Genomic DNA, 57003 nt, shown 5'->3' with positions numbered 1-57003 from the left:
ACATCGAGGCCCGGATGGTCGACGTGCTCGACGAGCCCGACCTGACCGCGCTGGTGACGAGCATCGACGGGCTGTCCCCGGTCGGGGCCGCCGCGATCCTGGCCCAGACCGGCGACCTGACCCGGTTCACCTCCGCCCGGGCCGTGGTCAAGCACGCCGGCCTCGCGCCGCGGGAGCGTAAGTCCGGTACCTTCACGGGCCGGGCTCGGGTCATCGGCGCCGGACGACCACAGCTGCGGGTCGCGGCCTGGTGGGCGGTGTGGGGGTGCCTGCAGACCAACCGGGTGTACGCCGCCCGCTACCGCCACCTGACCAGCCGCGAGAACAACCGGCTGACCCCGACCCAGGCGCAGACCGCGGTGGCCGCTGCGATCTTGCGTCAGCTGTACGCCGTCGTGGTCCAGCAGCGGGCGTGGGACCCGGTCATTGCGGGCCACGGCACCACTAGGTGGAAGGAGACCCCGAGCACCACTGCTGCATAACGAGATCCAGCACCAAGAGCATCACGACCAAAGCCGCCAGCACGAGGCGTTGACCACCATGAGCTGGGGCGGGGTGAGCCTTCCGCGGCATTGAGAACCCCTGGGGTATCTCGTCGCTCATCACAGGCCGCCCCGTCCCGTCGTCGACACAACCCGATCACACGCTGCCGAGCACGACCTCGATTAGCTATGCAGGGACCCACGACGAGACGCCGGCACCCGTCCAGCCCTTGACGCTAAACACCTCACGCTGATGATCGGACGTCGTCCGAGGACTGGCAGCGTTGTGTGTCTGGACGGACCGGTCGGCTGCCTACAGAATGCGTTGGCACGGATTCAAAGGCGGGACCCAACGAGCTCCCCTGGAGCGGGGCGGAGCAGATGAGACACCAGATCAGCGTGGAACGGAACGGTCGTCGCTATCAAGTCCGCTCCATCAAGCGTGGATCATCGCTGCGTGGTAGCTCCTCCGGCGGCGGGATCGAGACACTTCTGCTGATGCCCTTGGCCTTCGCCCTCTTCGCGTGGCAAGACCGGCAGGACAGATACAAGGTGGGTGTCCTGCTCATGCCCAAGGGCACTCTCAACCTGGGACGTCAGGTCATCTACAAGGAACTCCTTCCGGCGGGGGTCGATCCGAAGTACCGAGTGGAGCAGCTCCTGGCGGACGTCCGGACCGGACGATTCGACGACGCCAGCCGCTGGAGCCTCCGGCCGGCCAAGTAGTAACTGGGTCGCGATGTGCGGCGACTTTCCCGTGCCGACAGCGGCAGATCCGGGCGTCGCCTGTAGCCACCTTCGCCGTTGGCAGAGGGGTCGGCGTGCTTGCTCCGTAGGCTCTTTAGGCATTCGCTCGAGAAGCCACTCGAGCACAACAAGGGGGACGCGTGTGACTAGTCGCAAGGACACCTCGCTACTCACCCTGGGTGCCGGCGGCCCGAGTTTGCGCCAGGCCGAGCTTGTGCCGGCGGGGCTGAATCGCCCCGGGATGTCGGGAGGCTTCAAACCTTGGGAAGGTTGGAGTCATGCCGGGGAACACGTCCAGGAGGTACCCGCCTGAGCTGAAGGCTCGGGCGGTGCGGATGTTTGAGGAGATCCGTGCCGATCACGCCACGGACTGGGAAGCGATGGGTCAGGTCGCGCAGCTGCTGGGGGTCAGCACGGCAGAGACGGTCCGCAAGTGGGTGCGCCAGGCCCAGGTCGATCAGGGCGCCCGTGTGGGCGTCACGAGCGAGGAGTCGGCCGAGGTGAAGCGGCTCAAGCGTGAGGTGGCTGAGCTGCGCCGGGCGAACGCGATCCTGCGTTCGGCCTCGGCTTTCTTCGCGGCCGAGCTCGACCGGCCCTCCCGGTGATCGTGGAGTTCATCCGCGAGCACGCCGGCCACCGCGAGGACGGTGGGCTGCGCTGGGGTGTCGAGCCGATCTGCACGGTGCTGAGCGAGCACGGGCTGCCGATCGCCCCGTCGACGTACTACGCCCACGTCAACCGTAAGGCGACCGCCCGGGAGCACCGGGATGCACTGCTGCTGAACGAGATCCGCCGCGTCCACGCCAGCAACTACGGCGCGTATGGGGCGCGGAAGGTGTGGCTGACGCTGAACCGCGAAGGCATCCCGGTGGCCCGCTGCACGGTCGAGCGGCTGATGCGCCAGGACGGCCTGGCCGGCGCGGTCCGCGGGAAGGTCAAGCGCACCACGATCGCCGACCCGACCGCCGAACGGGCCAGGGACTTGGTCGGGCGCGACTTCAACCCGGCCGCCCCGGACCGGCTCTGGGTCGCCGACATCACCTACGTGTCGAGCTGGAGCGGGTGGGTGTACGTCGCGTTCGTCATCGACGCGTTCGCACGTCGGATCCTGGGCTGGCGCACCGGCACATCGATGAGCACGCAGCTGGTCCTGGACGCTCTCGAGCAGGCTGTGTGGACCAGACAGCGGGCTGGATCGAGGATGGAAGCCGTTGTGGCGCACACGGACCGGGGATCGCAGTACACCTCGACCCGGTACACCGAACGCCTCGCCGAAGCAGGTATCGCGGCCTCTGTGGGCACCACCGGTGACTCCTACGACAACGCCTTGGCCGAGACTGTCAACGGCTTGTACAAGACCGAGCTGATCAAGCGTCGGGGTCCGTGGCGCACCGTCGACCACGTCGAGTACGCGACCGCCGAATGGGTGGACTGGTTCAACCACCGCCGCCTCTACGCCTACTGCGGCGACGTCCCGCCAGCCGAGCTCGAAGCCGCCTACTACGCTCAAAACGAGGGCCAGCAGGAGCTGGAGCTCTCACACCCGTAAGTCTCCGGACTTCCCGGGGCGATTCAGTTTGGTGTTGACGCGTCCGGCTGGTCGAGTCAGGCGAGGATGAGTGACGGTGCGCGGGTGCTTGTGCGTGCGTGGTGGGCGTGGTCGCGCCAGTCCCTTGCGGGGAGGTGGGTCGCGGTGAACCGTCGGGGCGCCCCCCAGAGTCTCAACGCTGAGTGACTAAGTGAGTGACAACGGCCCCGCCTGCGGCCCGACACCGGTGGACACTCATGGATGTCCTGAGCATGGTTCCACGCGCCGCGCCCTTGCGTTTTCGGCTTGACACGGAAGAGGTCACTGGTTCAAACCCAGTATCGCCCACCAGCACAGATCAGCCCCTGACCAGCGGAGACGCCGGTCAGGGGCTGTTCGCATCTCGAGGGCCCGCAGGGCTCGCTGAGATCGGCCCCGGACACGGCGCGCGAGAAGCAGAGACCCTCCGTAGATGCTGGAGACGGGAGCCGTCGCCGGTGGAGAGCGGCAACTACTCTCGCGGTGTGCCCGAGTTCAGCTGGAGACCGGCCAACGATGCGACGAGCCAGGACCTCGAGGCGGTGTTCGACACCGGCGGCGCCGGCAGGTGCCGCTGCCAAGCGCTCAAGGTCCCGGGCTGGATCTGGCGCGACACGACCCAGGAGCAGCGCGACGTCGCGCTCCTGGAGCAGGCCGGCTGCGGCACGCCGGGGCCCACCTCCGGCCTCGTCGGGTACGTCGACGGCGAGCCGGCAGGCTGGGTCGCCGTCGAGCCGAGGGAGAACTACCCGCGGATCTGGGCCCGCCAGAAGTCGTGGATGCGGATGAACCCCGACCTCGAAGGGGTGTGGTCGGTGACCTGTTTCGTCGTGCGCAAGGGCTTCCGTCGACAGGGCCTGATGTACGAGCTCGCCGCAGCGACCGTCGAGTACGGCAGACAGGTCGGCGCGCGCGTCCTCGAGGGTTATCCGACCGAGCCGCCGCCAGGGAAGACGGTGATCTGGGACGAGGCGTCGGTCGGGCTGCTCCAGGTCTTCCTCGACGCCGGCTACGAGGTCGAAGGCTCGCCCACCCTGCGCCGGAGGGTGGTGCGACACCGACTCGGTGCGTCGGCCTGACGGTCGCCTTCGCCGATGCGAAGGCGAGGGTGCCATCAGAGCCTGTCGCCCTACGCGGCGGTCTGCCGGACCTCGTCCGCGTCTTCGGACCTCGCCGGACGATCGTCACGGGCGGCCGACAGGGTCGGGGCACGGCTGAGCGTCAGTCCGGCCGAACTGTCCTGCCGCTCAGACCAGTTCCACCCGGTCCGCCTGTGGTCCTCTGTCGCTCTGTCGCACCTGGTACCGAACCAGATCGCCCTGGCGCAGCTCGTCGGCGCCTCTCAGGACCGACACGTGCACGAACAGGTCCGCACCTCCCGCATCCGGAGCGATGAAGCCGAACCCTCGCTCCGCGTCGTAGCGCGCGACCACTCCCTCGCCCCCGCGAGCAGGGACGGCCGGTGCCTCCCGGTGTCCCGACCGGGCACGGGTTCCCGGTCGCGCGGGCGCGCGCCAGGGTGCCGGGCTGCGCGCGAGGCGCACGTCGCGAGCCTGCGGACCCTTCTCGCTCACGACGACGTCGTACATCACCCGGTCGCCCTCGACCAGGTCGGGGAGCCCGTCGGCGAGCTCCCGGACGTGGACGAAGACATCGGGGCCGCCCGACTCGGGAGTGATGAACCCGAAGCCCTTGTCCGGGTCGTACCAGGACACGGTGCCGTCCGCCCCGTCGGATGCCACGAACTGTTCGGCGGCCTGAGCCCCCAGGGGGATCAGGTGGTCAGCCTGCGGTCCCTTCTCCCCGTCGACGACGAGGAACGCGACCCGCTGCCCCTCCGAGACGACGCCGCCACCCACGATGGCCGAGCTGTGCACGAAGACCTCGGCACCACCGCCGTCGGGCGTGACGAAGCCGTACCCCTTGGCAGGCTCGTACCAGGAGACGGTGCCGAGCACGCCCAGGGGTGTATCCGCGGCCCGGTCGGCCGTGACCCGGACGCGGCGTGCCTGCGGACCACGGTCCCCCTCACCGATCTCGAACTCGACCACCTGCCCCTCCCGGAGCAGCTTCATCGCGTCGTTGCTGAGGATCTCGGACGCATGAACGTAGAGGTCCTCTTCCTCCGGCCCGAGGGCGATGAAGCCAAAACCCCGGTCGGTGTCGAACCAGCGGACGGTTCCCTCGGTCACGGCAGGCTCCTTGTCGAAGCTACGGTCTGCATCCCACCAGTGTCCCCGACGAGACTGGGAAGCGCGGCCCCGCCTTCCAACGGTGCGCGCGCCCGTCGTGGCACGTGCCCGGGCGCGACATCGGTGGCACCGGGCGCTACGCCGTCGACGGCATGAGGGTGCGCGGCTAGTCGAGAACGTTGCCCCACGAGATGTCACCGTGCGCGAACACGACCGAGCCACGCTCGCCGGCCCAGGCATCGAGCCACGTCGGAGCACTGTGGCGGTCGGTGAGCTGAGGAGGCGGACCGGAACGTAGCTCGTGAAGCTGTTTGTCCGTGGCCCACACCGGTGTGCAGTCGCCGTAGCTGCCGCCGCAGCCGCAGGACTCGGAGACGAGCGCGGCGCCAGCCTCGAGCAGACGCTGCGCCTCCTCTGCGGGGACGTTCCCCACCACCAGCTCCAACTGGCTGCCGCTCAGGTCGAAGAACTCACCCGCCCCGTTGAAGCGTCCGGGCCTGGGCGCGTGCTGGCCCGAGCGGGACGCGTCGCTCTGTGACCACGTCGGCTCTTTGACCAGGTCAGCGAACGTTGCCCCGGGCTGTTTGCGCTTGCGCATGCCTGATCGTGCCATGCACGATCGCCGTGGTGCGGTAGACGCGGTGGCGCTGGCAGCGCGGCACGAGCGGACGTTTCAGCCGGCGACTGGAGGGCGCGGGACCGCGGGTTCGCCTGTCGCTCGGGCGACCACGACGGGGGAGCGCCAGGTTCGGGTCGGGTCGAGAGCCCCATCAGGTGTCGTACTCGTAGCCGTCCCACGGCTCGTAGTAGCAGATGAAGTCGCCGGGCTCGATGTTGATCGTGTACATGCCGTCGCAGTGGTTGACCTTCCAACCGAACTCGGCCCCGTCGACGGTCTCCGTGAATGGTTGCACCGTGATCGGCTCCAGCGTGTAGGCGCCGAGCAGGGCCAGATGAGCCTGCAGCGTGCCGTCTCCGTTGCCGGGGGTGGCCTGTCCTGGCGGGACCCCGACGCCTCTGGCGATGCGGCTGACCCGGACCTCGTCGAAGACCCCGTCCGGCTTCCACAGGAAGAGGCCGACCCAAGCGCGGCCGTCATAGGCGAACAGCTCATCGCTGAGGAAGAACTTGCGCCCGTCCTGAGCCGTACCGGCGTACGGGACGTGGTAGTCGTCCGGCCGGATCGTGAAGCGGGTGGGTGTGCCGCCTGTAGGTGCTTCATCTGCCATGCGTGTCTCTCTCCGGCTGCTCGACAATCAGCCCTTCGCGGCCGACCGGGCGTAGGCCTCGGCGACCTCGTACACCTTACGGACGTACGCGTCAGAAGCGTTGTATCGCAGTACGGCTCGCGTCCAGCCGAGGCCGTCTCGAAGGTCGAGTCCGCCTGAGCACAGGTGTCGTGCCGTCCCCCATGCGGCGTCGTCGATGTCAGAGGGGTTGGCGTCCCCGTCCCCGTCTGCGTCGGCGCCGAAGGTGCGCCATGAGCCGGGAAGGAACTGCATCGGGCCGACGGCATGTTCCCAAGTGTTGTCGCCGTGCAGGCGCGCTCCGTCCGGGTCGGGCCGGATCGCGGCCATCCCGCCTTCGCCGTCGAGCGCAGGGCCGACGATCGGCCGGGAGGTGCGCCCGTCCGCCAGCAGACGAGCTCCACCGATCCTCCCGTGGGCGGACTCCACCTCACCGATGGCTGCCAGCGTCGCCCAGCCCACGTGGCACCCGGGGCGAGCCGTGGCCTCGAGGATCGACGCCCTGCCGTAGGCACGTAGCGCCACGGGCGGTATGCCGGTGCGCTTGGCGGTGCGCGTCAACCACGCCGGGTCGGCTGCCACCATCAGGCCCTGGGTCTGTGCGTCGCGGCCCGCGCGCGTTGCCGCAGCCTCGTTTCGAGTCGGGGCGGGAGTGGTGAGCGCAGTGGTGTCGACGATGTTGACGAGAGACCTCGACGGCGGTGCATCGACGACACTGCCGGGCCGGTAGCCGGCGAACCACGCCGTGCCGAGAAGGGCGAGGGGAAGGACGAGTACGGCGGCCGACGCCCAGCGGCTGCGGGCTCGGGGTTGCGGACGTCGTGGCACCGTCAGTCGAACCAACGGGTGCGGTCATCGGGGGTGCGCTGGCCCTGTGCCGCACAGTGAGCCTTCTTGGCCGCCCCGGGCCAGGATTCCACCGACATTCTTCGCATCCCGCCATCATGGTGGACCGCGCCCACAGCCGCGTCAGCGGTCGCACCGCCGTGCGCAGGGTCGCTCGAGAGCACCTCCAGGCTCACGAGGGGAGAGCGTTCCTGCGTTGCAGGTGCGTCGTGCGGGCACGATGGGCGCAGCGACGATGAAACGGGGAGGGCAAGTGCTGACGCTCTTCGACGGAGAGATCGAGGTGCACTACGGGTTCGCGAACATCGGCTCGTGCGACCCGGCTTCTGGTGGCGCACCGCGAGGTGGTCCTCCCGACTGGCACACGTCCGTGCATGGTCAGTCGAACGGGATCCTCGGCGGCGCCGTGCCGGGGTGGCTGCTCCTGCTGATGGGGTTGCACACCGGGACCGCCCCGCTGCGGGTGCAGTGGTCAGACACCGAGCCGCCGCCACCGGGCGATGAGTTCCAGGACGTGGTCGAGGCCAGCTTCACCCCGGCGTCGGCCGATTTGCGTGTGTGGACCTTCCAGGACGTCTACCCGGTGTTGCTGCCACTCGTGGCGGACCTGAGGGTGCGCTACAGCATCTCCGGAATGGACAGGGGGCGTGAGGCGAACGTCCGGGAACCCGAGGAGCCGGTCGTCGAGCAGGGGCTGCTGCACCTGTGGCCGGCGCCGTCCGCACCGGACGCAGTGCTGCGGTCCGGCAGCGTCACCGGCAGGGGCTGGCATGAGCAGGTGCCGCGGGTCCCGGCTGAATGAGGATTGCGGGTCCGGTTGAGAGGATCGGTAGGCAGCTCAGCCCATTCATCCAGTGGTTCACGTCGGGTGGACCTGGACGGCTGCGTGCGTATCGACATGCCCGGACCTGGCGGGGTTTTCAGCAAACGACTATTGCCCCGGGGCGCGGCCGAACTGGGATAGTCCGGATATGACCGCTCCGCAGCGCATGCCAGCACTGGCTCGCACGACGGTTCAGGTTCCGGTCAGGGGCGGCGCTGCGCACTGGTCGTACGGCACCGCCATCGTTGGACGACCGGGGACAACCGAGGTCCTGTTCACCCTGCCCAGCGCTGCGTCTCGAACCCCATGGGCTCGCCTGGACCTCGCCAGTGGTGAGCTCGGCTCCGGCACGGGGATGCCAGGACCGCTGCGCTGCGTCCACTTTCCCGAGGCCGGCGAGGACCCCCGGTGGTGGGTCCTGGGCCTGCACGGCGTCGGCCGCGTCGACCCCGAGGACCCTTCGGCCGTCCACGACGTCGTGCGCACCGGAGTCGGTCGCTATCCCAACCGCCTCTTCAGCCTTGGGGCTACCCATCTCGCCGTCGGGACGGACTTGTCCAGCAACGTGGTGCTGCTCTCGAAGGCGTCAGCAGCACCGGTGGGTCGGCTCCGGCTGCCCAAGGGCAGCACCTCGCTCACACAGGCGGAGGAGCTGATGCGCGTCTTCGCCCCACGCGAGGGGAAGGTGTACGACGTCGACCCGGTCCGGTTGAAGGTCGCGCGGCGTCACACGATCCCCTGTGGCAAGGGCGAGCGCTTGGTCGGGGAGACGCTCTTCTACCTCGCGGGTGAGATCACACCGATCCGTGTCCTCGCGCCGGGAGAGGCTCCTCAACCGGGGGTGCCGGTCGTTCTGGGTCATGGAGCCGGCACCACGGTGGGATCCACCGTCGTGCCGCGCGAGCTCGTGAGCGTGAACGTTCACACCCTCCAGCTGACCGGTATCGGGCCGCACGGCAGCCTACCCGTGCCCGCGAACGCCGTGGAGGTACTCGGCGTCGATCGTGAGGAGCGCGTGGTCGTCAGCACCCGGGACGGGTTCATCCTGGTCGACCCAAGGTCAGGAGCCGTGCTCGCGCAACACGTGGAACCCGGTGGACTCGTTGGTGCCGGCATGGCCCACGGCAGCAACACCGTTGTCCTGGCCACAGCGACCAGCAAGCCGCTGGGGGCCCTTGCGTTGGTGTCGTGGTGAGGCAGAGCCCCCATGAACGCGCCGGCGACCACGTCCGCGGCTTGAAAAGGCTGCGCGACGCCGCGGACTGACGTAAGTGCGGGACGGGAGCCATAGGCAGAGTCAACGGTGCAACGATGCGCTCGTGCGAGAGCGTCGGTCCTTCACGATTCGCGGGGATGCAACCCCGCGGGAAATTGCCTCAGCCAGCAAGTGCGTTCTGCTGGAACTGTGGGACGAACTGGAGTTCTTCGACATTGACCTGGCTGGGTTGGAAGCGCAGGTCGACTACGAAGCGCACCCGGCGGCGCTTGAGCACCGCCGCAGACGGCATTTCCTGAGCAAGAGGTTGGACACGTCGGCTCATCTTCTGCCAGGTCGGGACGATGATCTACTCCCGCTCGTGCTGCCACTTCTGCCGCTGACGGTCGGCTCAACCGGCTTCAGCCGCATCGACAGATGCGTCGTCTTCGGCGTCGACGACGAGGGGTCTGTGTGCGTGTTCGACCTGACGCCGGAGCAGCTCAGGTCAGTGCGCGACCGACTACTGGCTGACGGCGCCACGCGTGACCTCTTGGTTCCCATGCGCCAGCACTGACTGCTCGCCATCTCCGAGCGGCGGTCGGACGTGCTGCTGTCCGACGCGCGGCAGGAGCGGACGTTCGACTGAGCTACCTCCCCGACGGGATGCGCACCATCACGGGCCGGCTCATGGGTGTGGACGCCCGTCAAGGACGCGCGTTCAACGCTGGATGTCCGGCAGCGCCGATGGCTGTGGCTCTTTCCCAGCGGTCCTTCAGCAGCGGGTATGTCTCGACCGGTGTCGGCAGGGCGACCTCGCGCGAGTTGCCTCTCACGACCTCGACCCAGCCGCGGCCCATCGTGAGACCACGCACTCGGACCTCGGACACGTCCGTCCACGGGATGCGGGTGCGGCGGAGGGGTCCGACGATGACGAGGCCGTCGTCGTTGAGCAGCACCCGTACGCGGAGCTCGCCTACTGCGACCACCAGGTATGCCGCGGCGGCGACGGCCAGGACCAGTCGCAGGAGGGGATGCTCGAGGGTGAGCTTGGTCGGCCACGAGGCCATCGACGTCGCCCAGAGGGTCCAGAGAAGATGCCTGCCCGCCTTCCACGCCCGTCGGGACCACTGCACTGCCAGCACGGACGGCGTCACGATGGGCGGCGCGGCAGCACTCGCCCCGGTGGCGCCAGGACCGGACTGGGGGTTCATGCGGTTCATGATGCCCGACAGTGCGGCCGACAGAGCCGAACCGATGACTCGGGCGCACGGCTCGACGAGCCTTCGCGGCAAACGAGGATGCTGGGTGTCCCGCCGTTGGCTTCCGTTCGCTCCCGGCGCTGTTGAGGTACTCACCGCTACATTGGCGGCCCCGAACGTCTAGGCGCAGTTGGTTGCAGATGACGGCGGCTTGGCGAGCTTCGTGAACGACTCCTCGTGGCCGGCGTCATCGGTGAAGGTGGCCACGTCATCAGCGACGGTCACCCGGCCGGGCTGACTCGGGTTGCCCCAGCCGGTCGGCGGGTTGCCATCCTTGACCAACGGTCCGCCCACTCGCTCGAACCAGTCGACCCCGACCTGCAGGTAACGAATACCGCAGTGGGTGTAGAGGTCCACCGGCGTGCCTCCACCTGCCGGCGGCGTTGGCGACGGCTGCTCGGACGAACAACCCGCGAGGGTCAGAGCGAGGCCGCACACGGTGATCCCGACCAGCGCTCTTGTCGGTCGCATCGTCGGACCCCTGTCTCATCACGTCGTGTGCAGCGAGCATCCTGCGGGAAGGACGCCTCGTGGCGGCGGTCACCGCAATCGTGACGCGACCGCAACCCACGGGTAGCCGTCCTCAGCGCGGCGGATCCGGTCGACTCTCCCGGGGTCGGCGGTCAGGCTCGCCAGAACGCTCCGCGGCGACTGCCGACGTTCGTCCTCAGGCAAAGCCTCATCCGATGTCGTATCGGGCCTACCCGTCGCAGTCATGGATGGCTGTCGTGGGTGGGTGCAACTCTGCGGGAGTGAAGATCTACGTGTCTGGTCCGGTGAGTGACGCGACGACCGTCCAGGAGGTCCAGAATGCCGTCGTGGCCGCGGGCCACGAGCTCACCCTCGACTGGAGCGCAGATGTGGCCTTCGCCCAGGACTATGCCAGCCAGGCGGAGCGCTCAGCCCGGATGGCTCAAGAGGAGCTGGCTGCGGTGCTCGAGGCTGATGCCGTTCTCGTCGTGGCCTCGGAACACGACGGCAGAGGCATGTTCGTCGAGCTCGGCGCTGCTCTCACCCGCGCCAGCCGTGGCGAACTCGACCATGTCGTGCTGCTTGGCGAGATCCATCACGAGAGCGTCTTCTACTTCCATCCGCTGGTGCAGCGGGTACCCGCTGTCGAGGACTGGCTGGCCCAGTTCCCGTGATCCGTCCGCGGCCGTCGAGTGGGTTCCTCACGACGCAAGCGGCCATGTGGGCGAGGCAGCTGCCTATGTCATTCACTGGTTCTCGCGCTGGCACTCGGGTCTGAACAAGGCTGAGGCGACCTCGAAGTGCTTGGCGCAGTGAGTGCCTCGCGTGGCGACGGAAGGCGCCTCCTGGTGCTGGCAGGATGTGTCCGTGAGGCGAACTGGGAGGGTGCGCTCCGTCGGCTACGCGGCCCTCTGGTCGGGGATCTGGAGCCTCTTTCTGCTCATTGCGATGATGGGTTTCACGGACCCCGCGCCGAACGTTCCCCGTGACTCCGACTGGATGTTCTGGGTGATGGTGGCGGCCCTCCTCGGGCTCCTGTGCCGAGCCCCTTTCGTGGGTCTCGTCATCAGGAGCGATCGTGTTACGCGGCGCAGTTGGCTGCGTAGCACCTCTTGGCCCAGGAGCGACGTCAGTCTGGTCAGGACGGCGGGCTACTCGGGCATGCCGAACTGGTACGGCGAGTCCGGTCTCTTCTCCATGGTTGTCCTCACCGTCCGGGGTTCGGATGTGGCAGTTCCGGAACTAGCAGGTGGTTCTCGGAAGACGGACGATCGGCTGCGGGTCGTCGCGGCCCTGCTGGGTCTTCCGAAGCCGTCGGCTCCTGGCCGCCATCGTGGTGAGCCCCCTCCGCCGTAGGCCGCCGCAGCTCGACCAGCGGGGACGCGAAACGAGGGGTGGTCTCCTGTCCGATGTCACGTCCGGGCCCGCTCCGTCCTGGCAGCCCCCAGCCTGCCGGTGCGTTCCTCACCACGGAGGGTGGGCGCCCGAGCGTCTCAGGAGGGCTGGACGGGGTACATGGTCGACGTGTTCACCGAAGACCACCGTCCCGTGACGGACCTGAGCATCCGGGAGCTGCTCGCCGAGCTCACTCGGGTCGAGGACCGGTTGCGTGAGCAGGCGCACCACGCAGGTCCTCATCCACTGCCGGGTCAGGTGAGCCGCGAGGCCTCCCTTCGTCGGCGTGAGCGCGCTTTGCTCGCCGAGCTGCGCCTCCGTCGCACTGACCTGGCCGCAGGGGAGCCGCACGCGGGCTCTGAGAACGTGGAGCCGCCCGCGGCGACTCCCGAGTCGTACGGGGGAGCGGACGGAACGAATCGCACGGCCGGGACGGCCGGCTGACCCGTCGGACGAGGGCCGCAATGCCGTATGCCGTGTGGCCGTGTGGCCGTATGCCGCGTGGCGCGCACGCGGCATACGGCACGGGTCGCTCACGGGGTGCCGGACACTGCCACCCCGTCGGTCCGGACGTCCGGCGCACCCAGCCGGGCAGCGTCGGCGGTGCGGTCGTCGAGCTCCTCCTGCGACTGCAGCTCCGCGTCGAGACGGGCGTGGTAGTGCTCGACCTCGCCGGCGCTCGCCGTCTCGTCCCAGCCGAGGATCGGGGCGACGAGGTCGGCGACGTGGCGGGCGCACGCCCGGCCGCGGTCCGGTGCCTCGATGGAGATCCTGGTGCGGCGCGTGAGGATGTCGTCCAGGTGCAGGGCGCCCTCGGCCAGCGCGGCGTAGACGATCTCGGCCCGCAGGTAGGCCGGGGCGCCCTCGAGCGGCTCCCCGAGCTCCGGCCGGTCGGCGACGAGCGCGAGCACCTCCTCCGTGAGGGATCCGTAGCGGTGCAGCAGGTGCTCGAGCCAGGCGACGTGCAGCCCCGCTCGACGCGCCCGGACGTGACGCTGGTTCCAGGCGGCGGTGTAGCCCTCGGCCCCGACGAGCGGCACCCGGTCGGTGCACGACGGCGGGACCTTCGAGGGCAGGGACTCCACCGCCGCGTCGACGGCGTCCTCGGCCATCACGCGGTAGGTCGTGTACTTGCCACCGGCCACCATGACGAGCCCGGCGACGGGGCTCGCCACCGCGTGCTCGCGCGAGAGCTTGCTCGTGGCCTCCGACTCGCCCTGGAGCAGGGGCCGCAGTCCCGCATAGACGCCGACGATGTCGTCGTGCGTCAACGGCGTCTGGAGCAGCCGGTTGGCGTGGCCGAGGAGGTAGTCGATGTCGGTGCGACTGGCCGCCGGGTGCGCGAGATCGAGGTCCCAGTCGGTGTCGGTCGTCCCGATGATCCAGTGCGTGTCCCAGGGGATGATGAACAGCACGCTCTTCTCGGTGCGGCTGATGATGCCCGTCGTGGCCTGGATCCGGTCGCGCGGCACGAGGATGTGGACCCCCTTCGAGGCGCGGACGTTGAACTGCCCTCGCCCGCCCACCATCTCCTGGATCTCGTCGGTCCACACTCCCGCGGCGTTGATCGTCCGCTTGGCGCGCACCTCGTGCACGGCGCCGGTCTCGAGGTCGCGCACCGTCGCTCCGACGACTCGGTCTCCCTCACGCAGGAAGCCGGTGACCCGGACGCTCGTCGCGCAGAGCGCGCCGTAGTGCGCGGCCGTCCGCGCCACCATCATGGTGTGACGGGCGTCGTCGACCTGACCGTCGTAGTACTGCACCGCCCCCACGAGAGCGTCCTTGCGCAGCGACGGGAACGCCTGCAGCGCTTGGCGTTTCGTGAGATGCCGGTGACCCGGCACCCCGTGGCGGCCGCCCATCGTGTCGTAGAGCAGCACGCCGCTCCCGACGTAGGGGCGCTCCCAGAACCGGTGCTGCAGCGGGTAGAGGAACGGCACGGCCCGCGCCAGGTGCGGCGCCAGGACGTTGAGGATGAGCGAGCGCTCCCTCAGTGCCTCGCGGACGAGCGAGAAGTTCAGCTGCTCGAGGTAGCGCAGGCCGCCGTGGATGAGCTTCGAGCTGCGCGAGGACGTGCCGGCGGCGTAGTCCCGGGCCTCGACGAGCCCGACACGCAGTCCCCGGGTCACGGCATCGAGAGCAGCCCCGGCGCCGGTGACACCGCCACCGATGACGAGCACGTCGAGCTCCTCGGCCGCCATCTGGCGCAGCGCCTCGTCACGACCGACGCGGCTCAGCGGGGTCGCCCCGGCCTGCACGTTCACACCTGCACCCAGTCGAGGGTGCGCTCGACGGCCCTGCGCCAGCCGGCATAGCCGTCCTCGCGCTGCTCCTCGGTCCACGAGGGCTCCCACCGCTTGCTCTCGTTCCAGTTCTGGCGCAGCTCCTCGGGGGTCTCCCAGAACCCCACGGCCAGCCCCGCGGCATACGCGGCTCCCAGCGCCGTCGTCTCGGCGACGACCGGGCGGCTCACGCTGACGCCGAGGACGTCGGCCTGGATCTGCATGCAGAGGTCGTTGGCCGTGACGCCGCCGTCGACCTTGAGCACCTCGAGCGTGACGCCGGAGTCCTTCTCCATCGCGTCGGCGACGTCGCGGCTCTGGTAGCAGATCGCCTCGAGGGTCGCCCGGGCGATGTGCGCGTTGGTGTTGTAGCGGGAGAGACCGACGATCGCGCCGCGCGCGTCCGAGCGCCAGTACGGTGCGAACAGGCCGGAGAAGGCGGGCACGAAGTAGCAGCCCCCGTTGTCGGGCACCTGGCGGGCCAGGGACTCGCTGTGGCTGGCGCCCTGGATGATGCCGAGCTGGTCGCGCAGCCACTGGACCGCGGAGCCCGTGACGGCGATCGACCCCTCGAGGGCGTAGACGGGCTTGGCGTCGCCGAACTGGTAGCAGACCGTGGTCAGCAGCCCGTTCTTCGACCGCACCAGCTCCTCGCCGGTGTTGAGGAGCAGGAAGTTGCCGGTGCCGTAGGTGTTCTTCGCCTCGCCGGCGGCAAGGCACACCTGGCCCACCATGGCGGCCTGCTGGTCACCGAGCGCGGCCGACAGCGGGACCTCGCCACCGAGCGGACCGTGGGCCAGCGTCCTGCCGTAGAAGCCCGGGTCCGAGGACGGCCGGATCTCCGGCAGCATCTGGCGGGGGACCCCGAAGATCTCGAGGAGCTCGTCGTCCCACGCGAGGGTCTCGAGGTCCATCAGCATGGTGCGGCTGGCGTTGGTGACGTCGGTGACGTGGACCCCGCCGTCGACGCCCCCCGTGAGGTTCCACAGCAGCCAGCTGTCGGTGGTGCCGAAGAGGGCGTCGCCGCGCTCGGCCGCCTCGCGGACGCCGGGCACGTTCTCGAGGATCCACTGGATCTTGCCGCCGGAGAAGTAGGTGGCCGGGGGCAGTCCGGCCTTGGAGCGGATGAGCTCGCCGCGCTCGTCCTTGTCGAGGGCCGCGGCGATCTTGTCGGTTCGCGTGTCCTGCCAGACGATCGCGTTGTAGAAGGGGCGCCCGGTGCGCTTGTTCCAGACGACGGTCGTCTCGCGCTGGTTGGTGATGCCGAGCGCGGCCAGGTCGGGGGCGCACAGTCCCTTGCCGTTCATGACGGTCTGAAGGACCGCGCTCGTGCGCTCCCAGATCTCGACGGGGTTGTGCTCGACCCAGCCGGGTCGGGGCATGATCTGCTGGTGCTCGAGCTGGTGCCGGGCGATCTCGTTGCCCCCGTGGTCGAAGATCATGCACCTGGTGCTCGTCGTTCCCTGGTCCACCGCGGCGACGTAGTCAGCCATGGTCACTCCTCCTTGAGTCGGTCGTGCGTGTATGCCGTGTATGCCGTGTGCCGGCGTGTGCGTCTGTGCGTCGGGACGGGTCTCCCGCTGCACGTGCGGGTCTCGTCAGGAGACGCTGGCCCGCTCCGGGTGCGCGTGGGGCTCCCCGGCGGCCACCTCGCCGACCTCGTTCGGCTCGTCGTCGTCGGGCAGGTAGCGCTCGACGAGGCCGACGTAGGCGCCCGCACCGAGCAGCCCGCCGATGAGCGGGGCGACGATCGGCACCCAGAAGTAGAGGGAGCCGTGCTGGTCCTCGAAGGCGGTGCCGTACCCGGTGAGGAACGAGGCGAGCCTCGGGCCGAAGTCGCGCGCGGGGTTGATGGCGTAGCCGGCGTTGGCGCCCCAGGCCATCCCGATCGCCACGACGATGAGCCCGATGATGAAGGGCGCCATCCACTGCACCGGTGCGCTGTTGCGCACATCGGTCACGGCGAGGATCAGGAAGAGCAGGATCGCCGTGCCGATGACCTGGTCCAGGAAGGCGCTGCCGATGCTGATCGGCAGCGACCCGTTGCCCGGCAGTGTCGAGAAGATGCCCTGTGTCGCGATCGTGTGGCCCGGGTCGACGTTCGCGATGGCGTCGGCGTAGGCGAACCTCACGATGAGCGCTGCGACGAAGGCGCCGAGCGTCTGGACCAGGGCGTAGGGCAGCACCTTGCGCCACTCGAAGCCCTTGAAGACGGCGAGGGCCACGGTCACCGCCGGATTGAGGTGGGCGCCGCTGATCCGGGCGGCGACGTAGACGCCGAACGTCACGCCGAGGCCCCACGCCCACGCGATCGAGTCATGGCCGCCGAGGCCGTCCTTGCCGGTCACGACCTGCGCGACCACGCCCACCCCGAAGAGGATCAGGACCATGGTGCCGAGGAACTCTGCCACGAGCTCACCTGTGAGAGTGCGTCTGTGAAGACCGTCCATGTCGACTCCTTTGTCGTCGGATCTGCTTGCAGCTAGGGCGGATTGCCCGTCCTGCAGTCAATGACCGGAAACGTACGAAGCGTCGGGCGGTCCGACAACGCCGTGCGTTCGCCATCGCCGAACGCCGCGGCGTTCGCCATGGTCGAACGGGCGCCCCTTTCGGGCGATCCGTCCCCGACCTACGCTCGTGGCATGTCCGGACCCGTGCAGTCGGTGGAGCGCGCGGCCGCCATCGTCCAGCTGCTGGCCTCCGAGGAGGAGCCACTGGGGCTGGCGCAGATCGCGGCCGCGCTCTCCCTGGCCAAGACCACGGCGCACGGACTCCTCGGGACGCTGTGTGACGTCCAGTTCGTCGAGAAGGACGAGGACGGCTGCTACCGCGTCGGCCGGGACCTGCTCCAGATCGGGTCCACCCGGCTCGACCCGAACGAGCTGCGGGCCTACGCGCTCAACTGGACCGATGCACTGGCCGCTCGCACCGGCTGCGCCGCCCGCGTCGCGATGTTCCGTGAGGGCGCCGCGCTCATCGCCCACCACGTCTTCGCCATCGGCTCGCAGGAGCAGACGCTGGAGATCGGCCGGCGCATCCCGCTGCATGCCACGGCCCTGGGCAAGGTGCTGCTCGCCTTCGACCCCGGTGCCGCCAGGAGCGTCCTCACGCGACCGGTCCAGAGCTTCACCTACCGGACCATCACCGAGCGACCCACGCTCCTGCGCGAGCTCGCCGACATCCGTGAGAACGGGTTGGCCGTCGCGGTGGGGGAGTGCGAGCCGGAGGTCGCGGGCATCGCCGCCCCGGTGCGCGACCGCGGCGGCTACGTCGTCGCGTCCGTCGGCATCACCGGCAGCGTCGACGAGCTGTGCGACGCGCGACACCGGCCGCGCCAGACGCTCGAGGACGAGGTGCTGCGCGTCGCCCGTGCCGTGTCACGGGAGTTCGGGCACGGGCGCGCTGCATGAGCGAGCGATACGTGGCCGCCATCGACCAGGGCACGACCTCGACGCGCTGCCTCGTCTTCGACCACCAGGGTCGGCTCGTCGCGCTCACGCAGGAGCAGCACTCCCAGCACTACCCCCGGCCCGGGTGGGTCGAGCACGACGCGGCCGAGATCTGGAGGCTGGTCTGCCGGCTGCTGCCCGAGGCCCTTCGAACGGCCGGCATCGAGCCCTCCCAGATCGTGTCGCTCGGCCTGACCAACCAGCGCGAGACCGTGGTCGTGTGGGACCGCCTCACCGGCGAGCCGGTGACCCCGGCCATCGTCTGGCAGGACACCAGAACCGGTTCGCTGCTCCCCGTCATCGCCGAGGAGCTCGACCCGACGGTCATCCACGAGCGGACCGGCCTGCCGCTGGCCACCTACTTCACGGGTCCGAAGCTGCGCTGGATCCTCGAGAACGACGAGTCCCTGCGTGACCGCGCCGAGACGGGCGAGCTGCTCTTCGGCACGATGGACACCTGGCTGCTGTGGAACCTCACGGGTGGTCCCCGTGGCGGCGTCCACGCCACCGACGTCACCAACGCGAGCCGCACCATGCTGATGGACCTGCGCACCCTGCAGTGGGACGAGGAGCTCCTCACCGTGATGCGGGTGCCCAGGCGGGCGCTGCCCGAGATCCGGCCGACCATGGGGGCCCACGGCGTCACGACCGACCCGGTGGCCGGCATACCCGTCGGTGCGGTGATCGGCGACCAGCAGGCCTCCCTCTTCGGGCAGACCGCCTTCGAGTCCGGCGAGGCCAAGTGCACCTTCGGCACCGGCACGTTCATGCTGCTCAACACCGGTCGCCAGCCGGTCCCCTCGAGGCACGGGCTCGTCACCACGGTGGCCCACCAGATGGAGGGCGAAGCGACCGTCTACGCGCTGGAGGGGTCCGTGGCCGTCGCCGGCGCCCTCGTCGAGTGGTGCCGCGAGAGCCTGGGGCTCATCCGCTCGCCGGCGGAGATCGAGACCCTCGCGGCCTCCGTGGACGACAACGGCGGCTGCTTCGTCGTCCCGGCGTTCGCCGGTCTCTACGCGCCGCACTGGGAGAGCCGGGCCCAGGGCATCGTCGCCGGACTGACCGCCTACATCACCAAGGGGCACATCGCCCGTGCCGTGCTCGAGGCAGTCGCCCTGCAGACCCAGGAGGTCCTCGCCGCCATGAACAACGACGCGGACCTGCCGTTGCTCAGCGTGGCCGTGGACGGCGGCATGACGAGCAACAACCTGCTCATGCAGACGGTGGCCGACGTGCTCGACGTGCCCGTCGTCCGGCCGATGATGGCCGAGACGGTCGCCCTCGGGGCGGCCTACGCGGCAGGGCTGGCGGTGGGCTACTGGTCCGACCAGCAGGTCCTGCGTCGGCAGTGGCACCGGGCCGCCGAGTGGCACCCGATGATCGAGCGTGGGCGACGAGCCCAGCTGCTGCAGCAGTGGTCCCGTGCCATCGAGCTGTCCGTCGCCTGGGGCCGCCCGCACCCTGCCGTGTGACGACAGCTGAACGGCCCCTCCCCGGTCGATCGTCGAGCCGAGGTCACCACGCTCGCTCGAGGAGCCCCGTGACCGAGTCGACGTCGACCGGTGCCGGGTTTGGATAGGGAGCGGCTGCGACGCGTTCCGCCACCGCCCGAAGGGCGTCGCGGGGCACGTCGAGGTCGCGCAGCCGGCGGGCTCCGTCGTGCTGCGCGGCCAGGTCGGCCAGCACCTGCACCGGGTCGTCGCCGACCGCACGCGTGAGGCGCTCTCGGGCGGCCGGCGCCGCCGGGAGGTTGTATGCCGTGACGTGGGGGAGGAGCAGCGCGTGCAGCTCCGCGTGGGGGAGGTCGAAGGAACCGCCGAGCGCGTGGGCGAGCTGGTGGTGCAGTCCCATCCGCGTCTGGGCGAGGCAGCAGCCGGCGAGCCAGGCCCCGGAGTGCAGCCGGCCGCGGGCAGCCAGGTCGGTCGGGCTGTCGAGCACGAGGGGTAGGGCCTGCGTGATCGACGAGACCGCTTCTGTGGCAAGGGCGTCGGTGTAGGCGGAGGAGTCCACCGCCCAGGTCGCCTCCACGGCGTGCGCCAGTGCGTTGAGGGCACTGGTCAGGGTCAGGCCACGTGGCATCGAGAGCGTCAGCTCGGGGTCGTAGACGACCGTGTCGGGCAGGAGCGCCGGGTCACGGCGTGTGGTCTTGGCGCCGTCGCGGGTCTCCCCGAGGACCGGCGTCACCTCGGAGCCGGCATACGTCGTGGGCACGACGACCTGCGGCAGGCCCGTCCGGGCGCTGATCGCCTTGGACAGTCCCGTCGCGGAGCCGCCGCCGAACGCAACGATGACGTCTGCCCGCGAGGCGAGGACGAGGGCCAGCGCCTCCTCGGTGACGTGCACCGGAGTGTGGACGACGGCGCCGTCGAACCGTCCGACGGCCCGACTGCCCAGGTCGGCCAGGCACTCGTCCACGTGATGGGCGGCGGACCGCGTCGAGACCACGAAGGCGCGCTCTGCACGGAGGCGGTCGACCTCGGAGGGCACGCACCTGCGCGCCCCGGGCCCGAGCAGGACACGCCCCGCCGTCGTCTCGTGGACCTGCACGCCTGCGGCTGTCATCTCGAGCTCCACATCAGGTCGTCAGCGTGACCAGCGGGACGTCCAGGCGCCGGCGGAGCTCCTCGACGGAGATGCCGAACGTCGCGCGCACGGTGACGGCGTCGGAGCCGGGGCTCACCTCGAAGATGCCGTGGTCGGTGTACACGGTGCTGACGCACCCCAGTCCGGTCAGCGGGTAGGTGCACTCGCGGACGAGCTTGGGGGAGCCGTCCTTGCTGAAGAGCGTCATCATGACGAAGACGTTCCTGGCGCCGGTCGCGAGGTCCATCGCGCCGCCGACGGCGGGGATGTCCTCGGCCCGGCCGGTGTGCCAGTTCGCGAGGTCGCCGTTACCCGCGACCTGGAAGGCGCCGAGCACGCAGACGTCGAGGTGCCCCCCGCGCATCATCGCGAACGAGTCCGCGTGGTGGAAGTAGGAGGCTCCCGGCAGCTCGGTGACAGGCACCTTGCCGGCGTTCGTCAGGTCGGGGTCCACGTCGTCGCCGTGCGCGGCCGGCCCCATGCCGAGCATGCCGTTCTCGGTGTGCAGGACGACACCCTGCTCCGCCGTCAGGTGGTCGGCGACCTTGGTGGGCTGGCCGATGCCGAGGTTGACGAAGGACCCGTCCGGGATGTCGGCGGCGACGATCGCCGCGAGCTCGTCCGTGGACAGGGCGCCCCGCTGGAGGTGCTCCGTCGTGGTGTGCAGCAGCTCCTGCGTCGAGCTCGGCATCAGTGTGCTCCCTGGACGGTGTAGTGGCGGGCCTGCACCTGCACGACCCGGTCGACGAAGATCGACGGTGTGACGACGGCCTCGGGGTCGAGCGCGCCGGTGTCGACGACCTCGGTCACCTGCGCGATCGTCGTCGTGGCGGCGGTCGCCATGACGGGGCCGAAGTTGCGAGCGGTCTTGCGGTAGACGAGGTTGCCCATCCGATCGGCACGGTGCGCCGAGACGAGCGCGTAGTCGCCCCGGATCGGCAGCTCCAGGACGTACTCGCGTCCGCCGAGGACCCGGGCCTCTTTGCCCTCGGCGAGGATCGTGCCCACCCCGGTCGGCGAGTAGAAGCCCCCGATCCCTGCCCCGGCCGCGCGCATCCGCTCCGCGAGGTTGCCCTGCGGCACGACCTCGAGCTCGACGCGCCCGGAGCGGTAGAGCTCGTCGAAGACGTAGGAGTCGACCTGGCGCGGGAAGGAGCACACCACCTTGCGCACGCGCCCGGCCTTGAGCAGCGCGGCCAGGCCGACGTCGCCGTTGCCGGCGTTGTTGGCCACGATGGTCAGGTCGCCCGCGCCCTGGCGGATCAGGGCGTCGATGAGGTCGAAGGGCATGCCGGCGAGACCGAAGCCACCGACGAGGATCGTCGAGCCGTCCGCGATGCCGGCGACCGCCTCGTCCGTGGTCGCGAGGACCTCGGTGCGGCCCATCAGGAGGCCTCGACGTTCTCGAGGACGACGGCGAGCCCCTGCCCGACGCCGATGCAGATCGCGGCCACGCCCCAGCGCTCGCCCCGCTCGCGCAGCACCTTGGCGAGCGTCCCCACGATGCGGCCTCCGGAGGCGCCGAGCGGGTGGCCGATGGCGATGGCGCCCCCGCGGGTGTTGACGATGTCGGGGTCGACCTTCCACGCGTCGAGGCAGGCGAGGGACTGGACGGCGAACGCCTCGTTGAGCTCGACGGCACCCACCTGCTCCCAGCCGATCCCCGCCCGCCGCAGCGCGAGGTTCGCGGCCTCGACGGGCGCGTAGCCGAAGTCCTGCGGGGCGAGGGCGTATGCCGCCCGGCCGGCGATGCGCGCCAGCGGGGTCGCGCCGATGGTGCCGGCCGCGGCCTCGGACCCGAGGAGCACGGCGGAGGCGCCGTCACTCAAGGGCGAGGCGTTGCCGGCGGTGATGGTGCCGTCGCCGCGGAACACCGGCTGGAGGGTGGCGAGCTTCTCCACCGAGCTGCCGGGCCGGATGCCCTCGTCGCTCGTCAGCGGGTCGGCTCCCCGCGGAGCGGCGACGGGAGTGACGAGGTCGTCGTAGAAGCCGTCCTCCCAGGCCTGGTGGGCGAGCCGGTGCGACCTCGCGGCGAACTCGTCCTGGCGCTCGCGCGAGATCCCGAACTTCTGCTGGAGCTGCTCGTTGGCCTCGCCGAGCGACACGGTCCACTCCGGGTGCATCCGCGGGTTGACCAGGCGCCACCCCAGGGTGGTGGAGACGGCGGTGACGTCGCCCGACGGGAACGGCCTCGGCTGCTTGGGGAGCACCCAGGGTGCGCGCGTCATCGACTCGACGCCACCGGTGAGCACAATGTCGGCGTCGCCGCTCTCGATCGCGCGTGAGCCGATGTGGACGGCATCGAGGCTGGATCCGCAGAGGCGGTTCACGGTCGTGCCCGGCACGCTCACGGGCAGTCCCGCGAGCAGCCCCGCCATGCGTCCGACGTTGCGGTTCTCCTCGCCGGCGCCGTTGGCGTTGCCCCAGACGACGTCGTCGACCCGCTCAGGGTCGAGGTCCGGCGTGCGAGCGAGCAGCGCCGAGATCGCATGTGCAGCAAGGTCGTCGGGGCGCACGCCCGACAGGCTGCCGTTGAACTTGCCGAAGGGGGTGCGGGTCGCTGCATAGACGAAGGAGCTCACGTCCACGACCGTATGCCTTTCCGGCCATATTCTGAAGGATCAATATCTGACCTGACTGAGTAGAGTCAGGATATGGATCTGATGCGGCACCTGCGCTACTTCGTCGTCGTCGCGGAGGAGCGGCACTTCGGCAGGGCGGCCGAGCGGCTGCACATGGCCCAGCCCCCTCTGTCCCAGCAGATCCGGCGCCTGGAGGCCGAGGTCGGTGCAGAGCTGTTCGTGCGCACGACCCGCCGGGTGGACCTCACGGCCGCGGGGACGGCATACCTCGAGCGCGCGCGAGCGATACTCGCCTCGGTCGACGACGCAGCCGCCGAGGCGCGCCGCGTCGCGGCCGGCAGCGAGGGACGGCTCGTCATCGGGTGCGTCGGCTCGGTGACCTACAGCCTGCTGCCCCAGCTGTCGGCACGGCTCTCCGAGGCGCTGCCCGGCGTGGACTTCTCCTTCCGGGGCGAGATGCTCGCCTCGGAGCAGGTCGACGCCCTGCGAGCCGGCACCATCGACCTCGCCTTCCTGCGACCGCCGGTCAGTGACCCGACGCTCGCCGTCACGCCGCTCCGGCACGATCGGCTGGTGCTCGCGGTGCCGGCGAGCCACCGGTTCGCAGGACGGGACCGCGTCCCCGTCGCGGACCTGCGCCACGAGGGCCTCATCGTGCACTCGGCGCAGCGGCGCGCGGCGATGTACGAGGTCGTCCAGCGCCTCTGTCGGGACGCAGGCTTCGAGCCGACGATCCGGCACGAGGTCGGCGAGACCTCGACGCTGGTCACCCTGGTCGCCGGAGGGCTGGGAGTGGCCGTCGTGCCGCAGCCGGTGCAGGCCATGTCGTTGGACGGGATCGTCTACGTCCCGCTGGTGCGGCCGGCCACGAGCGTCGAGCTCGTCGTCGCCCACCGTGGCGACCGCCTCGAGCCCCACCTCGCTCGCACCCTGGCCGTCGTGCGCGAGCTCGTCACTCCGTCGTCGGCGCGGAGCGCAGGGCCGCCAGCTCGGAGCGAGAGCGCACCCCGAGCTTCGCGTAGGTCCGCGTCAGGTGGTACTGCACGGTCTTGACCGACAGGAACAGCTCGGCCGCGACCTCCCTGTTGGTCCGGCCGCGTGCCACGAGGGTGGCTACGGCCTCCTCCTGCGGGGTGAGCTCGTCGAACTCACGATGCACCCTCAGGACGTTGACGCCACCAGCAGCCAGCTCACGGTCACATCGCTCCACGTAGGTGCGAGCCCCCAGCGCGGCATACGACTCCCGCGCGACCGAGATGACGGCGTCGGCCTGCGCCCGGCGCCCGGCCCGACGGAGCGTCTGACCGTAGGCGAAGCAGACGCGCGCCCGGTCGTACGTGAGGGGGAGCGGCTCGAGGAGCGCCAGAGCGCGGTCGAACGACTCGCGGGCCGCGTCGAGGTCACCCCGGGCCCCGTGCCAGCGGCCACGGGCACCGCAGAGCCGGGCCGAGGCCGAGACGTGCCCCGAGGCGGCGGCCCGCTGCTCGTGCCGGACCAGGAAGGCGTCCGCGTCGTCCACGCGACCGGTCAGGACCAGGGCGTTGGCGTGGACGTCGGCCCAGGGCCAGAAGCCCGGCGCGTCGACCCACCCCCGCGCCCAGGGCTGCGTGAGGGGCGCCAGTGCGCGCAGGACGCCGGGGTAGTCGGCGCGCGCCTCGCACAGGGCGGCGCGGCCGAGTGCCGCAGGCGCTCGCATGACCTCGTAGTCGCGGGCGCCGGCATCGCCGGCCCTGGCGCAGCGCTCCGCGCTGTCCCAGTCCCCGCGCAGCGCGTACACCTGGGTTCGCGTCCACTCCATGAGCGGCACGAGCAGGCTGATGCCGGAGCGGTGCGCGAGGTCCAGCCCTGCGGCGGCGGTGCCCATGGCGTCGGACCAGTCGCCCGTGAGGAACTGCACCCGGGCCAACCACGCGCGGGCCCACAGCGCGATGCGCACCGAGCCGCCGCCGTGGTCGGTGGACGACGCGAGCTCCAGCTCCTCGCGGGCGCGGTCGGGGTCGTCCGACGCCAGGTGCAGCCAGCCCGAGGCCATCACCACCCGCTGCGTCACCGGCCCGTGCGGGAGGCGGTCGAGCATGAGGCGGTAGTCCTCGAGGGCCTCGTCGACGCTGCCCTCGGCCCCCAGTGCGAGACCCCGGATGGCAGCGGCTTCGACGGCCGCGGGGGTCCCGGGCGCCAGCTCGACAGCACGGTCACCCCACTCGACGACCTCCCGTGGACGGCAGCGTGCGAGGCCGTGCAGGACGCGTCGCTGGGCGATGAGGGCGGCGGTGTCGGGCTCCCGGCGGAGGTTCACGAGGTCCCAGGCGCGGCCCAGCTTGTGCTCGGCCTCGGCCGGCCGCCCGCGCACGACGGCGAGGTAGCCGAGCACGGCGTTGCGAAGCGCGGTCTCGCGCAGGGTCTCCACGTCGGGGACGAACTGCATCGCCTGGGGCACGTCCCCGGCTCCGATGAGCGCGTCCACCGCGCCGACCAGCCGACGAGCCCCGGCCTCCGGGTCGGTGCTCGCGCGCGACCCGAGGAGCAGCAGGTCGGCCGCCACGGCCCACGCCCCCGTCCGGGCGTGGCGCGACGCCTCGGCCTCGAGCTCGGCTGCGAGGGCCTCGTCCGGGTCGGGAGCGGCGAACCACCGGTGGCGCAGCACGGAGGCGGCGTCCTCCACCACCCCCCCGGCCCGCGCGTGCAGCCGCGCCCGGTCGGCGAACGCGATCTCGTCGAGGACCGCTTGGCGCACGAGCGCGTCCTGGGTGCGGACCCGACGGCCGAGCTCATCGACCCGGCGGAGCAGTCCGGCACGGAGAGCCTCCTCGAGAGCGGCGGCCGTCACGTCCACGCCGCCGATGCGCCCGGCGTCGCCGAGGGGCACACCGTGCGCCCGCGGGTCGCCCCGCTCGAGCACCGCCACTGCGCCGACCAGGCGTCGGGCGTCCTCGTCGACGGAGCGGAGCACCGCCCGGGTGGCACGCGCCGCGGTCGGCGGGGCCGGCAGGACGAGCTGCGGCTCGTGCCAGTCCTCGGGTGCGACCACGCCCAGCAGCTCGACGACGTTGCGCACCCGGCCGCCGCAGTGGTGCAGCAGTCGCTCCAGCTGCAGGGGCGGCAGGGTCAGTCCGCGCTGCTCGGCGAGGACCGCGACGTCGGCCGCCTCGAGCGGCGGCAGCCGCACGACGTGGTCGGCAGCGGCGACCAGCGTGTCGTGCAGGTCCTCGTCGGTGCCGGTGCCGGTGCCGGTGCCGGTGCCGGTGGCGTCGGCCGCGGCCGGGCTCGCGTGTGCGTGGTCCTCGCCGTTCTCGCGCCAGCCGACCACGACGAGCACGCGCGCCGCACCGGACTGGCGGGTCAGGCTGACGAGCGTCCTCAGGGTGAAGGGGTCGGCGTGCTGCCCGTCCTTGAGCAGCACCACCACGTCCCAGCCGTCTCCTGTGGGTTCGATGCCGGCCAGCCAGCTCCTCGCGGTGGCGAGGGGACTGCCGCCAGAGCCCACCGCCGGGGCGGGAGACAGGGCGCCGAGCGTGGCGCCCGGCTCGGTGCCCTCCCACGGCAGCCCCACCAGGTGCTGGACCCGGGCGGCCTCGAGGTGCCGGCCGGGGTCGTGCTCCTGCCGGTCCTCGCACCGGTCGCCCAGCGTGCGCAGGAAGGTGGTGAGCCCACCGCCGGAGGGAGCGGTGACGACGACGAGGCTCGAGCCCTCGGACCGCTGGATCGGTCCGTGCGTGCCACGGGTTCCGTTGCCGGACGGGACGCCCGACAGGACCTCGACGAGGCGGTCGAGCTCTCGTCGCAGGCTCGGCAGCAGCGCACGCGTCACACGGTCACGGTAGGCCCCGGTGGCACCGCCCGCACCGCGTGCACGGTGCGAGCGGTCCGACGCCGGGTCAGCCGAGGTCGCCACCTGCGACGGGCAGCACGGTCCCCGTGATGTACGAAGCCTCGTCGGAGGCGAGGAAGGCGATGGCCGCCGCCTGCTCCTCGAGCGTCCCGTAGCGGCCCATCAGCGACGAGGCGAGCGTCTGCTCGATGTGGGCGTCGAACCACTCACGCTCCTGCTCGGTGCGGGGAGCCGGTGTGCCGCGGGAGATGCGGCGCGGGGGAGCCTCCGTGCCGCCCGGAGCCGTGGCCACGACCCGGATGCCGTGCTCGGCGTACTCCATGGCGAGCGAGGCGGTGACGGCGTTCACCCCGCCCTTCGCCGCGGAGTAAGGGATCCGGTGGATGCCGCGGGTCGCCGCTGAGGAGACGTTGACGATGACGCCCCTCCTGGCTGCGACCATCGAGGGCAGGACCGCGCGACAGCCGAAGAGCGTGGTCAGCAGCGACCGGTCGAGCTCTGCCCGGATCTCCGCGCCGCTGAACTCGGTGAACGGCTTGAAGTTGATGGCCCCGCCCACGTTGTTGACCAGCACGTCGATGCGGCCGAAGCGCTCGATCGCCTGGCGGGCCAGCTCCTCTGCGCCCTCCGGCTGCTCGAGGTCACAGCTCACCGCCAGGGACTGGGCGCCCCAGCCGGTGAGCTCGTCGGCGACTTCCGAGACGAGCTCTGACCGGTCGGCGAGCACCACGGCGCCACCCTCGGCGCCGATCCGGCGTGCCACGTGGGCTCCGATGCCCTGGGCCGCCCCGGTGACGACGACGACCTTGCCCTCGAACCGGCCCGGTGTCAGGAACCGGGGCCGGGTCGCGGTCGACGCCTCGGCCATCGCCCGGCGCATCGTCTGCTTTGAGCGCTCGGCGTGGGCTGCGATGAGGTCACGAGCCCGTTCCCGGTCGGCGGCCTCGAAGGCGTCGACGATCGCGACGTGGTCGGTGGCGCACTGGGGATGGCACCACGTCGCGGTGCGCAGCGCCTCCTCCATCCGGCCCTTCACCCCCAGGGCGCGATAGGCCTGCAACAGGTGCTCGTTGCGGGTCTGGGCGAAGAGGTAGTCGTGGAACGCGGCGTTCGTCTCCGTGTAGGCGTGGGCGTCGACGAAGCGGTCCCCGTCGACGTAGGGCAGCGTCGACTCGGCGAGCAGACGGTAGCCGGCGAGCTGCTGCGAGGTGAGGCGGCCGACCGTCAGCTCCAGGGCTCCGAGCTCCAGCGCCTGGCGGGCCTCGAAGATGGCGTCGGAGGAGCGGACGTCCGGGTGCTCCTCGCCGATCTGGTAGCCGTCGGCCGTCGTCGGGGCGGCGGCGGTCGCGGTTGGGACGCTCGGGATGTCGGCTGCGGGGAAGACGACCTGGCCGGCGAGGCCCCGTGCACCCGAGGGGTGCAGCGACGCATCGACGTCGAGCGGCGAGCTCGAGGCACCCGGCCGGTCGTCGATGGGCGCGACGACCTGGCCCGCGATCCTCCGGGCGGAGTCGCCGTCGTCGGTGTGACGACGCTCGCCCGTCCACGCCGGGAGGTGGACGGACGCCAGGACCTGCTGACCGGCGACGGCGCGCGCGTCCACGGCATACACGAGCTCGTCGATGACGGGGGAGGGCGCGGCAGCACCCGTCGGCGCGGGCTGCGCCACGGGGGCGGTGGTGTCATCGGCGACATCGGCTGGCGCCGGCGTCTCCTCGGTGTCCGATGCCTGCGGAGCGGCGGCCGACGGCACCGCGAGCGCGAACTTCTCGTAGTAGAAGCCCGTCAGCTCCAAGCCAGCCTCGGACACGTGGCTGCGGACGGCTTCGACCATCGGCGGCGGCCCACACAGGTAGATCGCGACGTCGCCATCGTGCAGGTGCTCCGGCTCGATGAGGCTCATGACGTAGCCCTTGTTGCGGGCCGAGCTGGCCGGGTCCGAGACGCAGTGGTCCCACGTGAGGTTCACGAGCCCTGCAGCGGCGCGCTCGATCTGGTCGACCGCCACGAGGTCCTCGTCGGTGCTGACGCCGTAGACGAGGTGCGCCGTGCGGTCGCTGCCCTCGTGCTGCAGCTTGCGGAGCATCGAGAGGATCGGCGCCAGGCCGGTCCCGCCGGCGAGCAGGAGCACCGGCCGATCCGTCTCGCGGAGGAAGAAGGAGCCGTGCGGCCCGGTGAAGGTGATCTCGTCGCCGACGGCCGCCCGCTCTTCGAGGTAGCTCGACATGGCCCCACCGGGCGTGAGCTTGACGAGGAAGGTCAGCCGCTCCTCGTGCGGGGCGTTGCTGAAGGAGTACGAGCGGGTGACCTCGGTGGCGGGTACAGCGATGTTGACGTACTGCCCCGGCAAAAACGCGAGCTCCTCGCGGTCGGGGATCTCGACCGCGATCTCGACCGTCGTGCGGCTCAGCCGTTCCAGGCCGACGAGTGTGCCGGCATACGTGGCCGCCCTGGTCTTGGCGACCTCGGAGGTGCTCGCGACCTGGAGCACGAGGTCCGACCTCGGCCGCATGCTGCAGGGCAGCACGAAGCCGCGCTCGGCCTCGTCCGGGCTCAGGGCGTCGTCGATGTACGAGCCCCCGTCGTAGTCCCCGGACTCGCAGAACGCCTTGCACGTCCCGCAGGCGCCGTCCCGGCAGTCGAGCGGGATGTTGATCCGCTGGCGGTACGACGCGTCGGCGACGGTCTGGTCCTCGCGGCAGGTGATGAACCGCGTTACGCCGTCCTCGAACGCGAGGGCGACCTGGTGCCCCGCGACGTCGATCTCGTTGACAGTCATGGCTCCCCGCTCAGAAGTGGTAGATGTCGACCACGTGGTGGATGTAGTCGTTCTTCAGCACCACGGTCTTGCGGCGGATGAGCGGCGCGTCTCCCGAGAAGTCGATCGTGTAGAACGACGTGCCGTAGTACGGGTCGACCGTCTTGTAGCGGAAGTACATCGTGTGCCAGTTGAAGCGCACGTCGACGACGTCACCCCGACGCTCGATGACCTCGACGTTGCTGATGTTGTGGCTCGTCCGCGGCTCCGGGATCGAGGTCGCCGAGCTGCGCTCGGTGCGGATCCGGAAGATGCGGTCCTCGAGGCCACCCTTGTTGGGGTAGTAGATGAGCGACACGTCGCGCTGCGGGTCCTCGACGAGCAGGTCGTCGTCGGTCCACGCCGGCATCCAGTAGACGCAGTCGTCGGCGTAGCAGTCGAGCCACTTCTCGAACTCCCGGTCGTCGAGGTGGCGGGCCTCGCGGTAGAGGAACTGCTCGATGAGGTTCTGGGTGATCAGCTTCCCGCCCGTGTGCGTGCCGGGCTGCTCCGTGACCGTCATCAGTGCTCCGCCTTCGTCTTCGAGGCGGCGGTCGCGTCCCGCTCGGCCCGTGCCTGCTCCTCGGCCATGGCGGCCTGCATGGTGTCGCGCCAGAACCGGTGCTGGACGGGGTAGAGGCCCTCGTCCTCGTTCTTGAGACCGGAGGAGACGATGTCGGTCATCCCGAGGGATCGGGCGACCTCGTCGGGGCCGTCCAGCCAGTGCTCGGCCCCCCGGCTCATGTCGTTCCACGGTGCCGCGCTCGCCCGGAAGGTGAGCTGGCACGAGCGGAACTCCTCGAGGTCGTCGGGCGTGGCCATGCCCGAGGCGTTGAAGAAGTCCTCGTACTGGCGGATGCGCCAGGCGCGGGACTCGGCGCTCTCACCCCTGGGGGCGATGCAGTAGATCGTGACCTCGGTCTTGTCCGGCGCGATCGGGCGGAAGTGGCGGATCTGCGTGGAGAACTGGTCCATCAGGTAGACGTTCGGGTAGAGGCAGAGGTTGCGTGAGCCCTTGACCATGAACTCGCCCTTGGCCTCGCCGAACTGCTCCTTGAGCTCGTCGAGGCGGTCCCAGAGGGGACGGTCCTGCGGGTTGCCGGCCCACGTCCACAGGCAGAGGTGCCCGTTGGGGTAGGACCAGTAGCCGCCGCCGGACTTGCCCCAGCTGCCGGCGTCGAGCGTCTTGGTGGCGTTGGCCGACTCTCCGGTGCCGCGTCGGGACGTCGTGGCTGCGTAGTTCCAGTGCGTCGCCGTGACGTGGTAGCCGTCGGCGCCGTTCTCGGCCTGCACCTTCCAGTTGCCGTCGTAGGTGTAGGTCGACGAGCCGCGCAGCACCTCGAGCCCATCGGGCGACTGGTCGACGAGCATGTCGATGACCGTCGTCGTGTCGCCGAGGTGCTCGGTCAGCGGCACGACGTCGGGGTTGAGGCTGCCGAAGAGGAAGCCGCGGTAGCTGTCGAACCGAGCCACCTTGGTCATGTCGTGAGAGCCGTTCGTGCCGAACGAGTCGGGGTAGCCGGCGCCCTCGGGGTCCTTGACCTTCAGGAGGGTGCCGTCGTTGCGGAACGTCCAGCCGTGGAAGGGGCAGGTGAGCGTCGTGCGGTTGTCGGTCTTGCGCCGGCACACCATCGCACCGCGGTGCGCGCAGGCGTTGATGAGGCAGTGCAGCTGCCCGTCCTTGTCGCGGGTGATGACCACCGGCTGGCGACCCATGTAGGTCGTGAAGTAGTCCCCGGGGGAGGCGACCTGGCTCTCGTGGGCCAGGTAGATCCAGTTGCCCTCGAAGATGTGCGAGATCTCCAGCTCGAAGAGCTCCTCGTCGGTGAAGATCCGGCGGTTGGCGCGGTACGTGCCGGTCTCCGGGTCCTCGACCACGGCGTCGGCCAGCTTCGCGCCGACCCTGTGCATCGTCTCGGTCATGACTGTCCTCCATGCGTCGTTGCCTTGGGGTTCCGGGAACTCCACCACGGCACGAGAGGTCGTCACACGAGGTATCTGCCTAGTCCCGGGTGCGGGCATGATCCATTCATGACGCGTATCAATGGGCAGCGAATGGGTCTTTGTGCATCTGGATCCGACGTTCTAGCGTGGAAAACGCCCTTCCCCGCGGCATCCGGATCCCTCACCGGGACCCACACCCCGGGGTTGACCCGACAGGCAGCCCAGCCCGATGGACGGAGGTGACGTCATGGACCTGAAGCAGCTGCGCTACTTCGACGCGGTGGCCGAGACCTGCCACTTCGGCCGCGCTGCCGAGCGCCTCCACCTCGCCCAGCCGGCGCTGTCCCAGGCCGTCCGCCGTCTCGAGTCCGAGCTCGGTGTCACCCTGCTCGCCCGGACCACGCGCTCGGTCGACCTGACGCCCGCGGGCCGCTACTTCCACCAGGAGGTGCGCCGCGTCCTGCGAGAGCTCGACGACACCGTGGTCGCGGTGAAGGGCATCGCCGACGGCAGCCGTGGGGTGCTGCGCGTCGGGTTCACCGGGTCGAGCGCCTTCACCCACCTGGCCCGACTGTCCCGGCTCCTGCGCACGGCGCTCCCGGACGTCGCCCTCGACGTGCAGGCCGACCTGCTCACCCCGGCCCAGGTGGAACGACTGCTGGACGGGCGTCTCGACCTCGGCGTGCTGCGCGGCCCCGTGGCCGCCGTCGGCATCGAGACGCGCAGCCTGTTGCAGGAGCCGCTGGTGCTGGCGCTGCCCGCCGACCACCGGCTGGTGCACGAGCCGGGACTCGAGGTGGCCGACGTGTCCGTCGACGAGTTCGTCGTCTACGCCGACCTGCGGTCAGCGGTCAACGAGGCGGCGATGGCCAGCTGCCGGCGCGCCGGCTTCGCCCCGCGGATCAGTCATCGGGCTCCGGGCACCGCCGCCCTGCTCGCCCTGGTCGCGGCCGGCCTCGGGGTGGCGCTGGTTCCCGAGTCGGTCCGCACGATGCAGCTCAGCGGCGTCGTCTTCAGGGACGTCCAGGACGCGGCCAGCATCGACCTGTCCCTGGCCTGGCCGGCAGACGCGTCGTCCCCGATCGTCGCGGGCGCCCTCGACGCCTTGCACGCCAGCGGTTTCTTCGACCACTACGACGGGACGGCCGAGCCCGTCGACCAGAAGGACGAGTCGTGAAGATCATTGCCGTCGAGGCGATCCCGTTCCGGATCCCGTATCGCAAGCCCCTGAAGTTCGCCAGCGGCGAGGTCCGCGACGCCGAGCACGTCCTCGTGCGCGTCCACACCGCAGACGGTGTCGTCGGGGTCGCCGAGGCGCCCCCTCGGCCGTTCACCTACGGGGAGACGCAGCGCGGGATCATCGCCGTCATCGAGACGATCCTCGCCCCGCAGGTCATCGGCCTGGCCGTGACCGAGCGGGAGCGCATGGCGGCCCGCCTCGAGCGCACCGTCGGCAACCCGACGGCCAAGGCCGCGCTCGACATGGCGGTGTGGGACGCCCTCGGCAGGACCCTCGACCTTCCCGTCACCCAGCTCCTCGGCGGCTACACCGACCGGATGCGGGTCTCGCACATGCTCGGCTTCGACGACCCGGGCGCGATGGTCGAGGAGGCCGAGCGCATGCAGGCCGACCACGGCATCAACACCTTCAAGGTCAAGGTCGGTCGCCACCCCGCCTCGCTCGACACCGCCGTGGTGCGCGCCCTTCGCGAGGCCCTGGGACCCGACGTCGTGCTCTACGTCGACGGCAACCGCGGGTGGTCCGCCTCGGAGTCGGCTCGCGCCATGCGTGAGATGGCCGACCTCGACCTGGCCTTCGCCGAGGAGCTCAGCCCGGCGGACGACGTGCTGGGCCGGCGCTGGCTCGTCGGCCAGGTCGACGTGCCGTTCATCGCGGACGAGTCGGCGACGACACCCGCCGAGGTCACCCGCGAGGTGCTCGGGGGGTCGGCGACCGCGATCTCGATCAAGACCGCACGGACCGGCTTCACGACTTCTCAGCGCGTGCTCCACCTGTGCGAGGGTCTCGGCCTCGAGGTGGTGATGGGTAACCAGATCGACGGGCAGCTCGGTTCGGTCTGTGCCGTCGCCTTCGGCGCCGCCCACCGGCGGACCACCCTCCACGCGGGCGAGCTGTCCAACTTCCTCGACATGAGCGACGACCTGCTCACCGAGCCCCTGCGTATCGACAACGGCGAGCTCCTCGTCAGGCCCGGTGCGGGCCTGGGCGTGGAGATCGACGACGACAAGCTGCGGCACTACCGACTCGACACCTGCTGACGAGGCGGTGGCCGCCGGGACGACCCCGTCCCACCCGTCCATCCATCCGCTCCATCCATCCCGATAGGACCTTCCATGACCATCGATCAGCACCTCAACGGCGAGGTCGCGACCGCTGCCGCCTCGGGCAACGCGGCCACCGAGCGCTTCGCCACCGACAAGTCCCCGTATGCCGCCGTGCAGGACACGCCGCCGGAGCGCGTCGACCTGCTCGCCCGCTCTGTCCTCGAGGCCGTCTACGACACGATCCGCAAGCACCAGGTCACCTACGACGAGTACAACGCGCTCAAGGCGTGGCTGATCCAGGTGGGCAAGGACGGCGAGTGGCCGCTCTTCCTCGACGTCTGGGTCGAGCACGTCGTCGAGGAGGTCGCCACCGACCACCGTGAGGGCAGCAAGGGCACCATCGAGGGCCCCTACTACGTGCCCGACGCGCCCGACCAGGGCGCCAAGGGGTCCGTCCCGATGCGCGACGGCGAGCAGGGCACGGCGCTGACGTGGGTGGGCACGGTGACCTCCACCGACGGCACGCCCCTGGACGGCGCGAAGATCGAGCTCTGGCACGCCGACAACGACGGCTTCTACTCCCACTTCGCGCCGGGGATCCCGGACTGGAACCTCCGCGGTTCCTTCACGCTCGGGGCGGACGGCGCCTTCGAGATCCACACCATCCAGCCGGCGCCCTACCAGATCCCGACCGACGGGGCCTGCGGCAAGCTCATCGCCGCCGCCGGGTGGCACGCCTGGCGTCCCGCGCACCTGCACGTCAAGGTGTCCGCCCCCGGTCACGAGCTGCTCACCGCCCAGCTGTACTTCCCGGGCGACGAGCACAACGACGACGACATCGCCTCCGCGGTCAAGCCCGAGCTCGTCCTCGCGCCCGGGCCGCAGGCCGACGGCACGGTGCGCGTCGACTACGGCTTCGTCCTGGACCCGGTCCGCGCCTGATGCTCTTCGCCGTGCGCATGGACGTCGACCTCCCGCGCGACCTCGACCCCGTCGTCAGGCAGGAGACGGTCGCGCGGGAGAAGGCGTACTCCCAGGACCTGCAGCGCTCGGGGGAGTGGCGGCACATCTGGCGGATCGTCGGCCAGTACTCCAACGTGAGCATCTTCGACGTCGCCTCGAACGAGCGCCTGCACGAGATCCTCTGGGGGCTGCCGCTCTTCCCCTACATGACGATCGAGGTCACTCCGCTCGCCTCGCACCCGTCGGCGATCTGAGTGCGCCGATGACCGCGACACCTCAGGTGGCCGTCACGCCGCTGGCGGGCCGGCGGGGGGACCGAGTCCTCGTCGTCGGCCCGTCCCTCGGCACCAGGGTCGAGACCCTGTGGGGGAGCGTGGCCGAGGTTCTGGCCCAGCAGGGCGGCATGCACGTCGTGGGCTGGGACCTCCCGGGGCACGGGACCAGTCCGGCTGCGACGCAAGGGTTCTCGTTGGCCGAGCTGGCTGACGGCGTGCTCGAGGCCCTCGACACGGCGCTGCCGTCCGGTGACCGGGACGAGCCCTGGTGCGTCGCGGGTGACTCCGTCGGCGGTGCTGTGTCGCTCCTGCTCCTACGGGCGCACCCCGAGCGGTTCGCTGCCGGCGCGGTCCTCTGCAGCAGCGCGAGGTTCGGCACCAGCCAGGGGTGGACCGAGCGTGCCGAGCTGGTCCGCGCCGAGGGCATGGCGCCGATGGTGGCGTCGTCCCCGGCCCGATGGTTCGGGACGCGTGCCGCAGCCCACCCCAACGAGCGCACGCGTTCCGTCGTCGCCGAGCTGAGTGACGTCGACCCGGAGGGGTACGCGCAGGTCTGCGACGCGCTTGCGACCTACGACCTGACGAGTGAGCTGGGCGCTATCACCACCCCGCTGCTCGCCGTCGCCGGGGCCGACGACGTCGCGACGCCGCCCGAGGGGATGGCCCAGCTCGCCGCCCGCGTGCGAGACGGCGTGCTGGAGATCCTGCCGGACGTGGGTCACCTTGCCCCGCTGGAGGATCCGGGCGGCACCGCGGCCCTGCTCGCTGCCCACTTCCGAGACCCAAGGGGACGCAGCGCGTAGCGTTCACCTCCATGAGCACGTGGGTGACGTCAGGCCCGCCGTCGTGCGGGCCGTCTCGTGAGGCGCATCATGTCGGATGACGAGGCGGTCGAGGAGCTGGCCGGCCTGCCGGTCATCACCTTCGGCACCCTGCCCGCCTGCGAGGCCTGGTTCGCGGCGCACCACGCCGACCACCGCGGCATCTGGCTCAAGATCGGCAGGGCGGGCGTGGCCGAGACGGTCACCTACGCCGAGGCGCTCGACGTCGCTCTCTGCCACGGCTGGATCGACGGGCAGAAGAGGGGCCACGACGAAGCGTACTGGTTGCAGCGCTTCACGCCGCGCGGACCGCGGAGCGCGTGGTCGCAGGTCAACCGGGACAAGGCAGAGGCGCTGATCGCGGCGGGTCGCATGCGCCCGGCCGGTCAGGCCCAGGTCGACGCCGCGAGGGCGGACGGCCGGTGGGCAGCGGCCTATGCCGGTCAGAAGAACGCGACCGTTCCCGACGACCTGGCTGCCGCCCTCGCGGCCGACCCTCGAGCCGAGGCGTTCTTCGAGACCCTGTCGCGCGCCAACCGCTACGCGATGCTCTACCGCGTCCACGGTGCGAAGAAGCCGGAGACCCGCGCTGCGCGCATCGCGACGTTCGTCGAGATGTGCCACAACCACGTGACCCTGCACTGACGGCAGGCAGGTGCGAGGATGGCGCACCGACGTCACCAACCGTCGGGGCGCCTGCCCGGTCAGGCGCGTCGGTCGAGAGCGGCCCGGGAGGACGTGCGGTGTTCGACAGGCTCTCTCAGCGCCTCGGCCGCGCGTCGGAGCGGTACCCCGAGCAGGCCCCGGCGTCCGGCGCCACGGCGGACCGGGGGCCGGGCTTCCTGGCGTCGTGGTGGGCGGTCGCCGTCGGTGCGGTGCTGACGGTGGCCGGCGCCGCGGGCGCGCTCTGGGGCCTGGTCTCCCTGCACGGTGCGCTGGCTCCCGACAACGTCACCAACCCTTTGCGGGAGATCGGAGTCGTCATCGGGGTCGGTGCGCTCGTCGTCGGAGCAGTACCGTGCCTGGGCGGACTCGCGCTCGTGGTCGCCTCGAGCCGGCGCAGGCGGCGTGTCAGGCCTTCTGCGTAGCCGCCGCGTCGGTGCAGAGAACGCCACGGTTCCCGTCCTGGTCGGCGAGGACCGTGAGGGAGGGGGCGTCGCTGTCGTCCACGACGGTCCCTCCCGCAGCCAGGACGGCGGCGATGCGCTGCTCGGCCACCTCGGGCGCCACGTAGACCTCGACGTGGAACCGCTGTCTGCCTGCCGGCTCGTCCTCACCGAACCACAGGTTGGGCACCCGCCCTGTCGCGTCACGGATCTCGTCACCCAGTGACCCGAGACCCTGCGAGTCAGGGCTCCCGGTCAGCAGTGCGGCCCACACCGGGGCCACGGTCGCGGAGCGGGCGGTGTCGACGCCGAGCTCGATCTCGCTGACCGCGGCGGGGTCGGCCCTCACCCCGTGCTCGGCGGCGATCTCGGAGATGCGTCGCGCCAGGTCGACGTCCTGCTGGGTCACCCATTCGACGACGTGCTCGACACCGTCGTCGTCGCGGTAGACCGCGTCGGCGCTGACCGTCTCGAGGTCGACGTGGCCGTCGACCATCGACACGCGCGGATGGTGCCCGGCCGTGTCGCCCGCCTCGCCCACGGCGGCGAGGAACCGGACCCCGCGGCCGAACGTGTCGACCACGTAGCGGGCGTGCAGTCCCTGGGCCAGCTTGCGCCAGTCGGCCAGGCCGGCCTCGGCGATCTGTTCGCTCCTCAGCATGTCCATGCAGGTGGACCCTATCCGCGCACCGGCCCGGGCGGGCTCGGGAGCGGCCCGCAGTCAGCGTCGTGGAGCGCGGCGCCCGGCACCGCCATGAGGGAGGTCGCGTATGCCGTGTGGCAGGGCAGGCAGGGCCGGCCACACGGCATACGCGAAGCCTCGGGGACCCTGCTGACGAGACGTCCGCACGGGTCCTGGGCGGCAGGAGGGCGCGGGCCCGGGTCAGGGCGAGGCCGACCCGGTCTGCAGGGGCCCGCGGGTGACGGCCGGCGAGACGGTCGCTCCCCGGCCGCTGGCGATCAGCGCGATGGCGTGGAGCGACTCCGTGCCGGCGGCGAGATAGCCGTTGTGGCCGCGGGAGTCGCCCACCGGCAGGGACTCGGCGCCGAAGGCCGGCGCGGTCGGGTCGGCGGCGTGGCCGAAACCGTCCACTCGGGTGTGGGGGACGACACCGATCGGGTCGTCGGCTGCGATGCCGGCCCAGACGGTCGCGGTCGTGTGCAGCGCGGAGCGCGTCCACACGTCCATGCCGGGCGATCCGATGGCGACGAGCGCGGAGACGTGGACGTGCGGTGCCGCGTGGGCGCACACCACGGAGCCGTAGCTGTGGCACACCAGGCTCACGGTCGCCGACCGCAAGAGGTGGTCGACGAAGGACACCAGCCGCGGGGCGCCGTCGACGGCGCGGTCAGAGCGGGCGGCGTCGGCGTCGAGGCCGGCGGGCGGGTCGTAGTCGAGCCACACGACGACGGCTGCGGGCGTGCGGGGGTCGGTCCGCTGCATCTCGGCCAGCAGCGTTCGCGCCTGGACGGCGGGATGGCGACGTCCGGCGCCGCGTTCGTCGCGCAGCAGGGGACCGGTCCAGCCCACGCCGGGGACGAGGACGGCGACGTGTCTCGCCCGGTGCAGGTCGCCGAACACCTCGACGACCCGACCCTGGCCGTGCGCGTCGGAGCTCAGGACCCGGGCGGTGGGGCCGGCCACGTCCACCGGGGTGCCGTCGCTGATGGACTGGCCGACGGCCGGCGCCGCGCCGAGGAGCAGGGTCAGCAGGGTGACGGCGACGAGGCCGAGCCGGTCGCGCAGCGTTCCCCGGAGGGTCCCTCGCGAGGGTCGTGTCGTGGCGGCGTGCCGTCGGTGACGGTGGCGTCGTCGATCCACTCAGGAGCCTTGTCGTCGTCGGTCGGGAGGTCGTGCGGAGCAGCCCCCAGTCTGACGGCCGAGCCTGAGAGGACCTTGTGGCGGACTCAGGTGCCTCCTGACACCCGGTCGGCCGGGCCTGGACCGCGGTCGCCGGCGCATGGTCGGGGACGCGTGGTCGGCGACGATGGGTCGGGTCCTCGGAGCGGGTACGCGACCGATGGACCGTGGCGCGTCGCGCGTCACCCAGCACCCTCATGACCCTCATGACCCAGGAGTGATCAGCCTTGATCTTCATCACCGCCAAGTTCCCCGTGAAGCCCGAGCACGCCGACGAGTGGCCCGAGATCTCCCGTGCCTTCACCGAGGCCTGCCGCGCCGAGGAGGGCTGCCTCTGGTTCGACTGGTCGCGCAGCCTCGACGACCCGAACGAGTACGTCCTCGTCGAGGCCTTCCGCGACGAGGCCGCCGGCGGAGCCCACGTGCGGAGCGAGCACTTCAAGCAGGCCACGTCGAGCCTGCCCGCCTACCTCACCGCGACACCGAAAATCGTCAACACGACGATCGAGGGGACGCAGTGGTCCGAGCTCGGCGAGATGGCGGTCGAGAAGTAGCCGAACGGCAACTCCGAGAGCGGGTTTCGCACTCGAGCCAACCGTCCGCTATGGTCTACCTCGCACCCACGGGGCCTCGGCTCCGCAGGTTGGCAGGCGGACGTAGCTCAGTTGGTAGAGCGCAACCTTGCCAAGGTTGAGGTCGCCGGTTCGAGCCCGGTCGTCCGCTCCGCTCGAAGGGCCCGTCGACTCACGTCGGCGGGCCCTCCCGCACGTCCGGGCCACGTCCGAGCCACGTCCTGTCGTGTGCGGTCCGTAGGCTGTCGCCCATGGCTGCGTCGAGCAAGGCCCCCGCAGAGGAGATCGAGGTCGGCGACCACACGGTCCGACTCTCGAGCCCCGACCGCGTGTACTTCTCCGAGCGCGGCGAGACCAAGCGCGACCTCGTCGACTACTACCTCTCCGTCGGGCCGGGGATCGTCAACGCCCTGCGCGAACGACCGTGCATGCTGCACCGCTTCCCGAAGGGCGTCGACGGGCCCAAGGTCCACCAGAAGCGGCTGCCGGCCGGTGCGCCGCCCTGGGTCGAGACGGTGCGGCTGCACTTCCCCCGCTACGGCCTGCACGCCGACGAGCTGTGCGTGACCCGGCTCGCCGACGTCATCTGGGCCGTCCAGATGTCGACGGTCGAGTTCCACCCCTGGAACAGCCGGCGCGCCGACACCGAGAGCCCCGACGAGTGGCGCATCGACCTCGACCCGATGCCCGACTGCAGCTTCGAGAAGGTCCGGCGCGCTGCGGCGACGACGCACGAGATCCTCGACGAGCTGGGCGCGGTCGGCTGGCCCAAGACGTCCGGTGGCTCGGGCCTGCACGTCTACGTGCGGATCAAGCCCGAGCACGGCTTCAAGGACGTGCGTCGGGCAGCGCTGGCCTTCGCCCGTGAGGTCGAGCGGCGGCTGCCCGACGACGTGACGACGACGTGGTGGCGCAAGGACCGCTCACCCGAAGACCTCTTCGTCGACTACAACCAGAACGCCCGCGACCACACCATCGCGGCCGCGTACAGCGTGCGCGGCAACCCCCGCGGCACGGTCTCGGCCCCGCTCCGCTGGGACGAGGTCGCCGACGCGGAGCCCCAGGACTTCACCATCGCGACGATGCCCGAGCGCTTCGCCCGCCTCGGGGAACTCCACGCCGGCATCGACGAGGCCGTGTTCGACCTCAGCCCGCTGCTCGAGTGGGCCGACCGCGACGAGCGCGACGGTGAGGCCACGCCGCCCGAACCCGACGAATGACCCATCTCGTCCACCGACCGCTCCGAACCACGCACCGAAACCGGACCACAGAGGAGACAGCGTGACCGTGCTGCACGACTTCAAGGCAACTTCCATCGACGGCAAGGAGGTGTCACTGGCCGACCACGCCGGCGACGTCGTCCTCGTTGTCAACACCGCCAGCCAGTGCGGCTACACGCCGCAGCTCGGCGGCTTGGAGAAGCTCTACGAGACCTACCGCGCCCAGGGCCTGACCGTCCTGGGCTTCCCGTGCAACCAGTTCGGCGGCCAGGACCCCGGCAGCGACGAGGAGATCGGTGCCTTCTGCCAGAAGAACTACGGCGTCACCTTCCCGATGTTCTCCAAGATCGACGTCAACGGCGCCGACGAGCACCCGCTCTACACGTGGCTGAAGTCCGAGAAGGGCGGCCTCCTCGGCAAGAAGATCAAGTGGAACTTCACCAAGTTCCTCGTCGCGCGTGACGGCTCCGTCATCGGTCGCTACTCGCCGACGACCGACCCCGCCGACCTCGAGGGCGACATCCAGAAGGCCCTCGCCGCCTAGGCCCTACGATCTCCGGGTGGACCACGCCCGCTTCGCCGACCGGGACGCCCGCGGGGTCATCGACGTCCGTCACGGCCCGAAGGCCCTCGACGCCATCTCGGGCGAGGGCGTCTGGGCCGTCGTGGCGAGCTTCGAGGGCGCCGTGACGGCGGTGCGGTTCGCCGACGTCACGCCGAGGTCGTATGCCGCGGGCTCCGGCCACGCGAGGACCTCGCCTGCCGCCGTGGGCTGGGAGCCGCTCGACCGTCGCTGGCACACGTCACTGGACCGGACGGCATACGTGCGCGCCGTCGAGGAGGTCCGTGAGCGAATCGCCGCAGGCACTGTCTACCAGGTCAACGTCTGCCGCGTCCTCAGCCACGAGCTGGGCCTCGATGCGGACCTCGACGGCCTCGACGCGCTTCTGCGACAAGGCAACCCGGCTCCCCATGCGGCGCGCATCCGCTGCGACGCGGCCGGTCTCGACGTCGTCAGTGCGTCGCCCGAGCTCTTCCTGTCCCGCCGCGACGGGCGTCTGGTGACCCGGCCGATCAAGGGGACGGCCGCCACGGCCGAGCAGATGCTGCCCAAGGACTTCGCCGAGAACGTCATGATCGTCGACCTCATGCGCAACGACATCTCAGGGGTCTGCGATCCGGGCACGGTGTCGGTAGACGAGCTGTGCGCCCTCGAGGCGCACCCCGGTCTCGTGCACCTCGTCTCCACCGTGAGCGGGCGCCTCCGGGACGGGGTCGGCTGGACCGAGATCTTCTCGGCCGCCTACCCGCCGGGGTCGGTGTCGGGGGCGCCGAAGTCGAGCGCGCTCGAGGCCATCCACGACCTCGAGTCGGCGCCGCGCGGGCCCTACTGCGGCGCGGTCGGCTGGGTCGACGCCGACCGCGGCGAGGCCGACCTCGCCGTCGGCATACGCACGTTCTGGGCCGAGCGCGACGAGGCCGGCCGGCGTTGGCTGCGGTTCGGGACGGGCGCCGGGATCACGTGGCAGTCGGACGCCGAGGGGGAGTGGGCCGAGACCGAGCTCAAGGCCGCGCGGCTCATCGGGCTCGCCGCCGGCACTGTGACACCATGAGGTCTCCCGTCGGGCGCCTTCCGGGCGGCCGCCGAGCCCCCAGGAAGGGACCATGAGCACGACCACTCGCGTCTGGGTCGACGGCGACCTCGTCGACCCGACCGGCCCCTCCGTCTCGGCCCTCGACCACTCGGTCACGGTCGGCGACGGCGTCTTCGAGACCGCCAAGATCTCGGCCGGTCAGCCCTTCGCCCTGACGCGGCACCACCGAAGGCTCGAGCGCTCCGCCGCCGGCCTCGGCCTGCCGCCGCTCGACCTCGCCTTCGTCGACAAGGGTGTGGCCGCGGTGCTCGACGGTCCAGCCATCGACTTCGGGCGGCTGCGCTACAGCGTCACCGGCGGCATCGGCCCCCTCGGCTCGGACCGCTCGGACGCCTCCCTGACCTACATCGTGCTGGCGGCCCCGCAGCCGCCCCCGCCCGCGAGCGGCAAGCTCACCGTCGTCCCGTGGACACGCAACGAGCGCTCGGCGGTCGTCGGGCTCAAGACGACCTCCTACGCCGAGAACGTCGTGGCCTTGGCCCGGGCCAAGGCCGAGGGGGCCGTAGAGGCCGTCTTCGGCAACACCCGCGGCGAGCTGTGCGAGTGCACGGGCAGCAACGTCTTCGTCGTCGTCGACGGCGTCGTGCTGACCCCACCGGCAGAGTCGGGACTGCTCCTCGGGATCACCCGCGAGCTGACCATCGAGTGGGGGCGCGCCGCCGGCATCGAGGTCCGCGAGGAGTCCCTCCCGCTCGACGTGCTGCAGAGCGCCGACGAGGTCTTCATCACCAGCTCCACCAAGGACGTCCTGCCGATCCACGCGGTCGACGCCCGGACGCTCCCGGACGACCGACCCGTGACGAGCGAGCTCCAACGGGTCTTCCGCAGCAACGCCGAGCGGGACAGCGACCCGTGACCTCAGGCGAGCGCGACGGCGAACGGAGTCCAGGGCGCCTGGACCCCGTCGACTACTCGGACCCCAACGCGACGCTCGACGCCGCCGAGGACCGGTGGGCGTGGCGGGCTCGCCTGCGCCGCAACCCCGTGACCCACGCGATCTGGCGCACCGCCGTGGGGATCGTCGGAGCCGTCGTGACCGTAGCGGGTCTCATCATGGTGCCCGCGCCCGGTCCCGGTTGGCTCGTCGTCTTCTTCGGCCTGCTCATCCTCGCCAGCGAGTTCGAGTTCGCGCAGCGGTGGCTCGACTTCGCCAAGCGGCACGTGAGTCGGTGGAACGACTGGATCATGGGGCAGGCCGTCTGGGTGCGTGGTGTCGTGGCCCTCGGGACGCTGCTCGTCGTGTGGGGGGTCGTCTGGGGCTATCTCGCCTGGGCCGGTGTCCCACCGTTCGTCCCCGAGTGGGCCGAGCAGCTGTTGACCCAGGTGCCAGGGGTCGACTGACGCACCCGCCGAGGGGCGCACCGGGGGGCGATTACCGCGAGAGCGTCCGCACCGGCTATTGTTTCGATCCGACGCCTCGACGCCCTGTCGGCACAGGGGCGCCCGGACGTGTAGCTCAGCTGGTTAGAGCGCTCGCTTCACACGCGAGAGGTCAGGGGTTCGAGTCCCTTCACGTCCACCCTCGATCATGGCGTGCGTTCCCCGGTCTCAGGGTGCGAACGCGCGGAAGGCCCGGTGGAACGCCCCGGCCCTGCTCCCTCCGGGTGAGCGCTCACCGCCGCGGCCCTCGAGGTAGTCGCTGAATCCCGGCACCGAACGGGTCTGCTCGTCCGACAGCTCACGGAAGCCCATGCTCCAGTCGGGGAAGAACCGCTCCTCCACCTGCTCCTGCAGCGCGACCGACACCGACCGGTGCCGCGGGTCGCGCGAGATCCGGGCGAAGGTCTCCCGCACCAGCTCGTCCGGTCCTTCGAGCGTCTGCACGAAGCTCCCGTCGGCGTAGAGGAGCAGCCCGGTGAGCCCGACGGACTCGTTGCGCTCCCGCGTGCGCCGGAGCAGCTCGCGCAGGTCGTCCGCACTCATGGCAGACGTCGCCGTGCTGAAGTAGGTCAGGGACAGCACCGTGGTCCTCCCGATCGGGCAGCCCTCGGGCCGTCCCGGCGCCGCCATGGTCAGGCGCCGTTTCTTGATGCCCGCGCGTCATCCTAGGGCTGGTGCAGCGATCCGCCCGGAGGCACGCCCCGTGGCCAGGTGGGTACGGGACGCATGTCCATACCGTCAGGAAGGCCCCACCGTGTCCCTCACCGCCATCGCGCTGAACTGCACGCTCAGCCCGTCCCCCTCCGACTCGAGCACTGAGCTGCTCGCCCAGCAGGTGCTCGACGAACTGGCCGACCACGGCGTCACCGGGTCGATGGTGCGCGTCGTCGACCACGACGTGCGGCCGGGCGTCGAGATGGACATGGGCGACGGCGACGAGTGGCCCTCGATCCGCGAGAAGGTCATCGCCAGCGACATTCTCGTCCTGGCCACCCCCACGTGGATGGGGCAGCACAGCAGCGTGTGCCAACGCGTCCTCGAGCGCCTCGACGCCGAACTGTCGGAGAAGGATGAGCAGGGGCGCCTGCTCACCTACGGCAAAGTCGCCGTCGTGGTCGTCGTAGGCAACGAGGACGGGGCACACCACATCAGCGCGATCGCCTTCCAGGGGCTGAACGACGTGGGGTTCACGATCCCCGCCGGTGGCGTGACCTACTGGAACGGCGAGGCGATGAGCGGCACCGACTACAAGGACCTCGAGGGCACCCCGGACTCGGTGGCGAGCACGACCCGAACCCTCGCCGGCAACGCCGCTCATCTTGCCGGCCTGCTGGCCGCGACGCCGTACCCGCCCACCGAGCAGGCCTGAGGACTGCCGGAGCCTGCGGCTCGGCGGCTCAGGACCAAGGCCCCTGCCGCACCCGCGCGGGGCGGATGACGATGGGGGAGTCACCGGGAAGCGCCCCGCGACGGTCGCTCGGTGTCCGGGTCGAGGGAGGTCGACGATGGTGGTGTTCGACGATCGGGTGGACGCGGGTCGGCGACTGTCGCACCTGCTCATGGAGCTGCGCGGCGAGGACGTCGTCGTGCTCGGGCTGCCACGGGGCGGGGTGCCGGTCGCCGCTGTTGTGGCGGAGGCGCTAGGCGCACCGCTCGACGTCATCGTCGTGCGCAAGCTCGGTGTCCCGGTCCACGCGGAGCTGGCCATGGGCGCCATCGGTGAGGGCGGGGTGAAGGTCGTCGACCACGCCCTGCTCGCGCGAGCCCGGGTGAGCGACGAGGAGCTGGAGTCCGTCGAACGCCGGGAGCGAGCGGTCCTCGACGCGCGCGTCGAGCGGGTGCGCCGGGGGCGCCCGCGGGCCGACCTGCAGGGGCGGGTCGCGGTCGTCGTGGACGACGGGATCGCCACGGGGGCGACGGCACGGGTCGCGTGCCGCGTCGCGCGGCAGCTCGGCGCCAGGCGCGTCGTGCTGGCCGTCCCGGTCGCCCCCGCGGAGACGGTGCGCGACCTCCCGGAGGCCGACGCCGTCGTCTGCGTTTCGGCGCCGGAGCACTTCCGCGCGGTCGGCGCCCACTACGACGACTTCACGCCCACGAGCGACGACGAGGTCGTCAGGCTGCTCGATCAGGCGGACCGCCGGGCGCAGCGTCTCGAAGGGGCAGCAAGTAGTGCCGCAGAGGACGTCCCGAGTCAGGACCCGAGCCACGGCCCGGGCCGGGAGCGCGGCCTCGGCGCGGGCATGTCGTCCCGCGTCCTAACCGACGAGGACGTCTCCGTGCCCGCGGGGCCGGTGACGATCATGGGACACCTGCGCCTGCCGGCCGGCACGGGGCCGACCCCCGGCGTCGTCGTCTTCGCGCACGGCAGCGGCAGCAGCCGGCACAGCCCCCGCAACCGCTACGTCGCTCAGGTGCTCCACGAGGCCGGACTCGGCACGTTGCTGCTCGACCTGCTCACGCCCGAGGAGGAGGGCGACCGTGCCCTCGTCTTCGACGTCCCGCTGCTCGCGGGTCGCCTCGCGGCCGCGACCGGGTGGCTGTCCCGGCGGGCTGATACGGGGGAGTGCCTCGTCGGCTACTTCGGCGCGAGCACGGGCGCCGGGGCGGCGCTGTGGGCCGCGGCCGAGCCCGGGGCGCGGGTGGCGGCGGTCGTCTCGCGGGGCGGCCGACCGGACCTCGCAGGCCCGAGGCTCTCGGCGGTCCGCGCGCCGACCCTGCTCATCGTCGGGAGCGAGGACCGCGACGTCCTGAGGCTCAACCGCGCAGCTCGCGATGAGCTGCGCGGGTGCCGGTGCGAGCTCGCCGTCGTCCCGGGGGCGACCCACCTCTTCGAGGAGCCCGGGACGCTCGCCGAGGCTGCTGCGCTGGCACGCGACTGGTTCGTCGCGCATCTGAAGGTCAGTGTCCCCGAGCCGGCGCGGGGGTGGCGGCCGTGACCGTCCGGCGTGCCGCGGACAGCGGGGCGGCTGCGGCGGCCGAGGTGCGCTCCCTGGCCCGGCCACTGTCCGACGACGCGGGGCTCGACACCCTCGTCGACCGCGTGCACGGCGCGCGCTTCGTCTGCGTCGGCGAGGCCTCGCACGGCACGAGCGACTACTACCGGTGGCGGGCGCGGCTCACCCGACGGCTCGTCGAGGAGCACGGCTTCTCGTGGGTCGGCGTCGAGGGCGACTGGCCCGACTGCTGGCGGATCAACCGGTGGGTGAAGGGCGACGCCGACCAGGATCTCGACGCGGTGGCCGTGCTCGGCCGGTTCGAGCGCTGGCCGACGTGGATGTGGGCCAACCGTGAGGTCGCCGACTTCCTCACCTGGCTCCACGCCTACAACCTGGCGCGGCCCCGCCCCCTCCGGGTCGGCTTCTACGGGCTCGACGTCTACTCCCTGTGGGACTCGCTCTGGGAGATCATGGGGTGGCTGGAGTCCAACGCCCCGGAGTCCCTGCCGACGGCGCTGCGCGCCTGGCAGTGCTTCGTGCCGTTCGGTGAGGACCCGCACCGCTACGCGAGGAGCACCCGCCTCGTCCCGGCAGGATGCGAGTCCGACGTGGTCAGGCTCCTCGTCGAGGTGCGCTCACGCGCCCGGGAGCGTGCGGGCGACGAGGAGATGCTCGACGTCGTGCAGAACGCCGAGGTCGCCACGAATGCCGAGCACTACTACCGCACGATGGTGCGCGGTGACCGGCAGCCGTGGAACGTCCGCGACCACCACATGGTCGACACGGTCGAACGTCTGGCGCGCCATGCGGGGCCATCGTCCCAAGGGGTCGTCTGGGCGCACAACACGCACGTGGGTGACGCTCGGGCGACCGACATGGCCCGCGAGGGCCTGGTCAACGTGGGACAGCTCCTCCGGGAGCGGCACCGCGCCGGGGAGGTGGCGCTCGTCGGTCTGGCCTCGCACCGGGGCACCGTCGTGGCGGCCGGTGCCTGGGGCGCCGCGGAGAGCAACCTGCCGGTGCCGGACGGGCACCCCGGCAGCCTCGAGGCGCTTCTGCACGAGAGCCTGGGCAGCCCGGCCGTCATCGTCTTCCCGGACGACCGAGCCGGCCCCTGGCTGTCGGGATGGCAGGGGCACCGCGCCATCGGGGTGGTCTACCACCCCGAGCGTGAGGCCCTCGGCAACTACGTGCCGACCAGGATCGGTGCACGCTACGACGCGCTGATCTGGCTCGAGCGCACCACGGCCCTGCACCCCCTCCACCACGAAGGACGCCCCACCGAGCCCGAGCTGGAGACGGAGCCGACGGGCTTCTGAGGTCGCACGCGGTGCGGCTCCTCGGCGCGACGGTCCACCGCGGACTAGCGTGGCCCCATGATCGCCACGGTCTCGAGCCTCTACATCTATCCCGCCTCCGACGCACCCGGGCAGGAGCTCGACTCGGTCGCGATCACCGAGACGGGCCCCGAGGGCAACCGAGCCAAGAAGCACGCCGTCCACCTCGTGTCGGTCGACGACTACGTCGAGACCCACCCCAAGGCCAACATCGTCCTCGACATGGACTCCTCGGCGCTCGACAAGCTCGTCGGCCGGGTCGTCCGGCTGGGCGACTGCACGCTCGAGATCACCCAGGCACCGTCGCAGTGCGCGGGCGTCTACGCCCGTGTCGTCGAGCCCGGCGATGTGTCGGTCGACGACGCGTTGCTCGTGGCCCAGCCGGAGTGACGGCGCCTGGCACATCAGGGCGCTCGCACAGGAGCCGGCGATGACGATCCACACGGAGCACCCGTTCGACACGCCTGACGAGGACCGCGACCCGGTGCGCCGCCTGCGCGGACGCGTCGGGGGCACGGTGTCGCTGTGGACCTCGGGCCAGGGGATCGAGCGAGCCGGTCTCACCGTGTCGTCCTACCTCGTGGCGACCGGCGACCCGGGGCGCGTCGTCGGCCTCCTGCACGCCGAGTCCGACCTGCTCGACCGGCTCGAGGAGAGTGGGACGGCCGTGGTGGCGCTCCTCGGTGCTCGGGACCAACGGCTCGCCGACGCCTTCGCGGGGACCATGCCGGCGCCCGGCGGACCCTTCCGGCTGACCGACTGGGAGCAGACGGCGTGGGGCCCGCGTGCCACCTCCACCACCTCGTGGATGGGTGTCCGGCTGGACCCGACCAGCCGTCACGACGTCGGATGGTCGGTGCTCGTCGAGGCGACCGTCGAGCACGCCGAGGTGGGCGTCGACGACGCACCGCTCGTGCACCGTCGGGGTCGCTACCAGCGCCCGGCCGGCTGACGCGTCCGCCCCGCCGCCGGCCCCGACCACCACGAGCGCGGAGCGTCAGGCCGTCCCGGACATCTCCGTCGTGAGCAGCCCCTCCGGGATGCCGAACCCGTCGACGAGCGCCTGGGCGTGCGGTCGCAGCTCGGAGCACACCTCGTTGACGAGCGCCGTGAGCGCCTTGGCGCGGGCCGGGCTCAGCCGGTCGTGCTCGAGGTACCAGGCCTTGTGGCGCTCGATCGTCGACAGCGCGTAGAGGTCGCAGACCCGAGCCAGGACCGCTCGGGCCCTCGCGTCCGGACACGACTCCACCGAGGCGGCGAACGTTTCGGCCACCAGCCGTTCGACGTGCGCCGAACCGGCGTCGACGAGATGGTCCTGGGCGGCGTTGAAGACGGCGAACGCGTCGGCTCCCGGCGCGGTCGCCCGGCGAAGTCGTCGGGCCAGGCCCTCGACGAGGTGGTCCTCGCGCTCGCGCAGCAGGCGCAGCTGGGTGCCGCGCGCCCCCAGGGTCACGTCCTCGTCGCGACCCGGGGTGGCGTCGACGACGCGCTGGAGCAGCCCGCGCGCCGCCGAACGCTCGATGACCGTGCCGCCGACGAGCCGGGCGCCGAACCGCACGATGCCCGCGGTGTCGAGGTCGCCGAAGGTCGACTGGTACTCCGTGAGGAGCGACTTTGCGACGAGCTGGAGCAGGACGGTGTTGTCGCCCTCGAAGGTCGTGAAGATGTCGGTGTCGGCCTTGAGCGCGGCCAGGCGGTTGGCCCACAGGTAGCCGGCGCCACCGCACAGCTCGCGGCACTCCTGGATGGTGTCGGTCGCGTGCCGCGTCGTCAGCACCTTGATGCCGGCGGCCCGGGTCTCGAGCTCGCGTCGGGCCTGCTCGCTGGTCGTGCGCCCGGCCAGCACGTCGTCCATGGTCGAGACGAGCTCGTGCTGGGCGAACTGGAGGGCGTATGCCGTCGCGATCCTTGGGAGCAGCCGCCGCTGGTACGTGCGGTAGTCCAGGACAGAGGTCTCCACCTCGCTCCCGGGGGCCGCGAACTGACGCCGCCCCACGGCATACCTCGTCGTGACGGCGAGGGCGGACCGAGCGGCCGCACCCGCACCGCCGGCGACGGAGATGCGCCCGCGGACGAGGGTGCCGAGCATCGTGAAGAAGCGTCGCCCCGGGTTGTCGATGGGGCTCGCGTAGGTGCCGGCGTCGTCGATGTCGCCGTAGCGGCCGAGCAGGTTGGTGCGGGGCACGCGGACGTGGTCGAAGAGCAGCCGACCGTTGTCGACCCCGGGGAGGCCGAGCTTGGGACCACAGTCCTCGATGGTGACACCCGTCGCGGCAGAGCCGGACTCGTCGCGGATGGGGACGAGGACGCAGTGCACGCCGTGCGACTCGTCACCGACGACGAGCTGGGCGAAGACCGCCGCGAGCTGCCCGTCGCGGGCCGCGTTGCCGATGTAGTCCTTGCGGGCGGCAGGCGAGGGAGAGTGGACGACCAGCTCGTCCGTCTGCGGGTCGAACGTCGCCGTCGTCAGGAGGCTCTGCACGTCGCTCCCGTGCCCCGTCTCGGTCATCGCGAAGCAGCCCTGCAGCTCGCCGGAGATGATGCGGGGGAGGAGGTCGTCGTGGCGGCTCGTCCCGAGCAGCGACACGGCGCCGCCGAAGAGGCCCCACTGGACCCCTGCCTTGACGAAGAGGGACAGGTCGGTGTGCCCCAGCATCTCGATGGCCGCGACCGCGTCGCCGTAGCGCGCCGTGCCACCTTGGTGCTCGGGAAAGCCTTGAGCCGCATACGGTTCGGCGGCGAGGGCGGCGAGCTGGGACGTGACTCGCGCCCGATGCTCGTCCATCGGGAGCGGTGCGGACGGCGGCCCGAACGTCGCGGGGTCGAGGGCGCGGCAGTGGTCGCGGACCGACCCGAACGGGCCGTCGAGGTGCCGGCGGATCGCTGCTGCCGCAACGGCGTCCGGGGACGCTGAGGACGGGAGTGTGGTGGAGTCGGTGGCCGATGACATCTGGTGCCTTCCGGTCTGGACCTCAGGGGGTCGTGGCGGTCGGGGAGGTGAGGACTGGGGCGAGGCCGTGCCAGGCCAGCTCGGTGAGGGAGGCCACGACTGCGGCCCGCGGAGCACGGTCACCCTCGGGGGTTGCGAGCCAGTCGTCGGCGACGGCGCGGACGGAACCGACGAGGGCGATGGCCCACGTTCGAGCCCGTGTGGGGTCGGTCCTGCTCGAGCTCAACGACTCGAGCAGGAGGCCGGTGAGCTGGTGGGTGACCTGGTCGACCGTGCCCCCGACCGGGTCGTCGGCGAGGGGCCGGTCGACGAGGGGGCGGTTGACGACGAAGCGGTACACCTCGGTGTCGGACTCGACGAGGGCGAGGTAGGCCTCCACGGTCGACGCGACGAGCTCGCGCGTGTCGGCCGTGGCCGTGGTCGACCGGGACAGCGCGGCTCCGACGTTGCCGACGACCCGGCCGTCGATCCGTGCAGCGACGGCTCGGTACAGGCCGGCCTTGTCCTCGAAGTGCCGGTAGATCACGGTCTTGGAGGTGCCGGCCTCCGCGGCGATGTCGTCCATGCCGACGCCGGCGCCGTGGGTGCGGATGGCCCGGATCGTCGCGTCGACGAGCGCCGTCCGGCGCTCCTCCCGGTGTCGCTCCCATCGGGCGTCCCGCCCGTCACGGGTCTGCTCGCGCGGTGCGGCATGCGTGGCCGCGTCGTCGTCCATCTCACGAAAGTAACAGGTACTGGCTGTATCGACTACTAGCAGTTTCGGATATCTTGGACAGCGATGACCGGTCCCACCCGACTTCAGGAGACACCATGGCTTCCCAGTCCACCCCCAGGGCGACCGCGCGCCAGCCGCGCCGGGTCGCGGTGCTCGGCGGCAACCGCATCCCCTTCGCCCGGTCCAGCGGCCCGTACGCCAAGGCCTGCAACCAGGACATGCTCACAGCGACCGTCGACGGGCTCGTGGCGCGCTACGGGCTCGCCGGCGAGCGGCTCGGCGAGGTCGTCGCGGGCGCGGTGCTCAAGCACAGCAGGGACTTCAACCTGACCCGAGAGACCGTGCTCGGCACGCGGCTGGACCCCACCACACCGGCCTACGACATCCAGCAGGCCTGTGGCACGGGTCTCGAGGCGGCGATCCTCGTCGCCAACAAGATCGCCCTCGGCCAGGTCGACGCCGGCATCGCCGGTGGTGTGGACAGCGCCAGCGACGCCCCCATCGCCGTGAGCGAGGGGCTGCGCCGCACCCTCCTGGCCGCCAACCGCGCCCGGTCGGCCGCCGAGCGGGCCAAGGCCTTCGCGGGACTGCGTCCCGGACACCTCCTGCCGGCCGTCCCGGAGAACGTCGAGCCGCGGACCGGCCTGTCCATGGGTGAGCACATGGCCCTGACCGCCGCCCAGTGGGGCATCACCCGCGAGGCCCAGGACGAGCTCGCCGCGGCCAGCCACCAGCACCTCGCCGCCGCCTACGAGCGCGGCTTCTTCGACGACCTCGTCACGCCCTACCTCGGGGTCTCGCGCGACACCAACCTGCGACCGGACTCGAGCGTCGAGAAGCTGTCCACGCTCAAGCCCGCCTTCGGCAAGGGCGAGGGTGCGACGATGACCGCTGGCAACTCCACCCCGCTGACCGACGGCGCGTCGGCCGTCCTGCTCGCGAGCGAGGAGTGGGCGGCCGAGCACCGGCTGACCCCGCTCGCCTGGTTCGTCGACGCGGAGACGGCAGCGGTCGACTACGTCCACGGCGACGAGGGCCTGCTCATGGCTCCTGCGTATGCCGTCCCGCGCCTGCTCGCCCGAAACGGCCTGAGCCTTCAGGACTTCGACTTCTACGAGATCCACGAGGCCTTCGCCGCAACGGTGCTCACGACCCTCAAGGCGTGGGAGGACCCGGACTTCTGCCGTGAGCGACTCGGCCTCGACGCACCGCTGGGCGCCATCCACCGGAGCAGGCTGAACGTCAACGGCTCGTCGCTGGCCGCGGGGCACCCCTTCGCCGCGACCGGCGGCCGCATCGTCGCCTCGCTCGCCAAGCAGCTCAAGGAGGCCGGCGGTGGACGCGGCCTCATCTCCATCTGCGCTGCCGGTGGGCAGGGCGTCGTCGCGATCCTGGAGGCCTGAGCCGTGAGTGACCTCTTCACGACCATCGTCAGCTCTCCCGTGGCGCGGAGGGTCGGCGTCCCCCAGCCGACACGGCTGCGCCGCTACGAGCCCGGGCTGCCGCTCTGCGAAGGACCCGTCCTCGTCGCGGGTGGTGGACGGTTCGCCGACGGCATCGCGTCGTGGCTCGCCCGAGCGGGCGTCGCCACGGTGTCCTCGCTGGCCGATGCCGACGACAAGGTGGGCGCCGTCGTGCTCGACCTCAGCGCCGCCGTCGACCCGGGCGAGCTCGACCAGCTCCGTCTGCTCGGGGCCCCCGCCGTCAAGGCGCTGCGGCGCAACGGGCGCGTCGTCGTCGTCGGCACCGACCCCGCGACGCTCAGCGACGTGTCCGAGGTGACCACCCAGCGCGCGCTCGAGGGTGCGGTCCGTTCCCTCGGCAAGGAGCTGCGTGGGGGAGCCACCGCGAACCTCGTCCTGGCACAGGGCGACGCGCAGGACGGCGTGCGTTCGGCCGTCGAGTTCTTCCTCTCCGGCCGGTCGGCCTACGTGGACGGCCAGGTCGTGCACGTCGACGGGACCACGAGCGGTGACGTGGACGCGCTGCGGCCGCTCGAGGGCAAGGTCGCCGTCGTCACGGGGGCCGCGCGAGGCATCGGCGCCGAGATCGCCGCGGTGCTGGCCCGTGACGGCGCGACCGTCGTCGCCGTCGACGTCCCCGCAGCCGGGGACGCGCTGGCTCGGGTGGCCAACGAGGTGAAGGGCACCGCGCTCCAGCTCGACGTGACGGCACCGGATGCGGGCCGGCAGATCGTCGAGCACGCCACGTCGCGCCACGGGCGCCTGGACATCGTCGTGCACAACGCCGGCATCACGCGCGACAAGCTCTTCGTCAACATGGACGACGACCGCTGGCGCAGCGTCATGGAGGTCAACCTCCGGTCCGTGCTGCGGATGAACGAGGCGATCCTCGGCGACGGCGGCCTGTCCGACGGCGGCCGCATCGTCTGTGTCGCCTCCATCGCCGGCATCGCCGGCAACCGCGGGCAGACGAACTACGGCGCGAGCAAGGCCGGCGTCATCGGCCTCGTCACGGCCCTGTCGCGCCAGGTGGCCGACCGCGGCATCACGGTCAATGCCGTCGCTCCGGGCTTCATCGAGACGGAGATGACGGCACGGATCCCCTTCGCCACGAGGGAGATCGGTCGGCGCATGAACTCGCTCCAGCAGGGAGGGCAGCCCCGGGACGTCGCCGAGACCATCGCGTGGTTCGTCCAGCCGGGTGCCGCCGCCGTGACGAGTCAGGTCGTCCGCGTCTGCGGCCAGAGCCTGCTCGGCGCGTGAGAGGGGAGTGACGCCGCGATGACGAAGGAGATCACGCTCGACGGGACCCCCGACCTGCGGCGCATCTACGCGACAGCAGCCCTCCGCCGGGGCAACGACAGCGCCACACTGCCCGACGTGCGCTACTCGCAGGCCGGCATACGCGTGGAGGTGGACGACCTCGTCGCCTACTCGCACGTGTGCCGCTTCCCCGTCTCGGGCACGCTGCCGGCCACCTACCCCCACCTGCTGGCCTTCCCGCTGCAGATGGCGGTCATGAGCGGTGACCGCTTCCCCCTCCCGCTTCTGGGCGCCGTCCACGTCGAGAACCGCATCGAGGTCGTCAGGCCCATCGGCATCGACGAGGCGCTCGACGTGTCCGTCTGGGCCCAGGACCTGCGACCGCACCGCCGCGGACGCCAGGTCGACCTCGTGTCGGAGGTCGGTGTGCGCGGGCAGGTGGTCTGGCGTGGGGTCAGCACCTATCTCTCCCGAGGCGCCGAGCACCCCGAGGCGCAGTCATCCGACCCGCCCTCGACCGACCTCCTCGCCTCGGTCACGGCCGGGCCGCTCTGGCGACTCGGCGAGGGCACCGGCAGGGCGTATGCCGCCGTGTCGGGCGACTGGAACCCCATCCACATGCACGCGCTGACGGCAAGGCCGCTGGGCTTCCCCACGGCGATCGCTCACGGGATGTACTCCTACGCCAGGGTGCTCGCGTCGCTCGGACCGCGCCTGCCCGACTCCGGGCTGGCGAGCCGGGTGTGGTTCCGCAAGCCGGTACGACTGCCCTCGACCGTACGGCTGCGCACCGCGTTCGAGGGCTCGCGCACGATCTCGGTCCTCGAGAACGCCAAGGGCGAGATCGAGCACGCCGTCGTAGAGAACACCTGGTAGCCCGGACCCGTCACACCCGACCCCCACCCGTGCCCTCAACCGTCGAGAGGCCACGTGTGGCCGTCTCGCAGCTGTCGAGAGGCCACGTGTGGCCGCCGAGGCCTGACCACTCATGGCCTCTCGACGTCACTGCAGCGGCCATTCGTGGCCTCTCGACGGTGCAGGGGTCGCGAACTATTGCCCCTGGACGGTGGGAGGGCGGTCGTGGCGGCGTGGGGCAAACCGCGTCGCCGGGTCCGTCGCCGTCTCGATACCCTTGCGTAGCCGCCACCCGAGCGGCACCACCCACGGACCCGCCACGCACGACGGGTCCCCGTCGAACGAGGAGCACCAACCGTGTCTGCACACATCACCGTCACCGTCGCCGGAAGCGAGCGATCGGTCGCGGAGCAGACGACGGCGGGTGAGCTCTTCGAGGGTGACCGCGCCGTCGTCGTCGCGCGCGTCAACGGTCAGCTGCGCGACCTCTTCCACGTCCTCTCCGAGGGCGACGTCGTCGAGCCCGTCACCGTCGACAGCGAGGACGGCCTCGCCGTCCTGCGCCACTCGACCGGCCACGTGCTCGCCCAGGCCGTGCAGTCGCTGCACGCCGACGCCAAGCTCGGCATCGGGCCGCCCATCCGCGACGGCTTCTACTACGACTTCGACGTCGAGACCCCCTTCAACCCCGATGACCTCAAGGCCCTCGAGAAGGCCATGCAGAAGATCGTCAACGAGGGGCAGACCTTCTCCCGTCGCGTCGTCACCGACGCCGAGGCGCTCGAGGAGCTCGCGGACGAGCCGTACAAGTGCGAGCTCGTCGGCCTCAAGGGCGGCAACGCCGACGAGGCCGCCGAGGGTGCCGGTGTCGAGGTCGGCGCCGGCGAGCTGACGATCTACGACAACATCCGCCGCGACGGCACCCGCGCCTGGGGCGACCTGTGCCGCGGCCCGCACATCCCGAGCACCAAGCTCATCGGCAACGCCTTCAAGCTGATGCGCTCGGCCGCCGCCTACTGGCGCGGCTCGGAGAAGAACCCCCAGCTCCAGCGCGTCTACGGCACGGCGTGGCCGACCAAGGACGAGCTCAAGGCCTACCTCGACCGCCTGGCCGAGGCCGAGCGCCGCGACCACCGTCGCATCGGCGCCGAGATGGACCTCTTCAGCTTCCCCGACGAGCTCGGCTCCGGCCTCGTGGTCTTCCACCCCAAGGGCGGTGTCATCAAGCGCGAGATGGAGGACTACGTCCGCCGTCGGCACATCGAGGAGGGCTTCTCCTACGTCGGCACGCCGCACATCAGCAAGGAGGCGCTGTTCCACACCTCCGGGCACCTGCCGTACTACGCCGACACGATGTTCCCGCCGATGGAGCTCGAGGGCGCCAAGTACCAGCTCAAGGCGATGAGCTGCCCCATGCACAACCTCATCTACCAGTCGCGCGGTCGCTCCTACCGTGAGTTGCCCCTGCGCCTCTTCGAGTTCGGTGGCGTCTACCGCTACGAGAAGTCCGGCGTCGTGCACGGCCTGACCCGTGTGCGCGGCATGACGCAGGACGACTCGCACAGCTACGTCACCGCCGAGCAGGCTCCCTCCGAGATCAAGCACCTGCTCGACTTCGTGCTCGGGCTGCTCAAGGACTTCGGGCTCGACGA

The 57003-nt window shown here is 71.2% G+C and carries 55 protein-coding genes and 2 tRNA genes (2 of these 57 only partly in view); 35 read left to right on the top strand and 22 right to left on the bottom strand.

The window, feature by feature from the left end; translation table 11 throughout:
• From ABD297_RS11965 to ABD297_RS11950, 4 genes are all read left to right on the top strand, one after another.
• Window positions 1-482 carry the end of an IS110 family RNA-guided transposase gene (locus ABD297_RS11965; protein WP_344255157.1) on the top strand. Its footprint begins 766 nt before the window's first position, so only the last 482 of its 1248 coding nucleotides appear in the window; its start codon lies beyond the left edge, outside the window; its stop codon occupies window positions 480-482.
• Window positions 483-863: 381 nt separating this feature from the next.
• Window positions 864-1208: a hypothetical protein gene (locus ABD297_RS11960; RefSeq protein WP_344255156.1), complete on the top strand. Its 345-nt coding sequence runs from the start codon at window positions 864-866 to the stop codon at window positions 1206-1208.
• 299 nt (window positions 1209-1507) lie between these two features.
• A protein-coding gene (locus tag ABD297_RS11955; protein WP_344255155.1) for an IS3 family transposase occupies window positions 1508-2778 on the top strand; the annotation gives its coding sequence in 2 pieces (ribosomal slippage) (window positions 1508-1796 and window positions 1796-2778; 1272 coding nt in all).
• 503 nt (window positions 2779-3281) lie between these two features.
• Window positions 3282-3875 carry a GNAT family N-acetyltransferase gene (locus tag ABD297_RS11950; protein ID WP_344255154.1) on the top strand — a complete coding sequence of 198 codons (594 nt, stop codon included), beginning with the start codon at window positions 3282-3284 and terminating at the stop codon, window positions 3873-3875.
• A gap of 168 nt (window positions 3876-4043) precedes the next feature.
• On the opposite strand, the gene ABD297_RS11945 is transcribed toward ABD297_RS11950, so the two are convergent.
• From ABD297_RS11945 to ABD297_RS11930, 4 genes are all read right to left on the bottom strand, one after another.
• Window positions 4044-4988 (bottom strand): cold-shock protein, encoded by a 945-nt coding sequence (locus tag ABD297_RS11945; protein ID WP_344255153.1) that lies wholly within the window; start codon window positions 4986-4988, stop codon window positions 4044-4046.
• Window positions 4989-5154: 166 nt separating this feature from the next.
• On the bottom strand, window positions 5155-5586 hold the full coding sequence (locus ABD297_RS11940) for a hypothetical protein (RefSeq protein WP_344255152.1): 432 nt from the start codon (window positions 5584-5586) through the stop codon (window positions 5155-5157).
• 172 nt (window positions 5587-5758) lie between these two features.
• A complete protein-coding gene (locus ABD297_RS11935) occupies window positions 5759-6217 on the bottom strand; it encodes a hypothetical protein (protein ID WP_344255150.1) in 459 nt (152 codons plus the stop codon).
• 27 nt (window positions 6218-6244) lie between these two features.
• Window positions 6245-7063 (bottom strand): lytic murein transglycosylase, encoded by an 819-nt coding sequence (locus ABD297_RS11930; RefSeq protein WP_344255149.1) that lies wholly within the window; start codon window positions 7061-7063, stop codon window positions 6245-6247.
• A gap of 271 nt (window positions 7064-7334) precedes the next feature.
• Here ABD297_RS11930 and ABD297_RS11925 point away from each other — a divergent pair, with 271 nt between their 5' ends.
• From ABD297_RS11925 to ABD297_RS11915, 3 genes are all read left to right on the top strand, one after another.
• Window positions 7335-7883 (top strand): hypothetical protein, encoded by a 549-nt coding sequence (locus tag ABD297_RS11925; RefSeq protein ID WP_344255148.1) that lies wholly within the window; start codon window positions 7335-7337, stop codon window positions 7881-7883.
• 499 nt (window positions 7884-8382) lie between these two features.
• On the top strand, window positions 8383-9099 hold the full coding sequence (locus ABD297_RS11920) for a hypothetical protein (RefSeq protein WP_344255147.1): 717 nt from the start codon (window positions 8383-8385) through the stop codon (window positions 9097-9099).
• Between the two features lie 124 nt (window positions 9100-9223).
• Window positions 9224-9676: a hypothetical protein gene (locus ABD297_RS11915; RefSeq protein ID WP_344255146.1), complete on the top strand. Its 453-nt coding sequence runs from the start codon at window positions 9224-9226 to the stop codon at window positions 9674-9676.
• Between the two features lie 130 nt (window positions 9677-9806).
• On the opposite strand, the gene ABD297_RS11910 is transcribed toward ABD297_RS11915, so the two are convergent.
• Both ABD297_RS11910 and ABD297_RS11905 read right to left on the bottom strand, forming a co-directional pair.
• Entirely contained in the window at window positions 9807-10313 is a 507-nt protein-coding gene (locus tag ABD297_RS11910; RefSeq protein WP_344255145.1) for a PH domain-containing protein, read from the bottom strand.
• 168 nt (window positions 10314-10481) lie between these two features.
• Window positions 10482-10718 (bottom strand): hypothetical protein, encoded by a 237-nt coding sequence (locus ABD297_RS11905; protein WP_344255144.1) that lies wholly within the window; start codon window positions 10716-10718, stop codon window positions 10482-10484.
• 395 nt (window positions 10719-11113) lie between these two features.
• On the opposite strand from ABD297_RS11905, the gene ABD297_RS11900 reads away from it, so the two are divergent.
• Window positions 11114-11506 (top strand): hypothetical protein, encoded by a 393-nt coding sequence (locus ABD297_RS11900; RefSeq protein ID WP_344255143.1) that lies wholly within the window; start codon window positions 11114-11116, stop codon window positions 11504-11506.
• A 1254-nt stretch (window positions 11507-12760) separates the two neighbouring features.
• Here ABD297_RS11900 and ABD297_RS11895 read toward each other — a convergent pair.
• The 3 genes from ABD297_RS11895 to ABD297_RS11885 form a co-directional block, all read right to left on the bottom strand.
• A complete protein-coding gene (locus tag ABD297_RS11895) occupies window positions 12761-14428 on the bottom strand; it encodes a glycerol-3-phosphate dehydrogenase/oxidase (protein WP_344255166.1) in 1668 nt (555 codons plus the stop codon).
• Between the two features lie 59 nt (window positions 14429-14487).
• Window positions 14488-16002: a glycerol kinase GlpK gene (gene glpK, locus ABD297_RS11890; protein WP_344255142.1), complete on the bottom strand. Its 1515-nt coding sequence runs from the start codon at window positions 16000-16002 to the stop codon at window positions 14488-14490.
• A 105-nt stretch (window positions 16003-16107) separates the two neighbouring features.
• Window positions 16108-16959, bottom strand: a complete 852-nt coding sequence (locus ABD297_RS11885; protein WP_344255141.1) for an MIP/aquaporin family protein — start codon at window positions 16957-16959, stop codon at window positions 16108-16110.
• A 192-nt stretch (window positions 16960-17151) separates the two neighbouring features.
• On the opposite strand from ABD297_RS11885, the gene ABD297_RS11880 reads away from it, so the two are divergent.
• Both ABD297_RS11880 and glpK (ABD297_RS11875) read left to right on the top strand, forming a co-directional pair.
• Window positions 17152-17919 (top strand): IclR family transcriptional regulator, encoded by a 768-nt coding sequence (locus ABD297_RS11880; RefSeq protein WP_344255140.1) that lies wholly within the window; start codon window positions 17152-17154, stop codon window positions 17917-17919.
• On the top strand, window positions 17916-19430 hold the full coding sequence (gene glpK, locus ABD297_RS11875) for a glycerol kinase GlpK (protein WP_344255139.1): 1515 nt from the start codon (window positions 17916-17918) through the stop codon (window positions 19428-19430). The genes ABD297_RS11880 and glpK (ABD297_RS11875) overlap by 4 nt, the downstream gene beginning before the upstream one ends.
• A 43-nt stretch (window positions 19431-19473) precedes the next feature.
• Here the strand turns inward: glpK (ABD297_RS11875) and ABD297_RS11870 are convergent, their stop codons facing one another.
• Genes ABD297_RS11870 through ABD297_RS11855 form a run of 4 tightly spaced genes read right to left on the bottom strand, consistent with a single transcriptional unit; the run spans window position 19474 to window position 23123 of the window.
• Complete coding sequence (locus ABD297_RS11870; RefSeq protein WP_344255138.1) at window positions 19474-20520, bottom strand: maleylacetate reductase; 1047 nt, start codon at window positions 20518-20520, stop codon at window positions 19474-19476.
• A 13-nt stretch (window positions 20521-20533) separates the two neighbouring features.
• Window positions 20534-21232: a 3-oxoacid CoA-transferase subunit B gene (locus tag ABD297_RS11865; RefSeq protein WP_344255137.1), complete on the bottom strand. Its 699-nt coding sequence runs from the start codon at window positions 21230-21232 to the stop codon at window positions 20534-20536.
• Window positions 21232-21927 carry a 3-oxoacid CoA-transferase subunit A gene (locus tag ABD297_RS11860; RefSeq protein WP_425581163.1) on the bottom strand — a complete coding sequence of 232 codons (696 nt, stop codon included), beginning with the start codon at window positions 21925-21927 and terminating at the stop codon, window positions 21232-21234. The genes ABD297_RS11865 and ABD297_RS11860 overlap by 1 nt, the downstream gene beginning before the upstream one ends.
• Window positions 21927-23123: a thiolase family protein gene (locus ABD297_RS11855; protein WP_344255136.1), complete on the bottom strand. Its 1197-nt coding sequence runs from the start codon at window positions 23121-23123 to the stop codon at window positions 21927-21929. Before ABD297_RS11855 ends, ABD297_RS11860 begins: the two co-directional genes overlap by 1 nt.
• A 72-nt stretch (window positions 23124-23195) precedes the next feature.
• Here ABD297_RS11855 and ABD297_RS11850 point away from each other — a divergent pair, with 72 nt between their 5' ends.
• Entirely contained in the window at window positions 23196-24176 is a 981-nt protein-coding gene (locus ABD297_RS11850; protein WP_344255135.1) for a LysR family transcriptional regulator, read from the top strand.
• On the opposite strand, the gene ABD297_RS11845 is transcribed toward ABD297_RS11850, so the two are convergent.
• From ABD297_RS11845 to benA, 4 genes are all read right to left on the bottom strand, one after another.
• A complete protein-coding gene (locus ABD297_RS11845; RefSeq protein ID WP_344255134.1) occupies window positions 24076-26931 on the bottom strand; it encodes a LuxR C-terminal-related transcriptional regulator in 2856 nt (951 codons plus the stop codon). The genes ABD297_RS11850 and ABD297_RS11845 overlap by 101 nt on opposite strands.
• A 67-nt stretch (window positions 26932-26998) precedes the next feature.
• Window positions 26999-29731: a benzoate 1,2-dioxygenase electron transfer component BenC gene (gene benC, locus ABD297_RS11840; RefSeq protein WP_344255133.1), complete on the bottom strand. Its 2733-nt coding sequence runs from the start codon at window positions 29729-29731 to the stop codon at window positions 26999-27001.
• Window positions 29732-29741: 10 nt separating this feature from the next.
• Window positions 29742-30272 carry a benzoate 1,2-dioxygenase small subunit gene (benB, locus tag ABD297_RS11835; RefSeq protein ID WP_344255132.1) on the bottom strand — a complete coding sequence of 177 codons (531 nt, stop codon included), beginning with the start codon at window positions 30270-30272 and terminating at the stop codon, window positions 29742-29744.
• Window positions 30272-31672, bottom strand: a complete 1401-nt coding sequence (gene benA / locus ABD297_RS11830) for a benzoate 1,2-dioxygenase large subunit (protein WP_344255131.1) — start codon at window positions 31670-31672, stop codon at window positions 30272-30274. The genes benB and benA overlap by 1 nt, the downstream gene beginning before the upstream one ends.
• A gap of 268 nt (window positions 31673-31940) precedes the next feature.
• On the opposite strand from benA, the gene ABD297_RS11825 reads away from it, so the two are divergent.
• The 7 genes from ABD297_RS11825 to ABD297_RS11795 all read left to right on the top strand — a co-directional run bounded on the left by ABD297_RS11825 (window position 31941) and on the right by ABD297_RS11795 (window position 37126).
• Window positions 31941-32870 carry a LysR family transcriptional regulator gene (locus ABD297_RS11825; protein WP_344255130.1) on the top strand — a complete coding sequence of 310 codons (930 nt, stop codon included), beginning with the start codon at window positions 31941-31943 and terminating at the stop codon, window positions 32868-32870.
• Window positions 32867-33973: a mandelate racemase/muconate lactonizing enzyme family protein gene (locus ABD297_RS11820; protein ID WP_344255129.1), complete on the top strand. Its 1107-nt coding sequence runs from the start codon at window positions 32867-32869 to the stop codon at window positions 33971-33973. Before ABD297_RS11825 ends, ABD297_RS11820 begins: the two co-directional genes overlap by 4 nt.
• 75 nt (window positions 33974-34048) lie before the next feature.
• The gene (gene catA, locus ABD297_RS11815) at window positions 34049-34921 is read left to right on the top strand and encodes a catechol 1,2-dioxygenase (protein WP_344255128.1); all 873 of its coding nucleotides are present in this window, start codon (window positions 34049-34051) and stop codon (window positions 34919-34921) included.
• A gap of 11 nt (window positions 34922-34932) precedes the next feature.
• Window positions 34933-35196: a muconolactone Delta-isomerase gene (gene catC / locus ABD297_RS11810; RefSeq protein ID WP_425581162.1), complete on the top strand. Its 264-nt coding sequence runs from the start codon at window positions 34933-34935 to the stop codon at window positions 35194-35196.
• Window positions 35197-35204: 8 nt separating this feature from the next.
• Complete coding sequence (locus tag ABD297_RS11805) at window positions 35205-36020, top strand: alpha/beta fold hydrolase (RefSeq protein ID WP_344255125.1); 816 nt, start codon at window positions 35205-35207, stop codon at window positions 36018-36020.
• A gap of 69 nt (window positions 36021-36089) precedes the next feature.
• Window positions 36090-36683, top strand: coding sequence for a YdeI/OmpD-associated family protein (locus ABD297_RS11800; RefSeq protein WP_344255124.1), 594 nt, complete (start codon window positions 36090-36092; stop codon window positions 36681-36683).
• A 98-nt stretch (window positions 36684-36781) separates the two neighbouring features.
• A complete protein-coding gene (locus ABD297_RS11795) occupies window positions 36782-37126 on the top strand; it encodes a hypothetical protein (RefSeq protein ID WP_344255123.1) in 345 nt (114 codons plus the stop codon).
• Here the strand turns inward: ABD297_RS11795 and ABD297_RS11790 are convergent.
• Both ABD297_RS11790 and ABD297_RS11785 read right to left on the bottom strand, forming a co-directional pair.
• A complete protein-coding gene (locus tag ABD297_RS11790; RefSeq protein ID WP_344255122.1) occupies window positions 37110-37811 on the bottom strand; it encodes a VOC family protein in 702 nt (233 codons plus the stop codon). The two genes, ABD297_RS11795 and ABD297_RS11790, sit on opposite strands and share 17 nt — an antisense overlap.
• 216 nt (window positions 37812-38027) lie before the next feature.
• Window positions 38028-38966: an alpha/beta hydrolase gene (locus ABD297_RS11785; protein WP_344255121.1), complete on the bottom strand. Its 939-nt coding sequence runs from the start codon at window positions 38964-38966 to the stop codon at window positions 38028-38030.
• 266 nt (window positions 38967-39232) lie between these two features.
• Here ABD297_RS11785 and ABD297_RS11780 point away from each other — a divergent pair, with 266 nt between their 5' ends.
• From ABD297_RS11780 to ABD297_RS11745, 8 genes are all read left to right on the top strand, one after another.
• Window positions 39233-39559 carry a putative quinol monooxygenase gene (locus tag ABD297_RS11780; RefSeq protein WP_344255120.1) on the top strand — a complete coding sequence of 109 codons (327 nt, stop codon included), beginning with the start codon at window positions 39233-39235 and terminating at the stop codon, window positions 39557-39559.
• A 96-nt stretch (window positions 39560-39655) separates the two neighbouring features.
• A tRNA-Gly gene (locus tag ABD297_RS11775) sits at window positions 39656-39728 on the top strand.
• Window positions 39729-39828: 100 nt separating this feature from the next.
• Window positions 39829-40797: a non-homologous end-joining DNA ligase gene (ligD, locus tag ABD297_RS11770; protein WP_344255119.1), complete on the top strand. Its 969-nt coding sequence runs from the start codon at window positions 39829-39831 to the stop codon at window positions 40795-40797.
• Between the two features lie 61 nt (window positions 40798-40858).
• Window positions 40859-41341, top strand: a complete 483-nt coding sequence (locus tag ABD297_RS11765) for a glutathione peroxidase (RefSeq protein ID WP_344255118.1) — start codon at window positions 40859-40861, stop codon at window positions 41339-41341.
• A gap of 16 nt (window positions 41342-41357) precedes the next feature.
• Window positions 41358-42410, top strand: a complete 1053-nt coding sequence (locus ABD297_RS11760) for a chorismate-binding protein (protein ID WP_344255117.1) — start codon at window positions 41358-41360, stop codon at window positions 42408-42410.
• A 52-nt stretch (window positions 42411-42462) separates the two neighbouring features.
• Window positions 42463-43308, top strand: coding sequence for an aminotransferase class IV (locus ABD297_RS11755; protein WP_344255116.1), 846 nt, complete (start codon window positions 42463-42465; stop codon window positions 43306-43308).
• Window positions 43305-43793 (top strand): TIGR02611 family protein, encoded by a 489-nt coding sequence (locus tag ABD297_RS11750; protein WP_344255115.1) that lies wholly within the window; start codon window positions 43305-43307, stop codon window positions 43791-43793. The genes ABD297_RS11755 and ABD297_RS11750 overlap by 4 nt, the downstream gene beginning before the upstream one ends.
• A 104-nt stretch (window positions 43794-43897) precedes the next feature.
• Window positions 43898-43971: transfer RNA gene (locus tag ABD297_RS11745), tRNA-Val, on the top strand.
• A 29-nt stretch (window positions 43972-44000) separates the two neighbouring features.
• Here ABD297_RS11745 and ABD297_RS11740 read toward each other — a convergent pair.
• Complete coding sequence (locus ABD297_RS11740) at window positions 44001-44414, bottom strand: BLUF domain-containing protein (RefSeq protein WP_344255114.1); 414 nt, start codon at window positions 44412-44414, stop codon at window positions 44001-44003.
• 172 nt (window positions 44415-44586) lie between these two features.
• Between ABD297_RS11740 and ABD297_RS11735 the strand changes: the two genes are divergently transcribed.
• The 5 genes from ABD297_RS11735 to ABD297_RS11715 all read left to right on the top strand — a co-directional run bounded on the left by ABD297_RS11735 (window position 44587) and on the right by ABD297_RS11715 (window position 49057).
• On the top strand, window positions 44587-45201 hold the full coding sequence (locus ABD297_RS11735; RefSeq protein WP_344255113.1) for a flavodoxin family protein: 615 nt from the start codon (window positions 44587-44589) through the stop codon (window positions 45199-45201).
• Between the two features lie 136 nt (window positions 45202-45337).
• On the top strand, window positions 45338-46768 hold the full coding sequence (locus ABD297_RS11730) for a phosphoribosyltransferase family protein (protein WP_344255112.1): 1431 nt from the start codon (window positions 45338-45340) through the stop codon (window positions 46766-46768).
• Window positions 46765-48087, top strand: a complete 1323-nt coding sequence (locus tag ABD297_RS11725; RefSeq protein ID WP_344255111.1) for an erythromycin esterase family protein — start codon at window positions 46765-46767, stop codon at window positions 48085-48087. Before ABD297_RS11730 ends, ABD297_RS11725 begins: the two co-directional genes overlap by 4 nt.
• A gap of 57 nt (window positions 48088-48144) precedes the next feature.
• Window positions 48145-48495 (top strand): hypothetical protein, encoded by a 351-nt coding sequence (locus ABD297_RS11720; RefSeq protein WP_344255110.1) that lies wholly within the window; start codon window positions 48145-48147, stop codon window positions 48493-48495.
• 40 nt (window positions 48496-48535) lie between these two features.
• The gene (locus tag ABD297_RS11715) at window positions 48536-49057 is read left to right on the top strand and encodes a flavin reductase family protein (RefSeq protein ID WP_344255109.1); all 522 of its coding nucleotides are present in this window, start codon (window positions 48536-48538) and stop codon (window positions 49055-49057) included.
• A 45-nt stretch (window positions 49058-49102) separates the two neighbouring features.
• Here ABD297_RS11715 and ABD297_RS11710 read toward each other — a convergent pair whose 3' ends face one another.
• Both ABD297_RS11710 and ABD297_RS11705 read right to left on the bottom strand, forming a co-directional pair.
• A complete protein-coding gene (locus ABD297_RS11710) occupies window positions 49103-51055 on the bottom strand; it encodes an acyl-CoA dehydrogenase family protein (protein WP_344255108.1) in 1953 nt (650 codons plus the stop codon).
• Between the two features lie 22 nt (window positions 51056-51077).
• Window positions 51078-51770, bottom strand: a complete 693-nt coding sequence (locus tag ABD297_RS11705) for a TetR/AcrR family transcriptional regulator (protein WP_344255107.1) — start codon at window positions 51768-51770, stop codon at window positions 51078-51080.
• Window positions 51771-51865: 95 nt separating this feature from the next.
• On the opposite strand from ABD297_RS11705, the gene ABD297_RS11700 reads away from it, so the two are divergent.
• The 4 genes from ABD297_RS11700 to thrS form a co-directional block, all read left to right on the top strand.
• Window positions 51866-53173, top strand: coding sequence for an acetyl-CoA C-acetyltransferase (locus ABD297_RS11700; RefSeq protein ID WP_344255106.1), 1308 nt, complete (start codon window positions 51866-51868; stop codon window positions 53171-53173).
• A gap of 3 nt (window positions 53174-53176) precedes the next feature.
• A complete protein-coding gene (locus tag ABD297_RS11695; protein ID WP_344255105.1) occupies window positions 53177-54496 on the top strand; it encodes a 3-oxoacyl-ACP reductase in 1320 nt (439 codons plus the stop codon).
• Between the two features lie 18 nt (window positions 54497-54514).
• Window positions 54515-55372 carry a MaoC family dehydratase gene (locus ABD297_RS11690; RefSeq protein WP_344255104.1) on the top strand — a complete coding sequence of 286 codons (858 nt, stop codon included), beginning with the start codon at window positions 54515-54517 and terminating at the stop codon, window positions 55370-55372.
• 336 nt (window positions 55373-55708) lie between these two features.
• Window positions 55709-57003: the 5' portion of a threonine--tRNA ligase gene (gene thrS / locus ABD297_RS11685; protein WP_344255103.1), read on the top strand. Its footprint extends 691 nt past the window's final position; only the first 1295 of its 1986 coding nucleotides appear in the window; it begins with the start codon at window positions 55709-55711; the stop codon falls past the right edge of the window.

Source organism: Terrabacter carboxydivorans, from assembly GCF_039532035.1.
Classification (GTDB): domain Bacteria; phylum Actinomycetota; class Actinomycetes; order Actinomycetales; family Dermatophilaceae; genus Terrabacter; species Terrabacter carboxydivorans.
The sequence above is the reverse complement of the archived record's forward strand: the minus strand, read 5'-3'. Positions and strand labels throughout refer to the sequence as shown.

Coding starts and splice junctions, on each gene's coding strand:
- ABD297_RS11960 (WP_344255156.1), top strand. CDS start 864: ATGAGACACCAGATCAGCGTGGAACGGAACGGTCGTCGCTATCAAGTC.
- ABD297_RS11940 (WP_344255152.1), bottom strand. CDS start 5,586: ATGCGCAAGCGCAAACAGCCCGGGGCAACGTTCGCTGACCTGGTCAAA.
- ABD297_RS11935 (WP_344255150.1), bottom strand. CDS start 6,217: ATGGCAGATGAAGCACCTACAGGCGGCACACCCACCCGCTTCACGATC.
- ABD297_RS11910 (WP_344255145.1), bottom strand. CDS start 10,313: ATGAACCCCCAGTCCGGTCCTGGCGCCACCGGGGCGAGTGCTGCCGCG.
- ABD297_RS11895 (WP_344255166.1), bottom strand. CDS start 14,428: ATGGCGGCCGAGGAGCTCGACGTGCTCGTCATCGGTGGCGGTGTCACC.
- glpK (WP_344255142.1), bottom strand. CDS start 16,002: ATGGCTGACTACGTCGCCGCGGTGGACCAGGGAACGACGAGCACCAGG.
- ABD297_RS11885 (WP_344255141.1), bottom strand. CDS start 16,959: ATGGACGGTCTTCACAGACGCACTCTCACAGGTGAGCTCGTGGCAGAG.
- ABD297_RS11880 (WP_344255140.1), top strand. CDS start 17,152: ATGTCCGGACCCGTGCAGTCGGTGGAGCGCGCGGCCGCCATCGTCCAG.
- glpK (WP_344255139.1), top strand. CDS start 17,916: ATGAGCGAGCGATACGTGGCCGCCATCGACCAGGGCACGACCTCGACG.
- ABD297_RS11870 (WP_344255138.1), bottom strand. CDS start 20,520: ATGACAGCCGCAGGCGTGCAGGTCCACGAGACGACGGCGGGGCGTGTC.
- ABD297_RS11865 (WP_344255137.1), bottom strand. CDS start 21,232: ATGCCGAGCTCGACGCAGGAGCTGCTGCACACCACGACGGAGCACCTC.
- ABD297_RS11860 (WP_425581163.1), bottom strand. CDS start 21,927: ATGGGCCGCACCGAGGTCCTCGCGACCACGGACGAGGCGGTCGCCGGC.
- ABD297_RS11850 (WP_344255135.1), top strand. CDS start 23,196: ATGGATCTGATGCGGCACCTGCGCTACTTCGTCGTCGTCGCGGAGGAG.
- benC (WP_344255133.1), bottom strand. CDS start 29,731: ATGACTGTCAACGAGATCGACGTCGCGGGGCACCAGGTCGCCCTCGCG.
- benB (WP_344255132.1), bottom strand. CDS start 30,272: ATGACGGTCACGGAGCAGCCCGGCACGCACACGGGCGGGAAGCTGATC.
- benA (WP_344255131.1), bottom strand. CDS start 31,672: ATGACCGAGACGATGCACAGGGTCGGCGCGAAGCTGGCCGACGCCGTG.
- ABD297_RS11825 (WP_344255130.1), top strand. CDS start 31,941: ATGGACCTGAAGCAGCTGCGCTACTTCGACGCGGTGGCCGAGACCTGC.
- catA (WP_344255128.1), top strand. CDS start 34,049: ATGACCATCGATCAGCACCTCAACGGCGAGGTCGCGACCGCTGCCGCC.
- ABD297_RS11805 (WP_344255125.1), top strand. CDS start 35,205: ATGACCGCGACACCTCAGGTGGCCGTCACGCCGCTGGCGGGCCGGCGG.
- ABD297_RS11800 (WP_344255124.1), top strand. CDS start 36,090: ATGTCGGATGACGAGGCGGTCGAGGAGCTGGCCGGCCTGCCGGTCATC.
- ABD297_RS11790 (WP_344255122.1), bottom strand. CDS start 37,811: ATGGACATGCTGAGGAGCGAACAGATCGCCGAGGCCGGCCTGGCCGAC.
- ligD (WP_344255119.1), top strand. CDS start 39,829: ATGGCTGCGTCGAGCAAGGCCCCCGCAGAGGAGATCGAGGTCGGCGAC.
- ABD297_RS11755 (WP_344255116.1), top strand. CDS start 42,463: ATGAGCACGACCACTCGCGTCTGGGTCGACGGCGACCTCGTCGACCCG.
- ABD297_RS11730 (WP_344255112.1), top strand. CDS start 45,338: ATGGTGGTGTTCGACGATCGGGTGGACGCGGGTCGGCGACTGTCGCAC.
- ABD297_RS11720 (WP_344255110.1), top strand. CDS start 48,145: ATGATCGCCACGGTCTCGAGCCTCTACATCTATCCCGCCTCCGACGCA.
- ABD297_RS11715 (WP_344255109.1), top strand. CDS start 48,536: ATGACGATCCACACGGAGCACCCGTTCGACACGCCTGACGAGGACCGC.
- ABD297_RS11710 (WP_344255108.1), bottom strand. CDS start 51,055: ATGTCATCGGCCACCGACTCCACCACACTCCCGTCCTCAGCGTCCCCG.
- ABD297_RS11705 (WP_344255107.1), bottom strand. CDS start 51,770: ATGGACGACGACGCGGCCACGCATGCCGCACCGCGCGAGCAGACCCGT.
- ABD297_RS11700 (WP_344255106.1), top strand. CDS start 51,866: ATGGCTTCCCAGTCCACCCCCAGGGCGACCGCGCGCCAGCCGCGCCGG.
- ABD297_RS11690 (WP_344255104.1), top strand. CDS start 54,515: ATGACGAAGGAGATCACGCTCGACGGGACCCCCGACCTGCGGCGCATC.